44 protein-coding genes and 1 pseudogene (1 of these 45 running past the window's edge) are annotated in these 57671 nt (G+C 73.8%); 22 read left to right on the top strand and 23 right to left on the bottom strand.

All coding sequences use genetic code 11. The annotated features are described in order from the left end of the window. Positions 1–91 precede the first annotated feature (91 nt). Together AB0447_RS27220 and AB0447_RS27225 are read right to left on the bottom strand one after the other, a co-directional pair. Positions 92–505, bottom strand: coding sequence for a universal stress protein (locus AB0447_RS27220; protein ID WP_366479437.1), 414 nt, complete (start codon positions 503–505; stop codon positions 92–94). Positions 506–516: 11 nt separating this feature from the next. After that, positions 517–2037 (bottom strand): APC family permease, encoded by a 1521-nt coding sequence (locus AB0447_RS27225; RefSeq protein ID WP_366479438.1) that lies wholly within the window; start codon positions 2035–2037, stop codon positions 517–519. A 173-nt stretch (positions 2038–2210) separates the two neighbouring features. On the opposite strand from AB0447_RS27225, the gene AB0447_RS27230 reads away from it, so the two are divergent. Then, complete coding sequence (locus tag AB0447_RS27230) at positions 2211–3611, top strand: DEAD/DEAH box helicase (protein WP_366479439.1); 1401 nt, start codon at positions 2211–2213, stop codon at positions 3609–3611. 89 nt (positions 3612–3700) lie between these two features. On the opposite strand, the gene AB0447_RS27235 is transcribed toward AB0447_RS27230, so the two are convergent. Beyond that, positions 3701–4411 carry a serine hydrolase gene (locus tag AB0447_RS27235; protein WP_366479440.1) on the bottom strand — a complete coding sequence of 237 codons (711 nt, stop codon included), beginning with the start codon at positions 4409–4411 and terminating at the stop codon, positions 3701–3703. Between the two features lie 112 nt (positions 4412–4523). Beyond that, positions 4524–8084, bottom strand: coding sequence for a S8 family serine peptidase (locus AB0447_RS27240; protein WP_366479441.1), 3561 nt, complete (start codon positions 8082–8084; stop codon positions 4524–4526). 163 nt (positions 8085–8247) lie between these two features. Here AB0447_RS27240 and AB0447_RS27245 point away from each other — a divergent pair. Together AB0447_RS27245 and AB0447_RS27250 are read left to right on the top strand one after the other, a co-directional pair. Further along, positions 8248–9693 (top strand): annotated as a pseudogene (locus AB0447_RS27245) (MFS transporter); the annotation flags it as partial. Positions 9694–9741: 48 nt separating this feature from the next. Then, positions 9742–10860: an agmatine deiminase family protein gene (locus AB0447_RS27250; RefSeq protein WP_366479502.1), complete on the top strand. Its 1119-nt coding sequence runs from the start codon at positions 9742–9744 to the stop codon at positions 10858–10860. A 34-nt stretch (positions 10861–10894) separates the two neighbouring features. Here AB0447_RS27250 and AB0447_RS27255 read toward each other — a convergent pair whose 3' ends face one another. The 3 genes from AB0447_RS27255 to AB0447_RS27265 all read right to left on the bottom strand — a co-directional run bounded on the left by AB0447_RS27255 (position 10895) and on the right by AB0447_RS27265 (position 13390). Further along, positions 10895–11041, bottom strand: coding sequence for a DUF6126 family protein (locus AB0447_RS27255; protein ID WP_366479503.1), 147 nt, complete (start codon positions 11039–11041; stop codon positions 10895–10897). Between the two features lie 13 nt (positions 11042–11054). Then, positions 11055–11726, bottom strand: a complete 672-nt coding sequence (locus tag AB0447_RS27260) for an XRE family transcriptional regulator (RefSeq protein WP_366479442.1) — start codon at positions 11724–11726, stop codon at positions 11055–11057. Positions 11727–11803: 77 nt separating this feature from the next. Beyond that, on the bottom strand, positions 11804–13390 hold the full coding sequence (locus AB0447_RS27265) for an ATP-dependent DNA ligase (RefSeq protein ID WP_366479444.1): 1587 nt from the start codon (positions 13388–13390) through the stop codon (positions 11804–11806). Positions 13391–13683: 293 nt separating this feature from the next. Between AB0447_RS27265 and AB0447_RS27270 the strand changes: the two genes are divergently transcribed. Together AB0447_RS27270 and AB0447_RS27275 are read left to right on the top strand one after the other, a co-directional pair. Then, complete coding sequence (locus tag AB0447_RS27270; protein ID WP_366479445.1) at positions 13684–16419, top strand: alpha/beta fold hydrolase; 2736 nt, start codon at positions 13684–13686, stop codon at positions 16417–16419. 80 nt (positions 16420–16499) lie between these two features. After that, positions 16500–17345 (top strand): ABC transporter permease, encoded by an 846-nt coding sequence (locus tag AB0447_RS27275; protein WP_366479504.1) that lies wholly within the window; start codon positions 16500–16502, stop codon positions 17343–17345. Positions 17346–17596: 251 nt separating this feature from the next. On the opposite strand, the gene AB0447_RS27280 is transcribed toward AB0447_RS27275, so the two are convergent. The 3 genes from AB0447_RS27280 to AB0447_RS27290 all read right to left on the bottom strand — a co-directional run bounded on the left by AB0447_RS27280 (position 17597) and on the right by AB0447_RS27290 (position 21539). Then, the gene (locus AB0447_RS27280) at positions 17597–18586 is read right to left on the bottom strand and encodes a D-2-hydroxyacid dehydrogenase family protein (protein WP_366479446.1); all 990 of its coding nucleotides are present in this window, start codon (positions 18584–18586) and stop codon (positions 17597–17599) included. Next, entirely contained in the window at positions 18583–19548 is a 966-nt protein-coding gene (locus tag AB0447_RS27285; RefSeq protein WP_366479447.1) for an aldo/keto reductase, read from the bottom strand. Before AB0447_RS27285 ends, AB0447_RS27280 begins: the two co-directional genes overlap by 4 nt. Before the next feature lie 185 nt (positions 19549–19733). After that, a complete protein-coding gene (locus AB0447_RS27290) occupies positions 19734–21539 on the bottom strand; it encodes a beta-galactosidase family protein (RefSeq protein ID WP_366479448.1) in 1806 nt (601 codons plus the stop codon). A 186-nt stretch (positions 21540–21725) separates the two neighbouring features. Between AB0447_RS27290 and AB0447_RS27295 the strand changes: the two genes are divergently transcribed. From AB0447_RS27295 to AB0447_RS27315, 5 genes are all read left to right on the top strand, one after another. Then, positions 21726–22922 (top strand): substrate-binding domain-containing protein, encoded by a 1197-nt coding sequence (locus AB0447_RS27295; protein ID WP_366479449.1) that lies wholly within the window; start codon positions 21726–21728, stop codon positions 22920–22922. 160 nt (positions 22923–23082) lie between these two features. Further along, positions 23083–24408: a sugar ABC transporter substrate-binding protein gene (locus AB0447_RS27300; RefSeq protein ID WP_366479450.1), complete on the top strand. Its 1326-nt coding sequence runs from the start codon at positions 23083–23085 to the stop codon at positions 24406–24408. Between the two features lie 236 nt (positions 24409–24644). Beyond that, positions 24645–25493 (top strand): sugar ABC transporter permease, encoded by an 849-nt coding sequence (locus AB0447_RS27305; protein WP_366479452.1) that lies wholly within the window; start codon positions 24645–24647, stop codon positions 25491–25493. Further along, a complete protein-coding gene (locus AB0447_RS27310) occupies positions 25490–26341 on the top strand; it encodes a carbohydrate ABC transporter permease (RefSeq protein WP_366479453.1) in 852 nt (283 codons plus the stop codon). The genes AB0447_RS27305 and AB0447_RS27310 overlap by 4 nt, the downstream gene beginning before the upstream one ends. Next, on the top strand, positions 26338–27363 hold the full coding sequence (locus AB0447_RS27315) for a hydroxyacid dehydrogenase (protein ID WP_366479454.1): 1026 nt from the start codon (positions 26338–26340) through the stop codon (positions 27361–27363). The genes AB0447_RS27310 and AB0447_RS27315 overlap by 4 nt, the downstream gene beginning before the upstream one ends. A 65-nt stretch (positions 27364–27428) precedes the next feature. Here AB0447_RS27315 and AB0447_RS27320 read toward each other — a convergent pair whose 3' ends face one another. Beyond that, entirely contained in the window at positions 27429–28226 is a 798-nt protein-coding gene (locus AB0447_RS27320; protein WP_366479455.1) for a sugar phosphate isomerase/epimerase family protein, read from the bottom strand. Next, a complete protein-coding gene (locus AB0447_RS27325) occupies positions 28223–29296 on the bottom strand; it encodes a LacI family DNA-binding transcriptional regulator (protein WP_366479456.1) in 1074 nt (357 codons plus the stop codon). The genes AB0447_RS27320 and AB0447_RS27325 overlap by 4 nt, the downstream gene beginning before the upstream one ends. Positions 29297–29486: 190 nt before the next feature. Here AB0447_RS27325 and AB0447_RS27330 point away from each other — a divergent pair, with 190 nt between their 5' ends. The 4 genes from AB0447_RS27330 to AB0447_RS27345 are packed head-to-tail and all read left to right on the top strand — an operon-like array spanning position 29487 to position 35100. Then, positions 29487–30638: a Gfo/Idh/MocA family oxidoreductase gene (locus tag AB0447_RS27330; RefSeq protein WP_366479457.1), complete on the top strand. Its 1152-nt coding sequence runs from the start codon at positions 29487–29489 to the stop codon at positions 30636–30638. After that, positions 30635–31792: a dihydrodipicolinate synthase family protein gene (locus tag AB0447_RS27335; RefSeq protein ID WP_366479458.1), complete on the top strand. Its 1158-nt coding sequence runs from the start codon at positions 30635–30637 to the stop codon at positions 31790–31792. The genes AB0447_RS27330 and AB0447_RS27335 overlap by 4 nt, the downstream gene beginning before the upstream one ends. Continuing rightward, positions 31789–32622 carry a sugar phosphate isomerase/epimerase family protein gene (locus tag AB0447_RS27340; protein WP_366479459.1) on the top strand — a complete coding sequence of 278 codons (834 nt, stop codon included), beginning with the start codon at positions 31789–31791 and terminating at the stop codon, positions 32620–32622. Before AB0447_RS27335 ends, AB0447_RS27340 begins: the two co-directional genes overlap by 4 nt. Positions 32623–32676: 54 nt before the next feature. Continuing rightward, positions 32677–35100: a polysaccharide lyase 8 family protein gene (locus AB0447_RS27345; protein WP_366479460.1), complete on the top strand. Its 2424-nt coding sequence runs from the start codon at positions 32677–32679 to the stop codon at positions 35098–35100. A gap of 9 nt (positions 35101–35109) precedes the next feature. On the opposite strand, the gene AB0447_RS27350 is transcribed toward AB0447_RS27345, so the two are convergent. Further along, positions 35110–35865, bottom strand: a complete 756-nt coding sequence (locus AB0447_RS27350) for an MBL fold metallo-hydrolase (protein WP_366479461.1) — start codon at positions 35863–35865, stop codon at positions 35110–35112. Between the two features lie 82 nt (positions 35866–35947). Next, positions 35948–36679, bottom strand: coding sequence for an ankyrin repeat domain-containing protein (locus AB0447_RS27355; protein ID WP_366479462.1), 732 nt, complete (start codon positions 36677–36679; stop codon positions 35948–35950). Positions 36680–36797: 118 nt separating this feature from the next. On the opposite strand from AB0447_RS27355, the gene AB0447_RS27360 reads away from it, so the two are divergent. Next, positions 36798–38138 (top strand): glycoside hydrolase family 18 protein, encoded by a 1341-nt coding sequence (locus tag AB0447_RS27360; protein ID WP_366479463.1) that lies wholly within the window; start codon positions 36798–36800, stop codon positions 38136–38138. A 145-nt stretch (positions 38139–38283) separates the two neighbouring features. Then, positions 38284–39477 (top strand): serpin family protein, encoded by a 1194-nt coding sequence (locus AB0447_RS27365; RefSeq protein ID WP_366479464.1) that lies wholly within the window; start codon positions 38284–38286, stop codon positions 39475–39477. On the opposite strand, the gene AB0447_RS27370 is transcribed toward AB0447_RS27365, so the two are convergent. Together AB0447_RS27370 and AB0447_RS27375 are read right to left on the bottom strand one after the other, a co-directional pair. Then, a complete protein-coding gene (locus tag AB0447_RS27370) occupies positions 39471–40526 on the bottom strand; it encodes a PfkB family carbohydrate kinase (RefSeq protein ID WP_366479465.1) in 1056 nt (351 codons plus the stop codon). The genes AB0447_RS27365 and AB0447_RS27370 overlap by 7 nt on opposite strands. Further along, positions 40523–41200, bottom strand: coding sequence for a bifunctional 4-hydroxy-2-oxoglutarate aldolase/2-dehydro-3-deoxy-phosphogluconate aldolase (locus AB0447_RS27375; protein WP_366479467.1), 678 nt, complete (start codon positions 41198–41200; stop codon positions 40523–40525). Before AB0447_RS27375 ends, AB0447_RS27370 begins: the two co-directional genes overlap by 4 nt. Before the next feature lie 200 nt (positions 41201–41400). Here AB0447_RS27375 and AB0447_RS27380 point away from each other — a divergent pair, with 200 nt between their 5' ends. Further along, positions 41401–43218 (top strand): sigma-70 family RNA polymerase sigma factor, encoded by a 1818-nt coding sequence (locus AB0447_RS27380; protein ID WP_366479469.1) that lies wholly within the window; start codon positions 41401–41403, stop codon positions 43216–43218. Positions 43219–43332: 114 nt separating this feature from the next. Next, positions 43333–45822 carry a Helicase associated domain protein gene (locus tag AB0447_RS27385; RefSeq protein ID WP_366479471.1) on the top strand — a complete coding sequence of 830 codons (2490 nt, stop codon included), beginning with the start codon at positions 43333–43335 and terminating at the stop codon, positions 45820–45822. On the opposite strand, the gene AB0447_RS27390 is transcribed toward AB0447_RS27385, so the two are convergent. After that, entirely contained in the window at positions 45816–47213 is a 1398-nt protein-coding gene (locus tag AB0447_RS27390) for a glutamate decarboxylase (protein WP_366479472.1), read from the bottom strand. The genes AB0447_RS27385 and AB0447_RS27390 overlap by 7 nt on opposite strands. A 247-nt stretch (positions 47214–47460) precedes the next feature. On the opposite strand from AB0447_RS27390, the gene AB0447_RS27395 reads away from it, so the two are divergent. Both AB0447_RS27395 and AB0447_RS27400 read left to right on the top strand, forming a co-directional pair. Further along, entirely contained in the window at positions 47461–47910 is a 450-nt protein-coding gene (locus tag AB0447_RS27395; RefSeq protein WP_366479473.1) for a tyrosinase family oxidase copper chaperone, read from the top strand. Further along, positions 47907–48752 carry a tyrosinase family protein gene (locus tag AB0447_RS27400; RefSeq protein WP_366479474.1) on the top strand — a complete coding sequence of 282 codons (846 nt, stop codon included), beginning with the start codon at positions 47907–47909 and terminating at the stop codon, positions 48750–48752. The genes AB0447_RS27395 and AB0447_RS27400 overlap by 4 nt, the downstream gene beginning before the upstream one ends. Here the strand turns inward: AB0447_RS27400 and AB0447_RS27405 are convergent. Next, positions 48710–49417, bottom strand: coding sequence for a response regulator (locus AB0447_RS27405; protein WP_366479475.1), 708 nt, complete (start codon positions 49415–49417; stop codon positions 48710–48712). The two genes, AB0447_RS27400 and AB0447_RS27405, sit on opposite strands and share 43 nt — an antisense overlap. Continuing rightward, a complete protein-coding gene (locus AB0447_RS27410) occupies positions 49414–51072 on the bottom strand; it encodes a sensor histidine kinase (protein WP_366479476.1) in 1659 nt (552 codons plus the stop codon). The genes AB0447_RS27405 and AB0447_RS27410 overlap by 4 nt, the downstream gene beginning before the upstream one ends. Before the next feature lie 68 nt (positions 51073–51140). Between AB0447_RS27410 and AB0447_RS27415 the strand changes: the two genes are divergently transcribed. Continuing rightward, entirely contained in the window at positions 51141–52535 is a 1395-nt protein-coding gene (locus tag AB0447_RS27415; protein WP_366479477.1) for a cation:dicarboxylase symporter family transporter, read from the top strand. Positions 52536–52912: 377 nt separating this feature from the next. Further along, positions 52913–54706 carry a S8 family serine peptidase gene (locus AB0447_RS27420; protein ID WP_366479478.1) on the top strand — a complete coding sequence of 598 codons (1794 nt, stop codon included), beginning with the start codon at positions 52913–52915 and terminating at the stop codon, positions 54704–54706. A 135-nt stretch (positions 54707–54841) separates the two neighbouring features. Here the strand turns inward: AB0447_RS27420 and AB0447_RS27425 are convergent, their stop codons facing one another. The 4 genes from AB0447_RS27425 to AB0447_RS27440 all read right to left on the bottom strand — a co-directional run. Further along, entirely contained in the window at positions 54842–55546 is a 705-nt protein-coding gene (locus AB0447_RS27425; RefSeq protein ID WP_366479479.1) for a (2Fe-2S)-binding protein, read from the bottom strand. Between the two features lie 53 nt (positions 55547–55599). Continuing rightward, the gene (locus AB0447_RS27430) at positions 55600–56004 is read right to left on the bottom strand and encodes a VOC family protein (RefSeq protein WP_366479480.1); all 405 of its coding nucleotides are present in this window, start codon (positions 56002–56004) and stop codon (positions 55600–55602) included. A gap of 28 nt (positions 56005–56032) precedes the next feature. Next, the gene (locus tag AB0447_RS27435; RefSeq protein ID WP_366479481.1) at positions 56033–57271 is read right to left on the bottom strand and encodes an MFS transporter; all 1239 of its coding nucleotides are present in this window, start codon (positions 57269–57271) and stop codon (positions 56033–56035) included. A gap of 87 nt (positions 57272–57358) precedes the next feature. After that, a protein-coding gene (locus AB0447_RS27440) for an alpha/beta fold hydrolase (protein WP_366479482.1) crosses the window boundary here: on the bottom strand, positions 57359–57671 show its end. 488 nt of this gene lie beyond the right edge of the window; 313 of the gene's 801 nt are visible here — the last part of the coding sequence; the start codon falls outside the window, past its right edge — the gene reads right to left on this strand; it ends in the stop codon at positions 57359–57361.

Consider the following 57671-nt stretch of genomic DNA (forward strand, 5'->3'; position numbering starts at 1 on the left):
CCGGCCCCGACACGCAGCAAGCTCCCCAGCCCTCATACAAGTAGCGAACTACCGAACACCGACCGTGACAAGACCAGCTAACAAAGCACTACTAGTCGGTCGGGACGCAGAGGACCGGGAGGTGGGACAGGTGCAGGAGTTTGTGGGGGGTGGAGCCGAGGAGGGCGCCGCGGATCGGGCTGTCGCCCCAGCTGCCCACCACGATGACCCGCCCGCCGTGCCGTTCGGCCGCCGCCAGCAGGGCCTGCGCCGGCTTCTCGTCCATGATCTCCACCGCCGAGGGGACGCCGGCCTCGTCCGCCGCCTCGACCGCGTGGGCGAGGGCGCTGCGGCCGGCCTGGCGGATCGCCTCCTGGTGGGAGCGGTACTCCTCGCCCGTGACGCCGGGCGCCGCGGCCCCGTAGACCAGGACCAGGGGTTCGCCGAAGGCGGCCGCGACCTCGATGGCGACCCGCAGGGCCCGTTCCGCGCCGGGCGATTCGTCGTAGCCGAGGACCACGGACATGACGGGTCTCCTCACTCCTCGCGCGAGCGGCCGTGGCGCCCGGGGCGGCTGTGGACCAGGGCCGGGTCGGCGACGCTCCGGCGTTCCTGCCAGAAGACGCCGGACCGCAGGCGCCAGAAGAGCATCACGAGGACGCCGGTCAGTGCGATGCCGATGCCGATGACCAGCGGCGGGCCCAGGCCGAACCAGGAGACCCCGCTGTACGAGTTCGCCGGGTCGGACATGTCCGTGATGGACTCCACCAGCAGCCAGGCCAGCAGGCCCGCCCCGACGAGCGGCCCCACTCCGATGAACAGGAAGTTGTGCAGGCTCTCGGTGAGGTGCCGGCGGTAGTAGATCGCGCAGGCCAGGCCGGTGAGCGCGTAGTAGAAGGCGATCAGCAGGGACAGTGCGGTCAGCGAGTCGAACAGCGCGTTCTCGCTGATCCGGTTGACGATCAGGTACCAGGCGATGGCGATGCCGGCCACCCACCAGGTGCTGACGTCGGGGGTGCGGAACCTGGGGTGGATGTGCGCCAGGGGGTGCGGCAGGGCCTTGCGGCGGGCCATGGACAGGGCCGTCCGGGAGGCGGGGATGATCGTGGTCTGGGTGGAGGCGAGCGCGGAGGTGCAGACGGACAGCAGCACCACCCAGTCCCAGCGGCCCATCACCTCGTGCGCAAGCAGCGCGAAGACCGCCTCCTCCTCACCGGCGTTCTCGGTGAGGAAGGCGGTGCCCGCGTAGCCGACCACCGCGATGCCCACGGACAGGTAGGTGACGAGCAGGATGACCGTGGACCAGATGCCGGCCCGGCCGGGGGCGCTGGCGGAGTCCTTGACCTCCTCGGTGAGGTTCACCGCGGACTCCCAGCCCCAGTAGATGAACACGCCGAGCAGCAGCCCGCCGGTGAGCGCGGCTCCGCCGGCGCCGAACGGGTTCAGCCAGCTCAGGGCGGGTTCGGTGGCGTCCAGGGTGCTGGTGCCGGCGTAGACGCGGTAGATGGCCACGACGGCGAACAGCAGCAGGAAGAAGACCTGGGCGAGGATCAGCACGTTCTGTACGTGCGCCGACATCTCGGTGCCGAGGACGCATACGGCGGTCATCACCAGGATGACGACGACGGTGAGGGTCTGCCGGACGGCTTCGCTGTTGGCCCAGCTGTCCAGGCCGACGGAGAGCAGGCCGAAGCGTACGGCGACGTCGGCGAGGGAGCCGATGACCAGGACGCCCGTCATGAAGATGGCCCAGCCGCCGAGCCAGCCCGCCCAGGGGCCCATGGCCCGGGTCACCCAGGAGAAGGTGGTGCCGCAGTCCTGGTCGACCTTGTTGAGGTAGTAGAAGGCGGCGGCGATCAGCAGCATCGGCACGAAGGAGGCCAGCATCACGCCCGGCGCGTAGATCCCGGCGAGGGCGACGATCGGGCCGATGGCCGCCGCGAGGGAGTATGCGGGCGAGGTGGAGTTCAACCCGATCACGAGCGCGTCGAGGAACCCGATCGCGTCGTGTTTGAGCTCGGGGGTTGCGGGCACCTGGTCCGCGACGTCTCCGGCCATACCTGCATGGTGGCCCAGCCGGGGCCGGGCCGCATGGCGGGCTCCGGCGAGTGGGGGCCGTGTGCCGAGGCCTTCGGGCGGGGGCCTTCCGGCGGGGCCGTCCGGCGGGGGTCGTCTAAAGTTGACGTCGCACGGGATCTCCTCGATGCGTCTGATGTCGGGGAAGGCATTCCGTGACCCACTCACCTCGTACGAGCCCCGGCCCGGCCGAATTCGCGCTGCCGGACACCGTGACCCCGGCGCTGCCGCCGGCCGCCTCCTTCACCGAGCTGGACCTGCCGCCGAAGCTCCAGGCGATGCTGACCGAGCTGGGAGTGCTGGAGCCGTTCCCCGTCCAGGCGGCCACCCTGCCGAACGCGATCGCGGGCCGGGACGTGCTGGCCCGGGCCCGGACCGGCTCGGGCAAGACGCTGGCCTTCGGCCTGGCGCTGCTGGTGCGTACGGCGGGCGCGGGCGGCCGGGCCGCCGCGAAGCAGCCGCTCGCGCTGGTGCTCGTACCGACCAGGGAACTCGCCCAGCAGGTCACCGAGGCGCTGACCCCGTACGCGGGGGCGCTGAAGCTGCGGATCGCGACGGCGGTCGGCGGGCTGGCGATCAACCGGCAGGCCGCGGCCCTGAAGGAGGGCGCGGAGGTGCTGGTCGCGACCCCGGGCCGGCTGAAGGACCTGGTGGAGCGGCGGGACTGCAAGCTGGACCGGGTGGGCATCACGGTGCTGGACGAGGCCGACCAGATGTGCGATCTGGGGTTCCTGCCGCAGGTCACCGAGCTCCTCGACCTGGTGCGCCCGGACGGGCAGCGGATGCTGTTCTCCGCGACCCTGGACCGCAACGTCGACCTGCTGGTACGCCGGTACCTGAACGATCCGGCCGTCCACTCGGTGGATCCGTCCGCGGGCGCGGTGACCACCATGGAGCACCACGTGCTGGAGGTGCACGGGGCGGACAAGTACGCGACGGCGACGGAGATCGCCGCCCGGGACGGCCGGGTCCTGATGTTCCTGGACACGAAGGCCGCCGTGGACCGCTTCACCCGGCACCTGAGGGACAGCGGGGTGCGGGCCGCGGCGCTGCACGGCGGGAAGTCCCAGCCGCAGCGCAGCCACACCCTCGCCCAGTTCAAGAAGGGTGAGATCACCACGCTGGTGGCGACCAACGTGGCCGCCCGGGGCATCCACATCGACGACCTGGACCTGGTCGTGAACCTGGACCCGCCGGCCGATGCCAAGGACTACCTGCACCGGGGCGGCCGCACGGCCCGGGCCGGCGAGTCGGGCAGGGTGGTCACCCTGGTGACCACGGGCCAGCGGCGGGACCTGGCCCGGCTGCTGGCCGAGGCCGGCATCCGCCCGGAGACCACCAAGGTCCGCTCGGGCGAGGCGGAGCTGACCCGGATCACCGGTGCCAAGGCGGTTCCGGCGGCGGCCCGCGGCGGCCGGGACGGCAAGGGCGCGGCGCGGCCCGAGCGCGCCTTCCGCGGCCTGGGCACGCGCCCGGCCAAGGAGACGCGCAAGGAGGCGGACGCCCGCAAGGCGGCCGAGGCCCGCCGCGCGGCCCGGGTCCGCCGGGGTTCCTGACCGAACGGAAGGCGGGCCGGGAAGCAGGCCCGGAGACCGGGCCCGGAGACCGGGCCCGGAAATCCGCCGGGCAGCCACCCAGCGGGCCCCTAGGCGGGGTCGAAGGCGAAGGCGCGGAAGGCGTCCCGGAGCCCGGTGTGCGGTGGGGCGTGCGGGGCCGGCGGGGTGAGCAGGGCCGCCCAGCGGCGGTGCCGCGGGGAGATCCACAGGGCGGTCGGCCCGGGTGTGGCGTGGTGCACCCAGATGTCCTGGCGGCGGTCGGTGCCCGGTGCGGGGCGCCACAGGAGTCCGCGGTCCGGGGCGAGCTCGCCGGTGCGGATGCGCAGGGAGTCGGCGATCCAGGCCGGGCTGAGCGGTCCGGGGACGAGGAGGTGCCGGAGGAAGGCCGCCGTGTCCTCCAGGACCGTGTGCAGGGTCGGGGCGAACGCCGTGCGGGTCATGGCGAGGGGCCGCCAGATGCGTTCGGCGGCGAGGTCGGCCAGGGGCCGGCCGGTGACCTGTTCGGCCAGGCGGGCGAGCAGCTCGTGGTCGCCGGTGCGGGTGAGGATCTGGTGGGCGGTGGAGCGGCCCAGGGTGGGTCCGTACGCGGTGAGCGGGGTGTGCAGGCGCAGGGCGCCCTCTTCGACGAGGGTGCCGAGGACGGGCCAGACGGCGAGTACGGCGGCCAGGCCGCCGGCGTCGAGAGCGGGGCCGCCGTCACCGCGGGGGCCGCGGTCGCGGATCCCGTCGCAGTCGCCGACCGCCCAGGCGGAGCCGGGCGGGACGGGGATCCGGGCGTCACTGGTCATCGCACTGGTCATCGTGTCTCCACGCTAAGCACCCGGCCCGCCCGGCCGCGGGCAGGCGGCCCCGGACGGGGCCGCCTGCCACTCGAATGCGGGCCGGGCGGAAGGTTGACGACGGGGCTCCCGATCAGGTGCGGTCGGGGCGTTCGGTGACGCGGAGGGTGTTGAGCAGCGGCTTGCCGAAGCCCGTGTGGGTGACGAAGCGGATGTTGAGCGTGCCGTCGGTGACGGTGACCGTGTAGCTGCGGTTCAGGGCCGTGTAGGTGCCGGCCTCGAGGGAGATGTCCAGGGACGGGAGCACCTGGGTGCCCTCGGCGAGGACGTCGAAGACCCGCTTGTTGGGCCGGGTGGAGGAGAGTTCGGCGAAGCCGAGTTCCACCGTGTAGGTGCCGTTGGGGACGTTGTCGAAGCGGTACTCGTACATGCCTTCGCGGGCGTTGCGGAACAGCCGCTGGTCGGCCGTGCCGGCGATGGTGCGGCCGGTGGACTTGGCGGTGGAGCTGCCCTGGTAGCCGTACGAGCCGGGGGTGTACTTGCGGTCCGGCGCCCAGGTGTCGCCGAGGGCGTCCGGGCCGGCGTAATCCGCGCCCGCGTCCAGGGCGACCTGGTAGCGCGGGACGACGACCTTGACCGGGACGGTGAGGACCGGGCTGCGGCCGCTCGCCGAGGTGATCTTCAGGCCGGTGGTGAGGACCGTGCCGGGGGCCACGCCGGTGGTGTCCACCGCGAGGGTGAGCGAGGCCTTGGCGTTGGACGGGAGGTCGCCGGAGGCCGGGGTGGCGGTCAGCCAGGCTGCGTCCTCGGTCACCTGGTAGGCCGTGCCGAGGCCCGGGTTGGTGAGGTCGAGGGTGCGGGTCCGCTTCTGGCCGGGGGTGACGACCAGTTCGACGGAGGCCGCGGAGGCGGTCACCTTGCCGGTGCGCAGGGAGCGGGTGAGGGCGGTGACGTCCGCGGCCTTGACCTCCACCGGGGCCTGCGCGGTCTCGTAGGAGGGGGCGCTGATCGTCGCGGGGAGGGTGCCGGACGGGGACTGGATCACATAGCCGCCGTCGGCCGCCGTGGTGGCGGTGACCGCGGTGTCGCCGGTGCCGACCGTGACGGTCGCGCCGGCCACGCCGCCGCCGTCGTTGGCGTCGAGGACCCTGCCGGAGACCACGCCGCTGCGGGTGGTGCGGAAGGCGATCGACAGACCGTCGGTGACGACGGGGGTGTTGAAGGAGTACTTGAAGGCGTCGGTGCCGGCCGGGTTCTCCACGCCGAGGGTGGCCGAGGAGCCGCCCTTGATGCCGGTGCCGCCGGTGCCGCGGTAGTGGTAGGAGACGGTGCCGTCCTCGCCGATCACGGCCGAGAAGGAGAACTTCTCCGCCTGCGCGGACCAGTGCGAGACCTGCCGCCATTCGACGACGTACGTGCGGTGCGGGGCGGTGCCGGTGACGGCCGTGTACACGCCCGATCCGGTGTCCGCGGCGCCGACGACCAGGTCGTCCCAGAACGGGTAGAGGGCCGCGTTGGGGGTGGCGGTACTGGGCAGGTCGCCGTTGATGTCACCGCCGTGCGCGCCGCCGAAGCTGACGGTGCCGTTGGTGCTGATCCAGGCCTGGCCGTACGTCTTGCCGTACAGCGGCAGCGGGAAGGGGAGGTCCACCCGTTCCGTGGTGTTGTCGCCGGTCAGGGCGAGCCGGCGGTCGCCTGCCTGGTACGGGCGGTCGCCCGCGGCGGCACAGGCGTAGCCGTAGCCGTCGGTGCGGTCCGGGAGGGTGACGGCGGCGGTGGTGTCGCCGGCCACGGTGACGCGGGTGCTGCCGCCGGTGAGGCACCGGGAGGGGTGGCCGGCCTGGATGTCGTACGTGCCGTGCGGGAGGGTGACCTCGAAGCGGCCCTGCTCGTCGGCGGTGGCGGTCACGGGGGTGCCGGCCACGGTGACGGCCGCGCCCGCGGCGGGGCCGGCGGACGAGGAGACGGTGCCGGTGAGCCGGCCCGAGGCGGCCTGGGCGAGGGTGAAGTCCGAGGTGGCGGTGGCGCCTTCGGTGACGGTGGCGGTCGCGGTCTCCTGGCCGTAGCCGAACTTGCCTGCGGTCAGGGCGTATTCACCCACCGACAGAGCGGCGAACTTGTAGCTGCCGTCGGCGGTGGTGGTCGTCGTACGGTCGATGGGGCCGTCGGCGGTGACCTGCGCGCCGGCCACCGGGGCGCCGCCGGAGGAGACGGTTCCGGCCAGGGCGCCGACAGCGCCGCGCGGGGCGGACCGGACGGCCGCGAGGGCGTCGAGGCGGCCCTCGCCGAAGACGTTGTTGTCGGCTGCGGTGCCGCCGCAGCTGGTGTTGTCGGTGTCCAGGGCGGTGCCGTCGAGCAGGGCTTCGGTCTGCGCGACGTCGCCCTCCAGGGCGGGCGCGGCGGACCACATCAGGGCGACCGCGGCCGCGGTGTGGGGGGAGGCCATCGAGGTGCCGGAGAAGGAGTCGTAGCCGCCGGGCACCGAGGAGCGGACGTTGACGCCGGGGGCGGCGATGTTGGGCTTGATGCCGCTCTGGGCCGCGCCGCGCGAGGAGAACGAGGCGATGGCGTTGTTGATGTCGAAGGCGCCGGAGCTGTAGGAGCTCATGTAGTCACCGGGCGAGCCGCTGGTGGCGCAGCCGGGGCCGGAGTTGCCGTTGGAGAACGCCGGGAAGATGCCGGCCGCCCGCCAGGTGTCGACGATCTCCTGGTACCAGGTGTCGCCGCCCGAACCGCCCCAGGAGTTGTTGACGATGTGCGGGGCGAGGTCGGGGCGCGGGTTCTGGCCGGCCTGGTCGGTGGGGGCGACGATCCACTGCCCGGAGGCCAGCAGGGAGGCTTCGGAGCAGGAGTTGGTCTCGCAGCCCTTGGCGGCGATCCACTTCGCGCCGGGCGCTACGCCGATCTTGTTGGCGCCGCCGTCGTCGCCGACCATCGTGCCCATGGTGTGGGTTCCGTGGTCGTTGTTGTCGCAGGGGGCGGCGCCGGCACAGATGCCGGCCGGGTCGAACCAGTTGTAGGCGTGGCTGTACGAGCCGTCGGCGGCCCGGCCGCGGTACTGGTTCGCGACGGCGGGGTGCTGGTAGTCGACGCCGCTGTCGATGTTGGCGACGACGATGCCCTCGCCGCGGACGCCGAACTCCTCCCACACCTGGGGGGCCTTGATGCGGTCGACGTTCCATTCGACGGCGTCCGCGGCCGCTTCCCGCTTGCCCTCGACGGGCTTGGGGATGCTGACCTTGTCGTCGGCGTCGATGCGGGCGACCTCGGGGCGCTGCGCGAGGGTGCCGGCGAGCTTCTCGCTGCCGACCACCCGGACCGCGTTGACGATCCAGTACGAGGTGTACTCGGCCTTGGCGCCGTCCAGGGCCTTGCGGAGTTCGGCCTGGCTGCGTTCGGCGTGGGCGGTCTTGGCCCGGTAGACGGCCTCGGCCTTCCCGGCCCGGGTGGTCTGCCGGGCGGCGGAGCCGAGGTCGGCGGCGCTGTCGAGGTAGACCCAGAAGGCCGCCTTGCCGGTTTCGTCGAGCTGGCTGCGGAGCTGGGGTTCGATCTTCCGTTCCGCGGCGGTCGCGGCGGGGTCGGGGGGCGGTGCGGCAGCCGCCGCGCCGATTCCGGCGGGGATCAGCAGGATCGCCGTGAGGGCGGCGAGTGCCGCGCGTAACGGTCCGTTCCGTTGGGTGTTGCGTGGGGCCACGTGGGTCTCCTCGTACGTCTTGTGCAGGTGATGCGGTCAGGACGTGCATGCCGCGTGAGTGACATGTGCGCGTCATCGTGAGTCATGTGCCGTCACCTGTACAAGAGGGCCTCACCGGTCGCGCCGGGTGGCCCGGGACGGCCCGGGCGGCCAGCCTGGAGGCATGGCCCCGCCAGATGTCCGGCTCGCCTCCGCCCGCGGGCGGTGGATCCTGCTGACCACCGTCCTCGGCTCGACCATGGCGATGCTCGACTCGACCGTGGTCAACGTGGCTCTCCCCCGCATCGGCCGGGACCTGGATGCGGACCTGGCGGTGCTGCAGTGGACGGTCAACGCGTACATGCTCACGCTGGCCGGGCTGATCCTGGTCGGCGGTGCGTTGGGCGACCGGTTCGGCCGGCGCCGGATCTTCGTCCTGGGGGTGGTGTGGTTCGCCGTCGGGTCTCTGCTGTGCGGGCTGGCGCCGAATGCCGCGGTGCTGGTGGCCGCCCGGGCCCTGCAGGGCGTCGGGGGCGCGCTGCTCACCCCCGGCTCGCTCGCGCTGATCCAGGGGTCGATCCATCCGGACGACCGGGGGCGGGCGGTCGGCCTGTGGTCCGGGCTGGGCGGGGTCGGCGCGGCGGTCGGGCCGTTCCTCGGCGGCTGGCTGGTGGACGGGCCGGGCTGGCGCTGGGTGTTCCTGCTGAACGTGCCGCTGGCCGCGCTGTGCGTGCCGGTCGCCTTGCGGCACATACCGGAATCGCGCGATCCGCAGGCGCACGGGCGGTTCGACGTGATCGGCGCGGTGCTGGGTGCGGCGGCTCTGGCACTGGTGACGTACGCGCTGATCGAGGCGGGGTCCGGGTCGCCCGCGGTGCCGGTGGCGGCGGTCGTGGGCGTGCTGCTGGGCGTGGCCTTCGTGCTGGTCGAGCGGCGGCGGGCGGATCCGATGGTGCCGCCCGAGATCTTCGCCTCGCGGCAGTTCACCGCCGTCAACCTGGTGACCCTGTGCGTGTACGCCGCCTTCGGCGGTTTCTTCTTCCTGTCGGTGCTGCAGCTGCAGGTGGTCGCCGGGTATTCGGCGCTGGCCGCCGGCGCCGCGCTGCTGCCGGCCACGATCCTGATGCTGCTGCTGTCGGCCCGGTCGGGTGAGCTGGGCGAGCGGATCGGGCCGCGGATCCCGCTGACCGTGGGGCCGCTGCTGTGCGCGGCCGGAATGCTGCTCATGGTGCGGGCGGGCCCGGGCGCCGGTTACCTGGCGGACGTGCTGCCCGGCATGGTGGTGCTGGGCCTGGGCATGGTGACGCTGGTGGCGCCGCTGACCTCGACGGTGCTGGCGTCGGTGGACCCCGGGCGGGCCGGGCTGGCCAGCGGGATCAACAATGCGGCCGCGCGGGCGGCCGGCCTGCTGGCGGTGGCCGCGCTCCCGCTGCTGGCCGGGATGGGGCCGGAGTCCTATCTGTCGGCGGACCTCTTCAATGCCGCGTTCCGGCGGGCCATGGTCTGGTGTGCGGGGCTGCTGGTTCTGGGGGCGGTGCTGGCCTGGGCGACCGTACGCAGGCCCGCGCCGGGGGCGGTCCACCCGCAGTGCCAGATGCAGTGCGGGGTGGCCGCACCGACGCTGGAGCCACAACAGGAGCGATTGACTGAAATTTCAGTCAGTGACAGAGTTCCGCCCATGAACCCGAGCCGCAGAACCCTGTTGCGCTCCGCCGGTGCCGGAGCCGCGGGCCTCGCCGTGGGCTCGCCGCCGCAACCGGCCCCGGCCGAGGCCGCGACCCGCACCGCACTCCGCCGGACCGTCCCCTCCGACGAGGTCCCGCACCTGCGGACCTGGATGGCCTGGCCGTCCACGCGCTCCGTCTGGGGCTCCGCCCTCGCCGGGATTCAGCAGGACATCGCCCTGATCGCCCGGACCGTCGCCCGATTCGAACCGGTGCTGGTGTGTGCCGCCGACGAGAGGGCGGCGGCCGACGCCCGGGCCCGCTGCGGCCCGGCGGTCACCGTCCTCTCCTCGATCCCGGTCGACGACCTGTGGATGCGGGACACCGGCGCGGTGTTCCGCCGCGACGGGGCCGGCGGAATCGACGCGATCGGCCTCAACTTCAACGGCTGGGGCGGCAAGCAGACCCACCGCAAGGACGCGAAGGCCGCCGCCCGGATCGCGGCCCGCGAATCCCTTCCCTTCACGGTCACCGGCTTCGTGGGCGAGGGCGGGGCGGTGGAGACCGACGGCGACGGCACGGTCATGGCGACCGAGTCCAGCCTGGTCAACCGGAACCGCAACCCCGGGATGAGCCGGGCGCAGATCGAGGCACAGGTGCTGGCCGCCTACGGCGCCGGCAAGATGATCTGGGTGCCGGGGATCAAGGGCCGGGACATCACCGACGACCACATCGACGTCACCTCCCGGTTCATCCGGCCCGGCGTGGTCATGGTCCAGGTCCCGCCGCCCGACCGCACCGACATCTGGGCCCGCGACGCCCGGGAGCAGCTGGCGATCCTGTCCGCCGCCACCGACGCCCGGGGCCGCCGGCTGACGGTCCTGCGGGTGGACGGCCCGGACACCCTGCGCTCGGACGACCCGGACTTGGTCGACTCCTACCTCAACTTCCACGTGGTCAACGGCGCGGTGATCACCGCCCAATTCGGGGACGCACCGAAGGACGCGGCGGCCCGGCAGGCACTGGCCGCGGCCTTCCCCGGCCGCGAGGTCGTACAGCTCGACGTCGACCGCCTGATGGGCGGCGGAGGAGGAATCCACTGCTCGACGATGCAGCAGCCGACGGCACGGTGACGCCATGTGTCCCGTCGGGGCTGGTGATCGGGCGTTACCGGTTCTGGCCGCCGAGCACGAACAGCAGGTAGACGAAGAACGCGAAGAGGTGGCCGACGAACAGGTAGGCGATCAGGCGGATCACCAGACCGCGCGGGAACTTCGATTCCATCTGGGACACGGTGTGCTCCTCGTTCTCGATGACGGCGGGGATGTCAGGGGTGGCTGCCACTACTGCCCCTGCTGCCGGGGCTGCCGCCGAGGCAGAGCCCGGCGAGGCTGCTCTGCAGCAGGGAGTGGACGAAGAGCAGCTCGGTGCCCCCGGCGGTGGCGGCGCCGATCCGGTGCGGGGTCATCGAGTCGAAGTGCGCGCTGTCGCCGGGCTCCAGCAGGTACTCGGTCTCCCCCAGGTGCAGCCGCAGCCGCCCGGTGAGCACGTACAGCCATTCCTCGCCGGGGTGTACGCGGACCAGCTCGCCCTGGCTGCGGCCGTAAGGGACGTGCACGCGCAGCGCCTGCATGGCCCGGCCGGAACCGCCGGCCTGCCAGTACGTCCAGCCGTCCGCCTCGCGGGCCCCCGGACCGCCGGCCCGTACGATGGGATCGGCCACGGCGGCCGTCTCACCGAGCAGCTCCGAGACCGTCGTGCCGTAGGTGCGGGCGAGCCCCAGCAGCAGTGGCAGCGAGGGCTGACGCCGGCCGGTCTCCAGCCGGGACAGGTGGGCCGGGGAAAGCCGGGCCCGGGCGGCCGCGGCCTCCAGGGTCAGCCCGGCGCGCCGGCGCAGTTCGCGCAGTTGCGGGGCGACGGCGGGCAGCTCGCCGGGGTCGACGGACGCGTCGGAGGCGTCGGGCTCGTTGCCGGAGCCGGGGGCAGGACCGGTGCTCATGCCCCGATTGAGCCAGAGAGTTGCCCCGCCGGCAATTGTTCTTGCCTCTGAGGCAAAGACGAGGGCGGGGCGCGGCTTCAGGCGTGGCCCGTCGCGAGCACCGCCTCCACCGTGTCGGCCTCGGCGGCCGCCTTGTCCGGACGGTGCCGCAGCACCCGGGCGAACCTCAGGGTGACCCCGGCCGGGTAGCGCGGAGAGCGCTGCACCCCGTCGTAGGCGATCTCCACCACCAGCTCGGGCCGGACGCGCACGGTGAATCCGTCGTCCTCGACGGCCAGCTCGCGCAGCCGCGCGGTCTGCCAGCGCAGCATCTCGTCGGTGAGCCCCTTGAAGGTCTTGCCGAGCATCACGTACGTACCGTCGGCCGCCCGGGCCCCCAGGTGCAGGTTGGACAGCAACCCGGTGCGCCGGCCGTGCCCCCATTCGGCGGCCAGCACCACCAGGTCGAGGGTGTGCACCGGTTTCACCTTGAGCCAGAGTTTGCCGCGCCGGCCCGCCGCGTACACCGACTCCAGGGACTTCACCATCACCCCCTCGTGGCCCCGGCGCAGGGTTTCGTCCCGGAACTCCTCGGCGGCCGCCCGCTGTGCCGCCGCATCCTCCGTGCCCGTCCCGCCCGTCCCGTCCGCCCCTTCTCCACCGTCCCCCGCGTCCCCGACTACGAGTCGGCGGACCAGGGCCGCCTCCGGCACCAGGCGGGCGAGGGCCGCGTAGCGTTCGCGTAGCGGCAGGTCGAGCAGCACCCGGTCCTCGGTGGCCAGCACGTCGAAGAAGAACGCCGTCACCGGCAGAACGGCCCGGGCGGCCGCGACGTCGATCCGTGACCCGACCCGGCTCGCCACCTCCTGGAAGGGCACCGGCCGGCCGTCCGCGCCGAGCGCGATCACCTCGCCGTCCAGGATGAAGCAGGTCCCCGGCAGGGACCGGGCCAGCGCCACCACCTCCGGCAGCCGGCCGGTGATCTCGTCCAGGGAGCGGGTGAACACGCGGACGGTGTCCCCGTCCCGGTGCACCTGCACCCGGATGCCGTCCAGCTTCTCCTCCACGCTGCACGGGCCGAGAGCGTCCACCGCCTCCGCGACCGAGCCGGCCGTACTCGCCAGCATCGGCTGGACCGGCTGCCCGACGCGCAGGGCGAAGGCCTCCAGCGCCCGCTCGCCCCCGGCGAGCACCGCGCCCGCCACCCGCGGCAGCGAGCCGTCGAGCATCACCGCGCGGCGCAGTGCGGCGGCCGGCACCCCGGCGGCCGCTGCCACCCCCTCCAGGGCGACGGCGTCCAGGGCGCCCTGGCGGACCTCGCCGGAGAGCAGGCTGCGCAGGAACCGCTGCTCGGGCGCGGTGGCCGCGCCGAGCAGTGCATCGACGATCCGGTGCCGTTCGGCCTGGGCGCCCGCGCCCGCCACCGCGGTGAGGGCGGTGACGGCCGCGTCCACCTGGGCGACGGTGAGCGTGGGGCGGGCGGCGGGCCCGGTGTCCCGGCTCAGGGCGCGCCAGCCGACGCCGGGGCGGCCCTGCGGGAGCCGGCCGGCCAGGTAGGCGATGACGAGGGGAGCCTCCTCGGCAGGGACTGCGGCGAACAGTTCGGCGAGGAGGGCGACCTTGCGCGACCGGGCGGAGGTGTCGGCGACCTCCCGGGACACGCGGGCGACCTCGGCCAGGAGCATGCCGTCATCGTCCCGCCGTCGGGGTCCGGGCGCAGGTCGGCGGAGATCTGACTGCGGTCGGACGGCGGTCGCACGGCAGTCGGACGGCAGTCGCACCACGGTCGGACCGCGTCGTACCGCGGCCTGACCGCGGTCCAGGCCTTCGGGCGGCCATCGGCCAGCCATCGGGCCGTAGTGCAGCCGCTCCGTACCGCAGGCGCGGTACACGGGCACCGGAGCGTAATCCTTGAGAAGGTCCTGAGTTCCGCCTCCGGTTGCTCGGGGGAGAAGGAACGTCCCTTTAGGGTTCCTGTATGAAACTCCGATTGCCCCGGCGCCGCCGGCACCGCCTGATCGCAGGCGCCGCCGCACTCGCCCTCCTCGCGGGAGCCGGCACCTGGACGGCCGCGGCGGCCTCCGGTGACGAGCCCGCCGTGCACCGCACGGACCAGGTGCTGGAGATGCCCGGCGCGGGCATCGACACCTCCTACTTCACCGGGAGCGGCTCGGGCAAGCGGCCGGCCGTGCTCCTCGGACACGGCTTCGGCGGCTCCAAGAACGATGCCCGGGCGTATGCCGAGCGGCTGGCCCGCGACGGGTACGCCGTGCTGACCTGGTCGGCGCGCGGATTCGGCCGCTCCGGCGGGAAGATCGGTCTGAACGACCCCGAGTTCGAGGTGAAGGACGTCTCCCGGCTGATCGACTGGCTGGCGAAGCGGCCCGAGGTGCGGCTGGACGCGGACGGGGACCCCCGGGTGGGTGTCGCCGGCGGCTCGTACGGCGGGGCCATCGCGCTCCTCGCGGCCGGCCACGACCGGCGGGTCGATGCCATCGCCCCCCAGATCACCTACTGGAACCTCGCGGACTCCCTGTTCCCCAACGGGGTGTTCAAGAAGCTGTGGGCCGGGGTGTTCTTCACCACCGGCGCGGCCGGCGGGCTGCCGGCGGCCGGTTCGCCCGCGGCCGCCGGCGCTGCGCCGGGCGCCGGATCCGGCCCGGCGTCCGGCTGCGGCCGGTTCCAGCCGGAGCTGTGCGCCATGTACGAACGGGTGGCGGTGGCCGGCAAGCCCGACGAGGAGGCGCGCCGGCTGCTGGAGGCCCGCAGCCCCTCGGCGGTCGGCGACCGGATCAAGGTGCCCACCCTGATCGTGCAGGGGCAGTCCGACTCGCTGTTCCCGCTGGACCAGGCCGACGCCATGGCCCGGGCCATCGCCGCGAACGGCGCGCCGGTCGCCGTCGACTGGGCGGCCGGCGGCCACGACGGCGGTGTCCGCGAGGTCGGCCGGATCGAGGACCGCGTCCACACCTGGTTCGACCGCCACCTCAAGGACGACCGGGGCGTGGACACCGGCCCCGCCTTCCAGGTCACCCGCACCGGCGGCATCGACACCACCAACGGCGACGTGCAGCTGCGCGAGGCGGCCGGCGACCGATACCCCGGGCTGACCCACACGCCCCGGGCCATCACCCTCACCGGCCGCGAACAGAGCTTCACCAACCCGCCCGGCGGGGCCCCGCCCTCCCTGTCCTCCCTGCCGGGCATCGGCGGACAGCTGGCGGCCTTCGGCACCGGCCTCTCCCTCGACTTCCCCGGCCAGTACGCCCGCTTCGACTCCGCGCCGCTGGACGGCGAACTCCGCGTCACCGGCACCCCGACCGTCAAGCTCCAGGTGAGGTCGACGGCCGCGGACGGCTCGGCGGTGCTGTTCGGCAAGGTGTACGACGTGGGCCCGGAGGGCGGGCAGCAGCTGCTGCCCAACCAGCTGGTGGCCCCGGTGCGGGTGGAGAACGCGCAGAACGGCACCGAGGTCGAGCTGCGGCTGCCGGCCATCGACCACGCGGTGGAGGCCGGGCACCGGCTGCGCCTGGTGCTCTCGGCCACCGACCTCGGCTATGCGACTCCCGCCGCCCCGGCGACCTACACGGTGGCGGTGCAGGGTCCGCTGGCCGTGCCGGTCGCGGACGGCGTACGGACCTCCGCGGCCGCGCTGCCCGGCTGGACCTGGGGTCTTCCGCTGGGCGCGGCCGCGCTGGCCGCGCTCCTGCTGACGGTCCGGCGGCGGCCGCGCCCCGGCGGGGCTCCGGCCGCGGGTCTGCGGGCCGCGCCGGACCGGGAGGCCGCACTGGCCGACGTACCGCTGGAGATCACCGGTCTGACGAAGCGGTACGCGAAGTCGAAGGACCGGTACGCGGTGCGGGACCTGTCGTTCCGGGTGGAGAAGGGCCAGGTGCTGGGTCTGCTCGGGCCGAACGGGGCCGGGAAGACCACCACCCTGCGCATGCTGATGGGGCTGATCTCGCCGGACGCCGGGGAGATCCGGGTGTTCGGGCACGCGGTGCGCGCCGGATCGCCGGTGCTGTCGCGGGTCGGCGCGTTCGTCGAGGGCGCCGGCTTCCTGCCGCACCTGTCGGGGCGGGCCAACCTGGAGCTGTACTGGCAGGCGACCGGCCGGCCGGCCGCCGACGCGCACATGGCGGAGGCGTTGGAGATCGCCGGGCTCGGCGACGCTCTGGAGCGGGCGGTCCGGACGTACTCGCAGGGCATGCGGCAGCGGCTGGCCATCGCGCAGGCCATGCTGGGGCTGCCGGATCTGCTGATCCTCGACGAGCCGACGAACGGTCTGGACCCGCCGCAGATCCGGGAGATGCGGGACGTGATGATCCGGTACGCCGCCGGCGGCCGGACGGTGATCGTCTCCAGCCATCTGCTGTCGGAGGTCGAGCAGTCCTGCACGCACCTGGTGGTCATGGACCGCGGGCAGCGGGTGGCGGCCGGCCCGGTGGCGGAGATCACCGGCGGTGGCGACACCCTGCTGGTGACCCTGGCGGAGCGGGTGGCGGACGTGGTCGTCGAGAAGGTGGCCGCGCTGGAAGGAGTGGATTCGGTGGTCAGGTCCGATGACGGGCTCGGGCTGCTGGTACGGCTGGACGGCGCGAGCGCGGGCGAGCTGATCGCCGAACTCGTCCGGCTGGAGGTGCCGGTGAGCGCGGTGGGGCCGCACCGGAGGCTGGAGGACGCGTTCCTCACCCTGATCGGAGGCGCGGCATGAGCACGGGTACGGACACGAGTACGGGCGCGGGCACGGTAGCGGGCGCGGGTGCGGACACGGATTCGGGTGGGGGCGCGGCGATGGAGACGGCTCCCGGGTACAGCCCGGGGCGGACGCTGCCGCTGCGGGTGGAGGCGCTGCGGCAGTGGCGGCGGCGCCGGACCCTGGTGATGGGCGGGGTGCTGGCCGCCCTCCCCTTCATCCTGATCATCGCGTTCGCGGTGGGCGGCGGCCCGGACGGCGGCCCCGACGGCCGGATCACCCTGATCGACACGGCCACGGCCTCGGGCGCGAACTTCGCCGCGACCAGCCTGTTCGTCTCGGCGGGCTTCCTGCTGGTGGTGCCGGTGGCGCTGTTCTGCGGGGACACGGTCGCCTCCGAGGCCGGCTGGTCCTCGCTGCGCTACCTGCTGGCCTCACCGGTGCCGCGGGCCCGGCTGCTGTGGAGCAAGCTGGTGGTGGCGCTGGGCTTCAGCCTGGCGGCGATGGTGCTGCTGCCGGTGGTGGCCCTGGCCGCGGGCACGGTCGCGTACGGCTGGGGCCCGCTGAAGCTGCCGGCCGGGGGCTCCCTGCCGGCCGGGGACACGCTGCCCCGGCTGGCGCTGGTCGTGGCGTTCATCTTCGTGTCGCAACTGGTGACGGCCGGGCTGGCGTTCTGGCTGTCGACCCGGACGGACGCGCCGCTGGGCGCGGTCGGCGGTGCGGTCGGCCTGACCATCGTCGGCAATGTGCTGGACGCGGTGACCGCGCTGGGCGACTGGCGGGAGTTCCTGCCGGCGCACTGGCAGTACGCGTGGGCGGACGCGCTGCAGCCGCACCTGGAGTGGGGCGGCATGGTGAAGGGCGCGGCGGTGTCCGTGTCGTACGCGGTGGTGCTGATCGCGCTGGCCTTCCGGGGGTTCGCGCGCAAGGACATCGTGTCGTAGGGGTGTGGCCCTGCGTGTGGCCCTGACCGGCGGCGGGCGGGGCTCGCCCGCCGCCGCCGGTCAGGGCCCGGCCGCCGGACAAGGCCTGGCGCGGGTCAGAGCCCGGCCGCCGGACAAGGCCTGGCGCGGGTCAGGGCCCGGCCGCCGGACAAGGCCTGGCGCGGGTCAGAGCCCGGCCGCCGGACAAGGCCTGGCGCGGGTCAGGGCCCGGCGCGGGTCAGGGCCCGGCGCGGGTCAGGGCCCGGCGCGGGTCAGGGGCGGCCGGGGCCCGCGGCGAGGAGGCGCGGCACCGGGGTGCCGGCCAGGAAGGACGCGATGGCTTCCACCGCCTGGCCGTAGTACGTCGCGTAGTTCGCCCGGGTGACGTACCCGAGGTGGGGGGTGGCCAGCAGCCGCGGAGCCGTGCGGACCGGGTGGTCCGCAGGGAGCGGTTCGAGGTCGAAGACGTCGAGGCCGGCGCCCGCGATGCGGCCCGCGTGGAGGGCGTCGAGCAGCGCCCGCTCGTCGACGATGGCCGAGCGCGAGGTGTTCACCAGGTACGCGGTCGGTTTCATCAGGGCGATCTCGGGTGCGCCGATCAGGCCCCGGGTGCGGTCGCCCAGGGCCAGGTGCACGGAGACGAAGTCGCTGGTGGCCAGCAATTCCTCCTTGGAGGCCGCAAGGCCCACCCCCGCCTCCGCCGCGCGCGGCTCGGTGAGGTTGCGGCTCCAGGCCGCCACCTCCATGCCGAAGGCGAGCCCGATCCGGGCGACCCGGCTGCCGATCCGGCCGAGGCCGAGCAGCCCCAGCCGGCGGCCGTGCAGGTCCGCACCGACGGTGGACTGCCAAGGGCCGCCGGCCCGCAGCGCGGTGTTCTCCTCGACCAGGCCCCGGGCCAGGCCGAGGAGCAGCGCCCAGGTCAGCTCCACCGGCGGGGTGCCGGAGCTCTCCGTACCGCAGACGGTCACCCCGTTCCGTGCCGCGGCCGTGTGGTCGATGGCCGAGTTGCGCAAGCCGGAGGCGACGATCAGGCGGAGCCGGGGCAGCCGGTCGAGCAGCGGGCCGGTGAAGGACACGCGCTCCCGGAGGGTCACCACGATGTCGAACCCGGCCAGTGCGGCGGCGAGTTCGTCCTCCGTGGCGAAGTGCTCGCGGAAGGCGGTCGTTTCGACCCGGTCCAGGACCGGCGACCAGTCGGCGGCGGTGGCCGCGACGCCCTGGAAGTCGTCCAGCAGCGCGCAGCGGAGCCGGGGAGCCGTCATACCGTGCCGGGCCCGAACCCTGCGTTCTCGGCGATCGCGTCGATTGCGGCGAGGAGTTCGGCGTCCAGGGGGCGGTCGGCGACGGCCGCGTTGGCGCGGATCTGCTCGGCCGAGGTGGCACCGGCGATCACGGAGGCGCAGCCGGGCTGTGCGGAGAGCCAGCCGATGGACAGCTCCAGGACGGTGCGGCCGTGCTTCTCGCCGAGGGCGGCGAGGCCCTCGACCACGTCCAGCTTCTGCTCGCCGAGGTAGTCGTCCTCGCCTTCCAGACGGGAGCCGGCCGGCACGGGCGCGCCGCGGCGGATCTTGCCGGTGAGCAGGCCGTTGTGGAGCGGGTAGTACGGCAGCACGCCGACGCCGTAGTGCCGGGCGGCGGGCACGAGTTCCCGCTCGGCGGAGCGCTCCAGCAGCGACCACTCGTTCTGGGCCGAGATGAACGGGGCGGCCCCGATTTCGCGGGCGACGTGGGCGGCCTCGGCGAGCTGCCAGCCGCTGAAGTTGGAGTGGCCGATGTAGCGGATCTTGCCCTCGGTGACCAGCTCGGTGAGCGCGAGCAGGGTTTCGGCGATGGGGGTGGCCGGGTCGGGGCTGTGCAGCTGGTAGAGGTCGATGTGGTCGGTGCCGAGGCGACGCAGGGACTCCTCGACGGAGCGGCGGATGTAGACCCGGCCGCCGCGCGATCCGACGGCCGGCCCGTACTCCATGTCGACGCCCGCGTACCCGAACTTGCTGGCGAGCACGACCTGGTCGCGGCGGCCCTTGAGGGCCTGGCCGAGGTGGCTCTCGGAGCCGCCGCGGCCGCCGTAGATGTCGGCGGTGTCGAGCAGGGTGACGCCGGCGTCGAGGGCCGCGTCGACGACCGAGCGGGTGGCGGCGGCGTCGAGGGTCCGGCCGAAGTTGTTGCAGCCGAGGCCGACGGCGGACACCTGCAGACCCGAATGGCCCAGGGAGACATAGCGCATGGGTACGTTCCGCTCCTCACGTGTGGATGATCCACACGCTATCCCGTGGTGGGCCGGCCGGCGGCCGGGTTTTCGAACGGGCCGGCCGGACGCCGGCGGAACCCCTCGCGGAGTAGGCGCCGGTGCCGGTGCGCGGCAGCTCCGCGGGTGATGTGACATCCGCCACGGTTCTCGGTTCCTGTCACCTACTCGAGGGTGACGACGGTCGGGCGGCCGAGGTCGGGGGTGTCGCGGACGGAGAGGACCGGACCTGGGTGCTCCAGTTCCAGCACCACGATCTCGTTGTCGCCGGGCCGCCAGAGCGGGGCGGGGGCGTAGAGGGTGCGCTGGGGGCCGCGCGCGCTGTCGTGGTGGCCGAGCAGGAAGCCGTTGAGCCAGACCAGGCCGGCGGTCCAGCCGGTGAGGTCGAGGAAGCCGTCGGCGGGCGCGGGGACGGGGAGGGTGAAGCGGTGGAAGGCCGGGCCTCCGGGGGTCGCCGGTCCTGCGGGTGCCGGAGCCGTATCGGCCCAGGCGAGGGCGGTGAGGTCGGTGAGCGGCAGCAGCCGGATCTCCCACTCGAACAGCAGCTGGTGGCCGTGGCGGACGCCGCGCCAGATGCCCTTGCGGTCGTCGAGCAGCGGTCCGTAGTTGACCCGGCCCTGCGCACGGACCAGGACGTCGAGCACGACGCCCGCCTCGCCGACCGCCAGGTCCAGGCCCTCGTCGGGTGCGTTGCGGTCGAGGACGCCGAGCGGGGCCCCGTCGGCGAAGACGTACGCCCGGTCGCCGAGGCCGTCGATCCGCAGCGGCATGGCGGGGCGCGGCCCGGTGACGGTGGTGCGGTAGTGGATCATGCCGAAGTCCTGGCCGAGCTTCTCCATCGGCTCGGGAGCGGGGCGGAGCAGCGGCCCGCCGGGGCTGAGCCCTTCGAGGCCGGCGAGCAGGCCGGCCGTACCGGCGGGGAGGGCCTGCCGGGGGGCGAGGCGGGGCCGGGGGGCCGGCAGCGGGCCGTCGGGCAGGTCGAGGTACTTGCCGATGACCTCGCGGAAGGCGTGGAACTTCGGGGTGAGTTCGCCGGCCTCGCCGATCGGGGCGTCGTAGTCGTAGCTGGTGACGGTCGGCTGGTAGCCGGGGGCGCCGGGGCGGGATCCGGTGTGGTTGGCGCCCGCCCAGAAGCCGAAGTTGGTGCCGCCGTGGGCCATGTAGAGGTTCACGGAGGCGCCGGTGGCGAGGAGTTCGTCCAGTGAGCCGGCCGCGTCCTCGACGGCGCGGACGTGGTGGTCCTCGCCCCAGTGGTCGAACCAGCCGATCCAGTACTCCATGGCGGCGAGCGGACCGGTCCGCTGGTAGCGGCGGAGGGCGTCGAGGCGTTCCAGGGGGCGGGCGCCGAAGGTGGCGGTGGCGAGCCGGCCGGGGACCGTGCCGCCCTGGAGCATGGCGTCCTCGGGGCCGTCGGCGGTGAAGAGCAGGCAGGTCACGCCGCGTTCGAGCAGCGCCCGTTCGACGTGGGTGCGGTAGCGGGCGTCATTGCCGTAGGAGCCGTACTCGTTCTCGATCTGTACGGCCACCACCGGGCCGCCGTTGTCCGCGAGCAGCGGCAGCAGTTCGGGGACGACCTGGTCGAACCAGCCGGACACCTCGGCCTCGAAGCGCGGGTCGGAGCAGCGCAGGCGCAGCCCGTCCTCGGCGAGCAGGCGGGCGGGCAGGCCGCCGAAGTCCCATTCGGCGCAGATGTAGGGGCCCGGGCGGACGATGGCGTCGAGGCCCAGGCCCTGTGCGGTGCGCAGGAACCGGCCGAGGTCGCGCCAGCCGGTGAAATCGGCCTTGCCGGGGGCGGTTTCGTGGAAGTTCCACGGGACGTACGTGTCCACGGTGTTGGCGCCCATGGCGCGCAGCCGGGCGAGGCGGTCCTCCCACAGCTCGGGGTGGACCCGGAAGTAGTGCAGGGCCCCGGAGAGGATGCGGTGGGGCCGGCCTGCGCGGCGGAATCCGTCCTGGTCGTGCGTGAGCATGCGCGGGCTCCCGTCGGATGCCGAGTGGGCTCGGCTGCTGGGGGCGGTGCCGGACGACGGCGAATATATGAACGGCCCGGCCGCACCGTCAATGACCACAATGAACAGTTGAGCAGAATCGATCAAATCGATCGTTTCGATTCACTATGATGAGCTCGCGACCGCACACCACCCGAGGGGGACGTCTTGAGACCACACGTGGACCAGCGCCAGGCACAGGTGCTCGCTCTCGTACGCGCCCGCGGAAGCGCGCGGGTCAGCGATGTCGCGGCCGAGCTCGGCGTCTCCCCCGTCACCCTGCGCCGGGACATCGAGGCGATGGCGGCCCGGGGCGAGATCCGGCGGATGCACGGGGTGATCAGCCGGGTGGAGGGGCCGGGGGCGACGCCGGGCACGGCCATCGGCGCGGCCACCGGCACGACGGGGGCGCCGGGCACGGCGCCGGGCACGGGCACGGCGCCGGTTGCAGGTGCGGGTGCGGCGGCGGTCGCGGCGGCCGGCCGGGCCGGGGCGGCGCCCGCCCGGGACGCCGAGGGGCTGGTGGTCGGCATGGTGGTTCCGACCACCGAGTACTACTACGCCGATGTGGTGCGCGGGTCCCGGGAGGCGGTCGAAGCGCGCGGCGCGCGCCTGACCGTGGGGCTGACCGGATACCTGGCGGGCGAGGACCGGACCCAGGCGGACCGGCTGCTGTCGACCGGCGCGGACGGCCTGCTGCTGACCCCGAACTGGGAGGCCGGGTCGCCGGAGCCGGGCGAGGGCGCCTGGACCGCCGAGCTGGGGGTGCCGACGGTGCTGGTGGAGCGGTGGGCGCCGCCGGGGCACCCGGCGGCCGACCTGGACCGGGTGAGCTCCGACCACGCCCACGGGGCGGCTCGCGCGGTGCGGCATCTGGCCGGGCTGGGACACCGCAGGGTCGCGCTGGCCAGCCGGCAGACGCCCACCACGGCACGGCTGCGGACCGGCTACGAGGCAGCGGTGGCCGCACTCGGGCTGGAGCCCGCTCCGCCGTGGCCGCCGACCGGCCCGGAGCCCGTGACGGCGGCCGACCGGTTCTCCCTGACCCTCGACTACCTGTGCGCGGCGGTCGCCACGGGCGGGGTGACCGCCGCGCTGATCCACAGCGACACCGACGCGATCATGCTGATCCCGCAGCTGCAGGCGCGCGGCGTCCGGGTGCCGGAGGACCTGGCCGTGGTCGCGTACGACGACGAGGTGGCGGGGCTGGCCGACGTGCCGCTGTCGGCGGTCGCCCCGGCCAAGCGGGAGGTGGGCGCCCAGGCGGCGGACCTGCTGCTGGACCGGCTCACCCGCGGCAGCGGCCGGGACCGGGCCCCGGGACGCCATCTGGAACTGCTCCCCCGGCTGACCATTCGCTCATAAGAGGAGTTCCGGGCGGATTCGGATAGGCGGGTGATCACTGGAAATGATTGTTTCGATCGATTCGCGCATTCGCTCTTGACGGTGTGCGTGTTCGACCAAAAGATGGGCGGCGTTCACCCGCGTACGCCGCCGCCCGGGCGGTCGTCCACAGGAGGCACCCATGCCGCTGTCGCGTCACTTCCGCCTGCCCCGACTCGCTCTGACCGCTTCGGCCGCCTCGCTGGCCCTGCTCGCCACCGCCTGCGGCGGCGGGCAGGACCCGGCGGATTCCGGCTCCGGCTCCGCCGGCTCGGCGGACCGGCCGGTCACCCTCACCTACTGGTCCTCGACCGCGGGAGCGCAGCAGACCGCCGACGCCTTCAACCGGACGCACAAGAACATCCAGGTGAAGTTCTCGGCGGTCCCGGGCGGGCCGGACGGCGCGGCCAAGCTCTCCAACGCCATCAAGGGCGGCAACGCGCCGGACGTGGCGACGATGGACTACTCCGCGCTCCCCGAGTTCGCCAGCAGCGGCCAGCTGGAGGATCTGAGCCCGACCTCGGGCAAGCTGGTCTCGGAGAAGTTCCCCGCAGCGGTGCAGTCGCTGGTGAACCTCGGCGGCAAGACCTGGGCCGTGCCCTTCGACGTCACTCCGCTCGAACTCTTCTACCGCAAGGACATCTTCGAGAAGCACCGGGTGGCCGTGCCGAAGACCTGGGCGGAGTACCGGCAGGCCGCGGAGAGGATCAACAAGGCCGATCCATCGGTGCGGATCACCAACTTCGGGGGCGGTGACCCCGCTCTGCTGGCCGGACTCGCCTGGCAGGCGGGAGCCAAGTGGTACGGCACCGAGGGGAACGCCTGGAAGGTCTCGATCGACGACCCGGCCTCCCGGAAGGTCGCCGAGTACTGGAACGGGCTGCTGGCCTCGGGGCTTGCCTCCAAGACCCCGCTGTGGGGCGAAGGCGAGGCGAAGGAACGTTCCACCGGCAAGGTGGCCACCGTCATCGGGGCCGCCTGGACGGCGGGCACCTTCCTCACCGCCTACCCCGACCTGAAGGGCAAGTGGGGCATCGCGCCGCTGCCCACCTGGGACGGCAAGCCCGCCACCGGCATGTACGGCGGCACCTCCTACATCGTGCCCAAGGGCAGCAGGCAGAGCCGCGCCGCGGCCGAGTTCATCGCCTGGGTGACCACCGAGCCGGAGGCGGTGAAGGCCCGGCTCAGCTCGCTGAAGGCACCGAGCAGTGCCCTGCCCGCCAACCCCGGCATGCGTGCGGCCGCCGCAAAGCTCTTCGACCCCGCGTACTTCGCCGGGCAGGACCCGTACGCCCTCGCCGACGAGGCCGCGGCCACCATCCTGCCCGGATGGACCTGGGGTCCGGCGCAGCTCCAGGTCACCGCGGCGCAGGGTGCGGCCGGGGCGGACCTGGTCAAGGCCCTGACCGAGGGCCAAGTCGCCGCCGAGAAGGCCGTCAGGGACCGCGGCCTCGGGCTGGCGGGCTGATGCAGCGCCCCGCCACACCTCCGCCGGCCCCACAGGCCCCGGCCACGGGGTCGGCCCGGGCGACAGACCGAAAGGCAGAGCGGAAGCCGGACCGGAGGGCAGGCCGGACGGACCGGAATGCGGACCGGAAAGCCGGCTGGAAAGCGGACCGGAAAGCGGACGGAAAGGCAGGTCGGCAGGCAGCCGGTGGCACCGCCGGGGGCCTGCGCCCAGGCCGCGGCGCCATCGCGCTCTTCATGGCGCCCTTCTTCCTCCTCTTCGCCCTCGTGACCATCGCCCCGGTGTGCTACGCCGCCTGGCTGAGCCTCTTCCGCGAGGAGCAGTCCGGTCTCGGTTTCGGCGGCAGCGAGCGGGTGTTCAGCGGCCTCGGCAACTACGCCGAGGCGCTGGCCGACCCCCTCTTCCTCGCGTCCTTCCGCCACATCGCCGTCTACTGCCTGCTCTACATCCCGGTCATGGTCGGCGGCGCCCTGCTGCTGGCCCTGCTGCTCGACTCCGCGCTCGCGCGGGCCAAGCGGTTCTTCCAGATCGCCTTCTACTTGCCGCACGCCGTCCCCGGCCTGATCGCGGCGGTCATCTGGCTCTACCTCTACACACCCGGCCTGAGTCCGGTGCACGAACTGCTCGGGTCGGCCGGACTCGAGTGGGACTTCTTCGGCCGCGACGAGGCCCTGTTCTCGGTGGTCAACGTCTCCGCCTGGCAGTGGACCGGATACAACATGATCATCTTCTTTGCCGGTCTCCAGGCCATCCCGCGGGAGACCCTGGAGGCGGCCACCATGGACGGGGCCGGCCCGCTGCGGACCGCGTTCCAGGTGAAGGTGCCGAGCATCCGGCCGACCGTCATCCTCACGGTCCTGTTCACCTGCGTCGGCGCCATCCAGCTCTTCGACGCCCCGGAGTTGCTGCAGTTGAGGGCCACCGAGATGGGTGAGTCCTGGTCTCCGACCATGTACATCTTCAGCGCCGCGTTCAAGGCCCACGACTACGGGCTGGCGGCGGCGAGCGCCCTGCTGCTCGCGCTGGTCGCGGGCGCGGCCTCGTACGTCGTCACCCGGCTCGGCAACCGCTGGAGGGCCTCATGATCCTCACCCCCGGCCGGCGGATGCTGTCCAGGACCGCCGTCAACGCGGCGCTGCTGCTGGTCGCCGGCTACACCCTGCTGCCCCTGGTGTGGCTGGTCCTCGCCGCCACCAAGAACCGGCGGGACCTGTTCGCCACCGACCCCTACTCCCTCGGCGAGTTCAGCCTCTTCGCCAACCTCGGCGATCTCTTCGCCTACAACGACGGGATCTTCGGACGCTGGCTGGCCAACAGCCTGTTCTACACGCTCACCGGGTCCCTCCTCTCCGCGCTGATCAGCACGGCCTGCGGATACGCTTTCCACGCCTACGCGTTCCGGCACAAGGAGTCGCTGTTCGGCGTGGTGCTGGCCGGAATCCTGGTGCCCGCGACCGTGCTCCAGCTGCCGCTCTACCTGATGGCCTCGGCGGCCGGCGCGGTCAACACCTACTGGGCGTATCTGGTTCCGGCCCTGGTGAACCCCTTCGGGGTCTATCTGGCCCGGGTGTTCGCGGAAGGGTACGTGCCGGACGAGGTGGTGGCCGCCGCCCGGGTGGACGGGGCGGGTGAGCTGCGGATCTTCACCCGCGTGTCGTTCCCCATGCTGTGGCCGGGGTTCGTGACCATCTTCCTGTTCACCTTCACCGCCATCTGGAACAACTTCTACGGCGCCCTGCTCATGCTGAACGACGAGCGGCTCTACCCGGTCAGTCTCGGCCTGTTCATGTGGAACCGGAGCGTCTACCAACAGCCGGAGCTTTACCCGCTGGTGATCGCGGGTTCGCTGGTCTCCGTGGTCCCGCTCGTGCTGGCCTTCCTGGGCCTCCAGCGGTTCTGGCGCTCGGGACTCACCGCAGGAGCCGTGAAATGACCGACCGTCACCGCCGGCCGAGGACCGTGCTCGCCATGAGCGCCGACACCCGGGCGGCCCTGCTCCCCGGTCGGGCGCTGCCAGCGCTGCTGCGGGTCGCCGATGTGGACCCGGAACTGCTGTTCACCGACTTCGCACCGGCCGATCCGGTGTTCCGGAACCGGCTGCGCGAGGCCGAGGTGCTCTTCACCGGCTGGGGCTGCCCGCCGGTGGACGCGGCCGCCCTGGAGCGGATGCCGGCCCTGCGGGCGGTGGTGCACGCGGCGGGCAGCGTCAAGAACCATGTGACCGGAGCCTGCTGGGAGCGCGGACTGCTGGTGTCCAGCGCGGCCGCCGCCAACGCGCTGCCCGTCGCCGAGTACACCCTGGCCGCGATCCTCTTCGCCAACAAGCGGGTGCTGGAGTCGGCGCACGCCTACCGGACCGCCCGCGGCCGGGTGGACCTGCTGGGCGGGTATCCGGCCGTCGGCAACTACCGGCGGACGGTCGGGCTGGTCGGGGCCTCCCGGATCGGGCGGCGGGTACTGGAGCTGCTGCACCCCTTCGACCTTCGGGTGCTCGTCCACGATCCGTACGCCGATCCGGACGAGCTGGCCGCGCTCGGCGCCGAGGCCTGCGGGCTGGAGGAACTGCTGCGCCGCAGCGACGTGCTGAGCCTGCACGCCCCGGCGCTCCCCGAGACCCGGCATCTGCTGGACGCGGCCCGGCTGGCGCTGATGCCGGACGGAGCCACGCTGATCAACACCGCGCGGGGTTCGCTGGTCGACACCGAGGCCCTGGTCCGGGAGTTGGTGCCGGGGCGGCTGCATGCCGTACTGGACCACACCGAGCCGGAGGTGCTGCCTGCCTCCTCGCCGCTGTTCGGCCTGCCGAACGTCCTGCTCACCCCGCACGTCGCTGGTTCGCTGGGCGGCGAGCTGGACCGGCTGGCGGCGACCGCGGTGGCGGAACTGGAGCGGTACGGGCAGGGGCTGGCCTTCCGGTACCCGGTGGACCCGGGGCGGCTCACCCACTCCGCCTGAACCTGCTCGGTTTGAACCTGCTCTGCTCGAACCTGCTCCGCCTGCACCTGCTCCGCCTAACGGGGCTACACGGTCGGTCCTGCCCGCCCGGCCAGTGCCGCCAGGTGTTCCCGGCCCCGGGTGAGCTGGCCGGGCAGCTCGGCGGCGTCGGGATACCAGCGCTTCTCGTACTCCCAGCAGAGCCAGCCGTCCGGCGGTACGGCGGCCACGGCCTCCGCGAGCGGCAGCACCCCGGCACCCAGCGCGAGCGGGGTCAGCTCCGTCGCCGAGGCCACGTCCTTGACCTGGACGTACCCCAGGTGCCCGGCCAGGGCCTGCCGGGAGTCCTCCGGGGACTCCCCGCCCAGCCACGGGTGGAGTACGTCCCACAGCGCGCCGGCCGCCGGATGGCCGACCCGGTCCAGCACCCGAGCGGTGGCGGCGCCGGTGCGGTGCGAGTCGTGGGTCTCCAGCAGGATCCGCACGCCGTGGCGTTCGGCGAAGGGAGCGGCGGCCGAGAGCCGCCGCACCGCGTGGGCGTCGGCCTCCCGCTCCGCGAGGTGGCCGCCGCCGGGGAAGACCCGGACGAAGGCGGCGCCGAGGTCGGCGGCGAGGACGACCAGGGAGAGCAGTTCGGCGAGGACCGGGTCGTCCTCCCCCGCCGCGGCGACCTTGGCGTAGCCCGCGACGGTGAGGATGGTGATCCCGGCCGCGGCGAAGGTCCGGACGGCCGCGGCGCGGTCGGCCGCCGGGGTGCCGGGGTGGAGCGGCTCCTCGGCGTGGGCGCGCAGTTCCACACCGTCGAATCCGTGCTCGGCGGCGAGGGAGGCGGTCTCCGCGACGGTCCGCCCCGGGATGCCGAGCGTGGAGAAGGCGTACTTCATGGTCGCTTCCTCGCGGGTGGGCGCGCGGTGGAACCGCGCACCATCAATTCGGTGGGCAGGGTGGTGATACCGCCGGGCGGGGGCTGCCTGCGGCCGGTGACCAGCTGGGCGGCGAGCACCCCGGCCGCGCGCAGCGGGACCCGGACGGTGGTGAGGGGCGGGGCGGTGTCCACGCAGAACGGCAGGTCGTCGAAGCCGGCCACGGAGACGTCCTCCGGGATGCGTATGTCCTGCTCGCGCAGGGCGGCGGCGACGCCGAGGGCGATGGTGTCGTTGGCCGCGACCACGGCGGTGAACGGCTCGGCTCGGCGGAGCAGTTCACGGGTGGCGTCGTAGCCGGCGGACCGCTCGAAGCCCGCGTGCACGGTGAGGGCGGCGCAGGCGTCCGCGAGGGCGGGGTCGTGCCGGTGCAGGGCGGCGCGGTGGCCTGCCAGCCGCGCCCGGGTGGTGCTGAGGCCGGGAGGTCCGGCGATGTAGGCGATGCGGCGGTGGCCGAGGGCGAGGAGGTGTTCGGCGAGTCGGAAGGCGCCCGCGTGGTCGTCGAACATGACGGTGGCGACGGGCAGTCCGTCCGGCACGGGCAGCGGGGGGCGGCCGCAGAGCACGACGGAGGTGCCGGCGCCGGCCAGTCGGGAGACCCGGGCGGTGAGTGCCTCGGTGTGGTCGGGTTCTTCGACGGCGCCGCCGGTGAGGACGATGCCGCCGGCCCGCTGGCCCTCCATGAGGGTGAGGTAGGCGAGTTCGGCCGCGGGGGCGCCTTCGGTGTTGCAGACCACGGCGAGGCGGCCGCCGCCGGGCCGGCCGGCCGGGCCGAGCTCGTTCTGCAGGGATCCCGCGAGGATGCCGAAGAAGCTGTCGGCCACGTCGTGGACCAGGACGCCGACCAGGTCGGAGGTGGCGGCGGCGAGCGCCCTGGCGGGCCCGTTGGCGATGTAGCCGAGCTCCTCGACGGCCCGCTCCACCCGGGTACGGGTGCCGCCCGCTACCGGGTAGCCGCCGTTGAGCACCCGGGACACGGTCGCGGGCGAGACGCCTGCGTGCGCCGCGACCTCGGCAAGAGTCACCGCCATGTTCCACCCCTCCTCGGCTTCCGCGCCATCGTCTCATTCACGTCGTCTCTCTCCATACTGCCCGATCGAGAAAGCGCTTTCTATCACCCGTTCGTGTCTTGTATCGGAGCGGTTGGCGGACCTAGCCTGGATCGCAGTGAAAGCGCTTTCTATCAAGTGTCAGCCAGTACTGCCACAGGAGGGGGCCATCGTGGAACGCAGGACGATCAGGATCGCCATGAACGGCGTGACCGGGCGGATGGGGTACCGCCAGCATCTGGTCCGGTCCGTGCTCGCGCTGCGGGAGCAGGGCGGGCTGGATCTCGGGGACGGCCGGGTGCTGTGGCCGGAGCCGGTGCTGGTGGGCCGCCGGGAGCCGGCCCTCCGCGCCCTCGCCGAACGGCACGGCCTGGAGCACGTCGGCACCGACCTGGCGGAGGTGCTCGCCGACCCCGAGGTCGAGATCTACTTCGACGCGCAGGTCACCGGAGCCCGGGAGGCCGCGGTCCGGCAGGCGCTCGCTGCCGGCAAGCACGTGTACTGCGAGAAGCCGACCGCCCTGTCCTTCGAGGCGGCGCTGGAGCTGGCCCGGCTGGCCGAGGCCGCCGGGGTCAGACACGGGGTGGTCCAGGACAAGCTGTTCCTGCCGGGCCTGCTGAAGCTGAAACGACTGGTCGACGGCGGCTTCTTCGGCCGGATCCTGTCGGTGCGCGGGGAGTTCGGCTACTGGGTGTTCGAAGGGGACTGGCAGCCGGCCCAGCGCCCGTCCTGGAACTACCGGGCCCAGGACGGCGGCGGGATCGTCGCCGACATGTTCCCGCACTGGGAGTACCTGCTGCACGAGCTGTTCGGCCCGGTCCGGTCGGTGCAGGCCGTCACCCGGACCCACATCGGCCGGCGCTGGGACGAGGAGGGCAAGCCCTACGAGGCGACCGCCGACGACGCCGCATACGCCCTGTTCGAACTGGCGGGCGGTGCCGTGGCGCAGATCAACTCCTCCTGGGCGGTGCGGGTGCACCGTGACGAGCTGGTGGAGTTCCAGGTCGACGGGACGGAGGGCTCGGCGGTCGCGGGGCTCCGCGGCTGCCGGATCCAGCACCGGGCGGGTACGCCCAAACCGGTGTGGAATCCGGACCTCGAGCAGGCGGAGGCGTTCCGGTCCCAGTGGCAGGAGGTCCCGGACAACACGGAGTGGGAGAACGGCTTCAAGACCCAGTGGGAGCTGTTCCTGCGGCATGTGGTGCTGGGCGATCCGTGGCGGTGGGATCTGCTGGCCGGGGCGCGCGGGGTGCAACTGGCCGGGCTGGGGCTGCGTTCCGCGGCGGAGGGCCGCCGGCTGGCGGTCCCGGAGGTGGTCCTGTGAGCATCCGGCTCCCGGGGGCCGACGGCGGGTACCGGGTGCACCGGCCCGGCACCGAGCCGTTGCCCCCGCTGAACTGCCCGCCGGCCCGCAGCCGCCGGTTCCATGCGGCCGCCCATGTGGTCGCCGACCCCCTGTCCGCCGCGGCGGAGGCCGGGCCCGCCGTGGACTGGGAGGCCACGCTCGCGTTCCGCCACCGGCTGTGGGCGCAGGGTCTGGGTGTGGCCGAGGCGATGGACACCGCGCAGCGCGGGATGGGCCTGGACTGGCCGGCCGCGGCGGAGCTGATCCGGCGTTCGGCGGCCGAGGCCGCGGCGGTGGGCGGCCGCATCCTGTGCGGTGTGGGCACGGACCAGCTCCCGCCCGGCGGCCCGCACTCCCTGGCGGCGATCACGGCGGCGTACGAGGAGCAGCTCGCGCATGTGGAGGACTGCGGGGCGGGGGCGGTGCTGATGGCCTCGCGGGCGCTGGCCTCGGCGGCGCGGGGCCCGGAGGACTATCTGGAGGTGTACGGCGGGCTGTTGCGGCAGTCCGCGCAGCCGGTGGTGCTGCACTGGCTGGGCCCGATGTTCGACCCGGGGCTGGCCGGCTACTGGGGCCGGGAGGATCTCGACGAGGCCGCCGAGGTCCTGCTGAAGATCATCGCCGAGTGTCCGGACAAGGTCGACGGCATCAAGGTGTCCCTGCTGGACGCCGGCCGCGAGGTGGCCCTGCGGCGGCGGCTGCCCGAGGGGGTGCGCTGCTACACGGGGGACGACTACCACTATCCGGAGCTGATCGAGGGGGACGGGGAGCTGACGGGGGACGCCCTGCTGGGGATCTTCGATCCGATCGCCCCGCTGGCCGCGCGGGCCGCGCTCGCCCTGGACCGGGGCGACCGCGTCGGCTTCCGGGGTCTGCTGGATCCGACGGTGCCCTTGTCCCGGCATCTGTTCGCTCCGCCGACGCGCTACTACAAGACGGGAGTGGTGCTGCTGGCCTGGCTGGCGGGACATCAGGCGCACTTCACCATGGTCGGCGGGTTCCAGTCGGCCCGTTCCCTCCCCCACCTGGCCACCGCGTACGAACAGGCGGATCTGCTGGGCCTGTTCCCCGACCCGCTACTGGCCGAGCACCGGATGCGGCAGCTCCTCGCGGTACACGGAGTGGGGTCGTGAGCCGGGCGCCGGAGCGGCTGAGCCTCAATCAGGAGACCGTCCGGCAGTGGTCGCTGCCCGAGCTGGTGGCCGGCTGTGCGGCGGCCGGGGTGGGGGCGGTCGGGCTGTGGCGGGACCCGGTGCGCCGGTTCGGGGTGCGGGAGACCGCCGCGCTGGTCTCCGGGGCCGGGCTGCGGGTCAGCTCGCTGTGCCGGGGCGGATTCTTCACCGCGGCGGATCCGTCGGGCCGGGCTGCCGCGCTGGCCGACAACCGGCGGGCGGTGGAGGAGGCCGCGGAACTCGGCGCCGGTGTGCTGGTGCTGGTCTCGGGCGGGCTGCCGGAGGGGGACCGGGACCTGGTGGGGGCGCGGGAGCGGATCGCGGACGTCCTGGGCGAGCTCGCGCCGTGGGCCGCCGTGCACGGGGTCCGGCTGGGCATCGAGCCGCTGCACCCGATGTTCGCCGCCGACCGGTGCGTGGTGTCCACCCTCGGCCAGGCCCTGGACATCGCCGAGCGGTTCCCCGCCGAGCAGGTGGGCGTGGTGGCCGATTCCTACCACCTGTGGTGGGACGAGCGGCTGGCCGGGGAGCTGCGCCGGGCCGGAGCCGGCGGGCGGATCGTGTCCGTCCAGGTCGCCGACTGGGTCACCCCGCTGCCGGAGGGGGTGCTGCTGGGGCGTGGCCGGCTGGGTGAGGGGTGCATCGATCTGCGGGGCTTCCGGGAGCTGGCGGATGGCGCGGGATACCGGGGGCCGGTCGAGGTGGAGATCTTCCATCCGGGGTTGTGGGCCAGGGACGGGGGTGAGGTGCTGCGGGAGGTGATCGACGGCTACCGAAAGCACGTGGCATGACGGCACGGGACTGACCGGCAGGCACGGGACTGACAGGCAGAAAGGAGAACTCCGATGGCATCAGTGTGGAGCCGGCGCGCGTTCCTCTCCGCGGCGGGCGGCGGCGCGTTCCTGCTCGGAGGGCCCACGGGGCCGGCGACCGCCGCACCGGTGGACGTCCATGACAGCATGCGCGCGACCTGGGTGGCCCTCACCCTGGGCGGGCACCATCCGGCGGACGCCGAGCCGTTCCGTTCCCGGCTGGCGGAGCTCGGCACGGTGGCGGGCGACTGGTGCGGGGCCATGGCCCCGGTGCCCGGATCGCTCTGGCCGGATCTGGACTTCGCGGATCCGGAGCCGGACCTGGACACCGAGTCGTTCGCGTACTCCGACCGCATGATGCGCAGCTACCAGCGGCTGCGGACCATGGCCGAGGCCTGGGTCCGTCCCGGGACCGGGCTGACCGGCGACGGCGGGCTGCGGGCGGCCCTGCTGACCGGGCTCGACCATCTGCACACCGAGGTCTACCACGCCGGACAGGTCCGCTTCGGCAACTGGTACTGCTGGCAGATCGGTGCCCCGCAGGCCCTGCTGGACATCTGCGCCCTGATCCGTCCCGAGCTGACGGGCACGCAGATCGGCGACTGGTGCGCGGCCGTCGACCATTTCGTGCCGGAGTCGGCCGTCGCCTCGTACGCGGGGACCAGCACCGGGGCGAACCGGGTCGATCTGTGCCGGGTGCTGGCCCTGCGCGGGGTACTCGGGCGGAACGACGCCCGGATCGCCCTGGCCCGGGACGCCCTCTCGCCGGTCTTTCCGTACGTCTCCTCCGGGGACGGGCTGTACCGGGACGGCTCGTTCATCCAGCACACGTGGGTGCCGTACACCGGAACGTACGGGTCGGTGCTGCTCGGCGGGCTGGGCATGCTGTTCGGGATGCTGAAGGGCACTCCCTGGGAGGTGCGGGATCCGGCGGCGCAGATCGTGTTCGACGCGGTCGAGGGGGCCTGGGCGCCGTTCCTGTTCAACGGGCTGATGATGGACGGGGTGTCCGGCCGGGCCGTCAGCCGGGGGCTGCAGGCCGCCGATGTGCTCCAGGTGCAGCAGGACGACCACACCCGCGGCCATGCGGTGCTCGCCGGGATCCTGCTGCTGGGCGAGGCCGCGAGCGCCGGCGAGCGGGCCCGCTGGCGCGGGCTGGTGAAGGGGTGGACGGCCCGCGACTACTACAGCCGGCCCCAGGACGACCGGACCCTGGGGGTGTCCGCGCTGGCCCAGCTGACCGCGGTGACAGCGGATCCCGCGGTGACGGCACTGCCCGAGCCGATGGGCCACCGGCTGTTCGCGGCCATGGACCGGGCCACCCATCGCAGACCCGGGTGGGCGGCCTCGCTGAGCATGGCCTCGCGGCGGATCGCCCACTACGAGACGGGCAACGGGGAGAACCTGCGCGGCTGGCACACCGGCAGCGGAATGCTGTTCTGGTGGGGCGGCTCCTACGGCAACGGCCAGTACTCGGACGCGTTCTGGCCCACCGTGGACCCGTACCGGCTGCCGGGGACCACCGTCTCCCGCACACCGCTCGCCGACGCCGCCGGCGGCCCCTGGGGAGCGTCCCGGCCGGCCGCCGACTGGGTGGGCGGCAGCAGTGACGGGGAGTTCGCCTCGGCCGGCCAGCACCTCAGGGGCCTGTCGAGCACGCTCACCGCGCGCAAGTCCTGGTTCTTCCTGGCCGACACCATCGTCTGCCTGGGCGCGGGCATCGCCTGCACGGACGGGACGAAGGTCGAATCGGTGGTCGACAACCGCAATCTGGGGGCGGCCGGCAGCCACGCGCTGACCGTCGGCGGCACGGTGCAGCCCGCCACCCTGGGATGGACGGCCTCCTTCCCCGGCCCGGGCTGGGCCCACCTGGCGGGCTTCGGCGGCTATGTCCTGTCGGGCGGCGGCGCGTTCCGGGCCCTGCGGGAGGCGCGTACCGGCAGATGGCAGGACATCAACACCGGTGGCAGTGCCACCGCCCTGACCCGCCGCTACCTCACCCTCTGGTACGACCACGGCACCGACCCGACCGCCGGCGGGTACGCCTACCAGATGCTTCCCGGGGCCACGGCGGCCCAGACCGCAGCCCGGGCCGCCGCGCCGGACTGGCTGCGGTTCCTCGCCAACTCCCCCGTCGTCCAAGCCGTCTCCGTGCCCTCCCTCGGCTTCACCGGGGCCAACTTCTGGGGCCCCGGCCGCGCCGGCCCGGTGGAGGCGGACGGCCCGTGCTCGGTGACCGTGCGGGAACGGCCGGACGGAACGGCGGCGGTCTGCATATCGGATCCGACCCGCACCCGGTCGGCACTGACGGTCACCTGGCACCGCCCGGTCACGGCAGTCCTGTCCCGCCCCGCCACCGTCGTCTCAGCCACCCCGGGCGCCGCGCTGCGGCTGGAGTTCGGGAGCCTGAATGGGGCGGCGGGGGCGAGTCAGGTGGTGACCGTACGCCTGGCCTGACGCGGGTCCCTACGCGGTGGTGAAGGTGCGGCCCGGGGTGGCGTGGGCGATCGGGCCGGGGAAGCGGGTGGCGGCCCGCGCCACCGCCTGCTCGGGGGTGAGGGTGTGCCCGACGTGGGTGACGATGAGCCGGCCGGCGCCGGCGGCTGCGGCGGTGGCGCCGGCCTGCTCGGGGGTGTGGTGGCCGTCGGGCGTGCCGTCGGCCTCGCAGAGCAGGAGGTCGCAGCCGGCCGCGAGGCCGGTGAGGGCCGGGCAGGGGGCGCAGTCGCCGGAGTAGACGAGCGAGGCACCGTCGGCCTCTGCGCGGAGGGCGAAGGCCGGCAGACCGTGTTCGACCGCCCGGCTGGTGAGGCTGAGCCGGCCGACCCGGGCGGTGTGGCCGTCGTACAGCTCGTGTACGGCGAAGGCGGACTCCACGGGGCTGCGGGTCGGGCCGTTGGTGAGGAAGGCGGCGAGCCGGTCGGCGATGCCGGGCGGGCCGAACAGCGGGATGGGGGTGGTGAGTTGGATGTCGGCGTAGCACAGCGCGTAGTAGGCGGTGAGGAGGTCGGCGCAGTGGTCGGCATGGAGGTGGGAGATCCAAATGCCGTCGAGGGCGTCGATGCGGGCGTGCCGCTGCAGGGCGGCAAGGGTGCCGGTGCCGGCGTCCACCCAGAGCCGGGTGCCGGCGTGCACGAGGAGGTAGCCGGAGCAGGGGTTGTCCGGGGCGGGGTACGGGGTGGCGCTGCCCAGCACGGTGAGGTGGAGGGGGTCGGGCCCGGCCATCGGCGGCTCCGTTCGGTCGGCGGACGGGGACCGGGCCATGAGATCACGCCCGATCCGGCTTCCTGGCGGACGTCCCCCGTAGTCAGTCGGTGGCCGCGGCCTCGGTTGTCCGGGTGGCGAGCCAGTCGACGACGTCCGTGGCGCCTTGGGCGCGGGCGATGGCGAGGGGGGTGAGTCCGTCGTGGCCGACCCGGTGCGGGTCCGCTCCGTGGTGCAGGAGGAGCCGGGCGGTCGGGAGTTGGCCGCCGTGGCAGGCGCCCCAGAAGGCGTGGGTGATGTCCTCGGAGGTCGGCGGTTCGGGGGCGGCGAGGAATGCCTCGACCCGGTCCGTCAGGCCGAGGGTGGCCGCGTCCTGGAGGTCGGCGCGGGCGCCGTGTTCCAGCAGGCGGCGGGCGGCCCGCCACTGGCCGAAGCCTCGGGCGTCGGCGAGCGGGGTGCCGCCGCCGATGACGCCGCCCGGGGCCTCGATGTCGGCGCCCGCGGCGATCAGCGCGTCGAGGGCCGGGACGTCGTCGTTGCCGGCGGCCCAGTGCAACGGGGTCTCCCGGTGCCGGCCGATGAAGCGGGCGTCCGGATCGGCCCCGGCCGCGACCAGGGTCGCGATGACGGCGGCCGTGTTCGGGCAGTGCCCGGGCCAGTCCGTGGCGATGTGCAGCAGGCTCCGCTCGCCGGCGGCCTCGCCGCACCGGACGATCCTGGTGCCGGCCAGCCCGGGGCGGTCGGCCAGGAGTCCGGCGAGGGCCGGGAGGTCGCCTTGCCGGATGGCCGCGGTGACGGCGACGGCGAGCGGGTCGGCCGAGTCGAGAGGGTCCATGGCCGCCAGTATGGCGCGCCACCCCCTCTTGACCGCTCTGGTCCAGACCAATAGTTTCCGGCATGCACGACGCACGACGCACGACGCATACGACCCGCATCCTCAGCAAAGGAAGCCCATGCGCCGCAGCATGCTCGGCAGGCTGGCCGTCGCCGCCTGTTCCCTCTCCCTCCTGGCCGCGTTCGCACCCGCCGCAAGCGCCGAAACCGGTACCGGCGGCGACTCCGGCGACCGCCACCACGGCCGTTCCCACAAGCGGGTCGGCTACTTCACCCAATGGGGCGTCTACGGCCGCGACTTCCAGGTCCAGGACCTCGACACCAGTGGTACCGCGGCCAAGCTCACCCACATCAACTACGCCTTCGGCAACGTGAGCGCGGACGGCAAGTGCTTCACCGGGAACGTGCCCGGCGAGGCCGACGCCTGGGCCGACTACGTCCGCCCGCTGGACGCCGCCGACTCCGTCGACGGGGTCGCCGACGACTGGGAGCAGCCGGTCGCCGGCAACTTCAACCAGCTGCGGGAACTCAAGGCCAAGCACCCGCACCTCAAGGTGCTGATCTCGCTGGGCGGATGGAGCTGGTCCACCCACTTCTCCGACGCCTCGCTCACCCCCGCCTCCCGCAAGGCGTTCGTCCAGTCCTGCATCGACCTCTATATCAAGGGGAACCTGCCGCAGGACGGCAGCCGCGGCGGCGCGGGCGCCGCGGCCGGCATCTTCGACGGCATCGACCTCGACTGGGAGTGGCCCGGCTCCGAGGGCGACAGCGACACGAAGTTCCGGCCGGAGGACAAGCGGAACTTCACCGAGCTGGTCCGCGAGTTCCGCGCCCAGCTGGACGCGTACGGGCGCACCCAGCAGCGGAAGTACGAGCTGACGGCCTTCGTGCCGACCGCCCCGGCGAAGATCGACGCGGGCTTCGAGGTCCGCAGGATCATGCGGGACCTCGACTTCGTCACCCTGCAGGGGTACGACTTCCACGTGTCGGGCGAGCGGACCACCGCCCAGCAATCCGCGCTGTACGCGCGCGGCGACTTCAGCGTGGACGGCACCGTGGACGCCTGGCTGCGGCGCGGCGCACCCGCGCACAAGCTGGTGATGGGCATGCCGTTCTACGGGCAGGGCTGGACCGGCGTGAGCGGCGGCGGGGACGGCATGGGGCAGCCCGCGACGGGCCCGGCCCCGGCGACCTGGTCGGCCGGGTACGAGGACTACAAGGCGCTGAAGAAGCTGGCGGACAGCGGCGCGTACCAGGTGTTCCGGGACCGGCGCGGCGGGCACGCCTGGCTGTTCGACGGCAACACGCTCTGGACGTACGACGATCCGCAGGTGCTGCGCACGAAGACCGCGTACATCCGTGAACACGGCCTGGGCGGGGCCATGTTCTGGTCGCTCGACGCGGACACGGCGGACGGCGAGCTGATGACGGCGGTCGACCGGGGCCTGCGCGGCCGCTGACCGGGCGGCAACCCCGGACCGGCACCCGGCACCCCGGACCGGCAACCCGGCATCCCGGACCGGCAACCCGGGCCCCAGACCGGCGCCGCCGGGCCGCGGAAGACACTCCGGCCCGTCGGCGCCCCCCTCCACGTACCCTCCCGGCATGAGGAATTCCACGGTACGGGCGGTGAACCGGCTCACCGCCCGCTGGGCGGACGCGGCGGCCGGCGGCAACACGGGTACGGCCGGCACGGTCCTGACGGCGGCCGGGGTCTGGCCGCTGCTGGCCCTGCTGGCGGACGGCGCGGCCGGCCCCGCCCGGTCCGAACTGACGGAGGCGCTGGGCATACCCGCCGAGGAAGCCGCCGCCGCGGCCCGGGAATTCCTGGGCGCGCTGGCGGCCGTACCGGGGCTGGAGTCGGCGACCGGCCTGTGGGCGCGCTCGGACCTGCCGCTGGAGGAGCGCTGGACGGCGGGCCTCCCCGAGGGGACCCGCGGCCTGTTCACCGGCGATGCGGACACCGACCGCGCAAGCCTCGACGGCTGGGCGGCGGAGCGGACGGGCGGGCTGATCGACCGCATGCCGGTGGTGTTGGACGAGGACACCCTGCTGGTGCTCGCCTCGGCACTGGCCCTGCGGCTGAAGTGGGCCGAGCCGTTCCGGGAGTTCCGCAGGACCACGTCCCAAGGCCCTTGGGCGGGGCGCCGGCTGCGCGGCCTGACCCTCTCCACGCGCCAGGTCGACCGGGTACGCGTGGTGTCCGGGCCGGGCGGTCCGGTCACCGTGCTCGACGTACCCGGCACCGCCGGGGTGGACGTCCAGCTCCTCCTCGGCGAGCCGGCCGCCCGTCCCGGTGAGGTGGTCGGCGCAGGCATCGCCGCCGCCTCCGGACCCGTACCCTGCACGACCGGCGGTGCCCTCCCCGAGGGGCCGGCCGGGCCCGGCCTGACCGTCCGCATCGTGGAGTCCCTCACTCCGGAGCCGCTGCTCGGCATCGCGACGGTCGCGTTCTCCCTCCGCTCGGAACACGACCTCCTCGACCATGCCCCGCTGTTCGGTCTGATGACCGCCACGGACACGGCCGACGGGCACTTCCCGGGGATCAGTGCGAAGGCCCTTGCGGTCGGGTCGGCCCGCCAGTCCGCGCTGGCCCGGTTCCACGCGGCCGGTTTCGAGGCGGCCGCCGTCACGGCCGTCGCCCAGCAGCCCGGTGCCGGCCGGCGGCCGGCCCCGAGCCACCGGGCCCGGCGGATCGCGTTCTCCGTCGACCGCCCCTTCGGCTTCCTCGCCGTCCACCGCACCTCGAAGCTCGTCCTGGCGGCCGGCTGGGTCACCGATCCGCTCCCCTGTCAGTAGGGCGAGGAGGAAGAGGAAGAAGAGGAAGAAGAGGAGTGAGCGGCAGCGAGGGCTGCCGTGGCGGTGAAGGAGGGCACGTGTCCGGTGCCGCCGCGGCCCGACACCGAAAGGGAGGCGGCCGCCAGGCCGTGGCGGACGGCGTCGGCGAGGGTGTCGCCGAGCGCCAGCCGGGCGGTGGTGGTGCCGGTGAAGCAGTCCCCGGCTCCGGTGGCGTCGACCGGGTGCGGGTTGACCGGTACGGGCAGGTGGGCGGAGCCGGTGCCGTCGTGCAGGAGCAGCCGGTCGGGGCCGGCGGTGACCGCGACCGTACGGGCCCCCAGTTCGCGGCAGCGGGCAGCGGCCGTGGCCGGGTCGTCGGTCCCGACCAGGGCGAGGGCATCGGCCGGACAGGAAATCTTGAGCAGCCCGGTCCACGGGGTGAGGCGGGCGAGGAGTTCGCGGGCCTCGGCCCTGCCGGTGAGCCGGGAGCGGAAGTTGGGGTCGTACGAAAGGTGCCCGCCGGCGCGGTGCACGGCTTCGGCGGCGGCCAGCACGGCCTCGCGGCTGCTCGCTGAGAGGGCGCCGGTGATCCCGCTGGTGATCAGGGCGGGAGTGCCGGTGAGCAGGTCGCGCCAGGAGTCGATGTGGGTGACGGAGAGGGTGGAGCCGGCGCTGCCGGTGCGCCAGTAGACGAACTCGCGGTCGCCCTCGGTGTCTGCGGAGAGCAGGTAGGCGCCGTTGGGGCGGGGTGCGCGGCGTACGTGGGTGACGTCGATGCCGAGTACGGCCGCCCGGCGCAGCAGCGGGACGGTCAGTTCGTCCTCGCCGACGACGGCCAGCAGGGCGGTGCGGGCTCCGGCCGCCGCGGCGGCCGCCGCGGCGTTGAGTGCGTCGCCGGAGTAGGAGATCCGGGCGGCGGTGCCGTCGGCGGCCTCGCGGAGGGCGCTGTCGGTGTGGATCTCAACCAGGACCTCGCCGAGGACGAGGACGTCGTACCCGGAACAGGAACCGGCATCGCCACCGCCACCGCCGGCAGGCGCGGGGACGGGCGCCGGGGCGGGGGCGGTCACCGGGAGTCCGCCTGTTCGCAGTCCGCGTCGCACGGCACCGCGAGGTCGGCGAATACGGCGGCCAGTGCGGCGGGGTCGGCCGGCAGGCCGCTGCCGATGCCGACCGCGGCGGCGCCCGCGTCGAGCCAGTCGCGGACCTCGGCGAGCCGGATCCCGCCGGTCGGGATGATCAGCGCATCCGGCAGGACCGCGGCCAGCGAGCGGATGAACTGCGGGCCGCCCACGTGTGCCGGAAAGACCTTGGCGGAGCCGCCGGCCCGCACGGCCGAGGCGATCTCGCCGGGGGTGAAGCCGCCCTCGATGAAGACCGCCTCGCGGCGCCGGGCGACCGCGCGGACCTCGGGCGCCGGGTAGGGGGAGATGAGGAATCCGGCTCCGGCGTCCAGCGCGGCTTCGGCCTGGGCGGCGGTGGTGACGGTGCCGACGCCGATGAGGGCGGGGCGGCCGTGGGCATCGGCGAGCGGGGCGGTGCGGGCGACTGCCCCCGCCCAGCCGGGTGTGGAGGTGGTCAGCTCCACGGCCCGGCAGCCGGAGGCGAGCAGGCCGGCGGTCTGCCGGACGGCCAGGTCCGCGTCGGTGCTGCGCAGGACGGGCAGCAGCCGCTGGGCGGCGATCACCGCGAACGGATGCGGATCGCGGTGCGGATCACGGGACGAGGACGACGACGAGGACACGGACAAGGACCCTCCCCTGGTGCTTCCTTGGCGTTCGTCGTGCCATGGACCGCGCATTGGTACGGACCTTACCCCTGCCACGCTGTGCCCACCCCACCCCCTTTTCAATCCGATCATCTGATAACTGTTATCTGCGCTCCACACGACGGTCTCCCAGGCATTGGGCATCATCGACCGGCGGCACGGACAGGGATCTTCACATGAGTTCACACCACGACACGGCAGCACTCGCGGCGCTCGTCACGGCCGCCCGCGAGGGCGACCCGCGGGCCCAGGACGACCTGGTCAGCAGCCATCTCCCGCTCGTCTACAACATCGTCGGGCGGGCGCTGGGCGGTTCCTACGACGTCGACGACGTCGTCCAGGACACCATGCTGCGGGCGCTGGACGGGCTCGGCGGGCTGCGCGCCCCGGAGAGCTTCCGGTCCTGGCTGGTGGCCATCGCCATGAACCGGGTACGGGCGCACTGGCAGGACCGGCAGACCGGCCCGGCCGGTCTGGAGGCGGCCGAGGAACTCGCCGACCCGGGCGCCGACTTCGTCGACCTCACCGTGGCCCGGCTTCAGCTGGCCGGGCAGCGGCAGGAGACCGCCCGGGCGACCCGCTGGCTGGAGCCGGACGACCGCGGGCTGCTGTCGCTGTGGTGGCTGGAGTGCGCCGGTGAGCTGACCCGGGCCGAGGTGGCGGCGGCGCTGGAGCTGACGCCGCAGCACACGGCCGTCCGGGTGCAGCGGATGAAGGCGCAGCTGGAGGCGGCCCGGGTGGTCGTGCGGGCGCTCGACGCGGTCCCGCCGTGCGAGGCCCTGCGGCCCGTGCTGGCGGGCTGGGACGGGCGGCCCTCGGCGCTGTGGCGCAAGCGGATAGCTCGGCACGCCCGCGACTGCGTGCGCTGCGCGGGCCTGTGGAACGGCCTGGTGCCGGCGGAGGGCCTGTTGGCGGGCCTGGCGCTGGTGCCGGTGTCGCTGGCCCTGATGTCGGGCGTACGGTCGGCCGTCACCGGGTTCGCGCCGGCCGGCGCCGTGGCCGCCCCGGACGCGGCCGGGTACGCCGCCCCCGACCCGGCCGGGTACGCCGGCCCGGACACGGTCGCGTACGCCGCCCCGGACACGGCCGCGTACACCGGCCCGGATGCCCCCGGGTACACCGGTGCCGACGCGGCCGGGCACGCCGCGGCGGGCAGCCCGGCCGGCGGCCTCGGTCCGGGCGAGCCGCGGCGCCACCGCGCCGGCGACGGCCGGGACGGCGCCCGCGGTGCCGCCCGGAAGCGGCGGCAGAACCGGCGCCGCGCCGTGGGTGCGGCGGTGGTCGCGGTGTGTGTGGCCGGCGGCGGCATGTGGTACCTGGGCACCGGCTCCGGGGAGGGCGAGGCCGAGGCCGCGCCGCGGACCCCCGCCTCCCCGCTGGCCGCGCTGTCCGCACCCGAGGCATCCGCCGCGACGGGCTCGCCGTCCGCCTCCGCCTCCACCTCCCCCTCGGCTTCCGCATCGCCCTCCCCCTCGGCCGGCGCCTCCACCTCGGCACCCTCCCCCAGTGCGAGCGCGTCCAAGAGCTCCGCCCCGTCGAAGGCCCCCAACAAGAGCTCCGCCGCGCCCAGCACGCGCGCCTCCACACCACGCCCCGCGAGCCCCGCCCCGCAGGGCGCGGCGGCACAGGTCGTGGCGCTGGTCAACAAGGAGCGGGCGGCGGCCGGCTGCGGCCCGCTCAAGGAGGACGCCCAGCTGCGGGCCGCCGCCCAGGGCCACTCCGAGGACATGGCCGAGCGGGACTTCTTCTCCCACACCAACCCCGACGGCGCGGACCCGGGCAAGCGCACCACCGCGGCCGGCTACCGCTGGTCCACGTACGGCGAGAACATCGCCCGGGGCCAGCAGACCCCGGAGCAGGTGATGGACTCCTGGATGAACAGCTCCGGTCACCGGGCCAACATCCTCAACTGCTCCTTCAAGGACATCGGCGTGGGCATCCACAAGGGCTCCGGCGGTCCCTGGTGGACCCAGAACTTCGGCGCCCGGATGTAGCGGATGCCGTCCGGCGGCCGCCCGCCGCGGCGTCTGCGCCCTTTTGCTTCGTTCTCGGTGCAGGATGGAGACAGGAGCCGAATGGGCTGATCACCGTGGGCGGGAGCGGGACACATGGCGAGGAAGCAGCTCCGGCCGCATCAGCGGGAGGCCGTCGACGCGGTGCTCCGGGCGCTGGCCCTGCCGGCCGGCGGACCGGTGCCGGAGGGCGGACTGCGGACGCAGGTGATCATGGCCACCGGGTCCGGCAAGTCCCTCGTCGCCGTGCGCTCGGCCGAGGAACTGCGGGCCGGCCGGGTGCTGGTGCTCGTCCCCTCGCTCGATCTGCTGGTGCAGACCGGTGCGGCCTGGCGGGAGGGCGGCCGGTCCGGCCGGATGGCCGGGGTGTGCTCGCTGCGCGCCGAGGACGCGGGTTTCCCCACCACCACCGATCCGGCCGAACTCGCCGCCCGGGCCGGCCGGGTGGAGCGGATCACGGTCTTCGCCACCTATGCCTCGCTCGGGCTCGGCACGCTGGAGCGGGCCCACCGGGCCGGCCTGCCGGCCTGGGACCTGGTGGTGGTGGACGAGGCGCACCGGACCTCGGGCCGGATCGGCAAACCCTGGGCGGTGGTGCACGACAACCACCGGATCCCGGCCGTCCGCCGGCTCTACATGACGGCCACGCCCCGGGTCTGGCGGGATCCCGAGGCGGGTGAGGGCGAGGAGGCGGCGGGCCCCGAAGCCGGTCGCGAAGCCGGTCCCGAAGTCCGTCCCGAAGCCGGTCCCGAAAGCAGCCGGGGCGAGCTGGTGGCCTCGATGGAGGACGATCCGGACGGGCCGTTCGGCGCCCGCTGCCACACCCTCTCCCTGAGCGAGGCCATCGACCGGGGCATCTGCGCGCCGTACCGGGTGGTGTGCGTGGACGTGACCGACCCCGGGTTCCAGGCGGCCGTGCTCCTCGGCCCGGACGGCCGTTCGGACGCGGTGCGCGGCGCCCGGCTGGCGGCCCTGCAGACGGCGCTGGTGAAGGCGGCCGCCGAGCAGGACTTCCGGCGGACCCTCGTCTTCCACCACCTGACCCGGGAGGCGGAGGCCTTCGCCGCCGGGCTGCCGGCGGTCGCGGCGAGGCTGCGCCAGTCGAGCCGGACGGTGCGGCCCGCCTACCCGCGGAGCGTCTGGGCGGACTGGCTGTGCGGGCGGCACCCGGCCGCCCACCGACGGCGGGTGCTGGACGCGTTCGCGGACCCGCGGGTGGCCGACCGGGCGTTCCTCGGCAGTGTCCGGGTGCTGGGCGAGGGCGTGGACACCCGGGAGTGCGACTCCGTGTTCTGGGCGGACATCCGCGGGTCCATGCCGGACCTGGTGCAGGCGGTGGGGCGGGCGCTGCGGATCCGGCCGGGCGAGGGCAAGGTCGCCTCGCTGGTGGTGCCGGTGCTGCTGGGGCCCGGCGAGACCCCGGAGACCATGCTGGCCTCGCGGGCGTACGGGAGTCTCGCGCGGCTGCTGGAAGCGCTGCGGGCGCACGACTCCCGGCTGGTGGAGGCCCTCGCCCAGACGCAGGCACCGAGCCGGGGGCCCGCTTCCGGCAGCGCCGGTACCGGCACCGGCCCGGGCGCGGGGTCCGGGGTCAGTGCCCAGGCGCAGAACCTGCTGATCTTTTCGGAGCCGCGCGATCCGGCGCTGCTGGCCTCGTTCATCCGGCTGCGGGTGCTGCATCCGGAGCGGGCGCACTGGCGGCGCGGGGTGCAGGCGGCCCGCATCTACCGGAGCGTGCACGGGGACCTGAAGGTGCCGTTCGGTTTCCGGGCGCCCGCGGATGCGGAGGGGTGGCCGGCCGCGCTGGCCGGGTTCCCGCTGGGCCAGTGGATCGCCGACGCCCGGCGGACGTACCGGCGGGGTGCGCTCGGTGCGGAGCGGGTGGCATCGCTGGAAGAGCTCGGGATGGTCTGGAGCCATTTCGACGTGGCGTTCGAGGAGGGGCTGGCGGCCGCCCGCGGCTGGGCGGCCGAGCACGGGCACCTGCTGCCGCCGGCGCACGCCACCTGGAACGGCGCGCCGGTCGGGATCTGGATGAAGAACAACCGGGCCGCCGCGCGCCGGGACGGCCTGCCCGCCGAGCGGCGGGAGGCCCTGGACGGGATCGACGCGTCCTGGTGCCCGTCCTGGGACATCTCCTGGCAGCGCGCCTTCCATCTGACCCGGGCTCATCTGTCGGCGGGCGGCGCCCTGCCGGCCCGCCCGGGCGAGACCGTGCTTCAGGGCGAGGACCTCGGCCTGTGGGTACGGGGGCAGCGGCTGGGCTGGGCGCGGCTGAGCTGGGCACAGCGCTGGCTGCTGGAACACGTCCTGGGCGTCACGGCGGCGGCCGAGTCGGAGCGCCCGGAGCCGCGCCGCAGCCAGGCCGAGAAGTGGGCGGCGCAGCTGGCGGCGGCCCGGCAGTTCCGGGCCCGCGAGCAGCACCTGCGGGTCCCGCGCGGCCATGTCGAGCGGGTGGGCGTGCAGGAGCTGCGGCTCGGTGCCTGGATCGCGAACCAGCGTGCCCGGGCGGCCTCGCTGCCGGCGGAGCGGGTGCGGGAGCTGGACGCGCTCGGGATGGCCTGGTCGGTGCGGCCGGATCAGTGATGGAAGCCGGGATGCCGTGTTCCGGTGTCGGCGGGGGCGCCCGGCCCGGCCGCGGTGAGGTGGTCCACGGCCCGGCGCATGTCCTCGACCAGCAGGGCGATCTGGTCGCGGGTCACCCCGTGCCGGATCAGGACGCGCTGGATGACGGTGGCGTCGCGGTCCGCGGGCAGCGGGTACGAGGGGACCTGCCAGCCGCGCATGCGCAGCCGGTCGGAGAGGTCGTACAGGGTGAATCCGGCGCCGGCCGGGTCGGTGAGGGTGTAGGAGACGGCGGGTAGGGCGTCCCGGCCGTCGTACAGCAGGGTGAAGGGGCCCAGCTCGGCGATCCGGGCGGCCAGGTACCGGGCGGTGTCGGCGCAGGCCTGCTGGACCCGGCGGTAGCCGCCGCGGCCCAGGCGGAGGAAGAGGTAGTACTGGGCGATGATCTCGCCGCCGGGCCGGGAGAAGTTGAGGGCGAAGGTGGGCATGTTGCCGCCCAGGTAGTCGACCCGGAAGACCAGCTCCTCGGGCAGCAGGTCGGCGGTCCGCCAGACGATCCAGCCGACGCCGAGCGGGGCGAGGCCGTACTTGTGGCCGGAGGTGTTGACGGAGGCGACCCGGGGGAGCCGGAAGTCCCAGACCACGTCGGGGTGGAGGAAGGGGGCGACGAATCCGCCGCTGGCCGCGTCCACGTGGACGGGAATGTCCCAGCCGTGCTCGGCCTGGATCCGGTCGAGTTCCGCCGCGATCTCGGCGACCGGCTCGTAGTCGCAGGTGAAGGTGACGCCGAGGATGGCCACCACCCCGATGGTGTTCTCGTCGACGGACGCGGCGAGCTGGTGGGGGCGCAGTCCGGTGGCGCCCGGCTCCAGCGGGACCTGGCGCAGTTCCACGTCGAAGTAGCGGGCGAACTTGTCCCAGCAGATCTGCACCGGGCCGCAGACCAGGTTGGGGCGGTCGGCGGGCTTGCCCTCGGCGCGCCGACGTGCGCGCCACCGCCATTTGAGGGCGAGGCCGCCCAGCATGGCTGCCTCGCTGGAGCCGGTGGTGGAGCAGCCGGTGGCCGAGGTGCCGGCCGGGGCGTTCCACAGGTCGGCGAGGATGTTCACGCAGCGGGCCTCGATCTCGGCGGTCTGCGGGTACTCGTCCTTGTCGATCATGTTTTTGTCGAGGCAGACGTCCATCAGGCGGCGGACCTCGTCGTCCGACCAGGTGGTGCAGAAGGTGGCGAGGTTCTGGGCCGCGTTCCCGTCGAGCAGCAGTTCGTTGCGGAGCAGCGAGTAGACGACCTCGGCGGGCGTGTGGTCCTCCGGCATCCGGTACTTCGGCAGTACCTGACCGCTCATCGGGGACGTGAAGACGTCCACGTCCGAGTCGGCGGAGCGGGGATCCTTCATCTCATGGAGTGCCATATCGGGACTATATGGGACATTTCTTTACATACGCTTCCGGTCGACTCTGCGGTGTGAGCCCGCTCATGACCACCCCGGGGATCTGCAGAATTTCCGGTCGAGTAGGCTGATACCCGAAGATCTTCCCGTCCGGGCCACTGGAGCCGGTGCGGGCGGGAGGATCGTCATTCTTGTTCTACGGGCAACTTATCGGCAGATGTCCGGATCATCGCCAACTGCCCTTCGGGCGCTGGTACTTCTTCCTGTCATGAACAGGATCACCAGACGTCGTGCCCTCGGCACCTCGGCCGCCACCCTCACGGCCCTCGGCCTGGCCACCACGGCCCACGCCGTCACCACCTCCCGTAACGCGGCCACATCCGCCCCGTCCCCCGCCCCCGCGCCCGCCGCATCCGGCAGCCCCTCCGGCGCGGTCGACGAGGTCTACCTCGGCCGCCGGATACAGATCACGCCCGCCACGACGGGCGGGCACGGCGGGCACGGCGGGCACGGAGGCCACCACGGCGGCCACCAGTCCCCCGGCGGCCCCACGGTGCGGATCGACGGGCGCGAGCTGCACGTCATGCGCAATGCCGACGGCAGCTGGATCAGCGTGGTCAACCACTACGAGACCTTCACCGACGTCCGCGGACTGGCCAGGGCCGCCGTGCGCGAGCTCCAGGGCGCCTCCCTCGTCCCGTTCGGCGGTGCGGCATGACCGTCCGCAAGAACCAGGCGACGCTGACGGCCGCCGAGAAGAAGAGCTTCACCGGCGCCCTGCTCGAGCTCAAGCGCACCGGCGTCTACGACCGCTTCGTCACCACCCACAACGGGTTCATCATGGGCGACACCGACTCGGGCGACCGGGTCGGCCACCGGTCCCCCTCCTTCCTGCCCTGGCACCGCCGCTTCCTGATCGAGTTCGAGCAGGAGCTCCAGAAGGTGGACCCCGCGGTCGCCCTGCCCTACTGGGACTGGACGGCCGACCGCACCGCCCGGTCCTCCCTGTGGGCCGCCGACTTCCTCGGCGGCACCGGCCGGGCCCGCGACGGCCAGGTCACCGACGGCCCCTTCGCCTTCGCCACGGGCGCCTGGAACGTCAACGTCCGGGTGGACGGGCGCTCCTACCTGCGGCGCGCGCTCGGCAGCGGGGTCGCCCAGCTGCCCACCAAGGCCGAGGTGGACAACGTCCTCGCCATGTCCGAGTACGACATGGCGCCCTGGAACAGCTCCTCCGGCGGCTTCCGCAACCACCTGGAGGGCTGGCGCGGGGCCAATCTGCACAACCGGGTGCACGTCTGGGTCGGCGGCCAGATGGGCACCGGGGCCTCCCCCAACGACCCGGTGTTCTGGATGCACCACGCCTACGTCGACAAGCTGTGGGCCGACTGGCAGGCCCGGCACCCGCAGTCCCCGTACCTCCCGGCGGCGGGCACCCCGAACGTGGTCGACCTGCACGACACCATGCGGCCCTGGGGCGATGTCACCCCGGCCGACATGCTGGACCACCGGAAGTACTACACCTTCGACACCGAGCCGGCCTCCGGCACCCAGCGGTAGGTCAGTTCCGGGCGGCCGACCTGGCCGTACCGGGGTGCGCGGACCGCGCGGCCGGTGTCGACCAGGTGCTCCAGGTAGCGGCGGGCGGTGATCCGCGAGATCCCCGCCGCTTCGGCCGCCCCCGCCGAAGTCAGCCCGTCCGGGGCCGTCCTCAGCAGGGCGCAGACCCGGTCCAGGGTGGGGGCGCTGAGCCCCTTCGGCAGAGCGGCCGGGCGGGGTGCGCGCAGGGCGGCCAGCGCGCGGTCCACATCGTCCTGTCCGGCCGCCTCTCCCTCGCCGGCGGCCGCGCGGAACTCGGCGTACCGGAGCAGCCGTTCCCGCAGCGTGGGGAAGGCGAACGGTTTCAGTACGTACTGCACGACGCCGAGCGAGACGCTCTCCCGGACCATGGCGAGGTCCCGGGCCGAGGTCACCGCGATCACGTCCACGGGGTGTCCGGCGGCCCGGAGACCGCGGGCGAACCGCAGGCCGTGCCCGTCGGGCAGGGTGAGGTCGAGGAGCAGCAGGTCCACCGGGGTGCGGTCCAGCACCCGGGCGGCCTCGGCCAGCGAATGCACGGCCCCGACGGCCGTGAACCCCGGGACCCGGCCGACGTACAGGGCGTGCGCGTCGGCGGCGACGGGATCGTCCTCGACGACCAGCACCCGGATGCCGTCCCCGGTCATGCGGGGCCTCCCGGGTGGGCGGTCCGGCCGGCGGAAGCGCCGGCGGTCGGACCGGCGGACGGTCCGGCCGCGGGCGCAGGTACCGGGATGCGGACCGTGAAGTGCGTGCCGCCGCCCGGGGCTTCGGCGGCCGTCACGCTGCCGCCGTGCCGGTGGGCGGCCTGGCGGACCAGGGCCAGCCCGAGGCCGCGCCCCTCCCCCTTGCCCGACCAGCCGCGCCGGAAGACGTCCTCGCCGGCGGGCAGTCCGGGGCCGTTGTCGGCCACCCGGAGCAGCAGGTCGCCGCCGTCCGGGCGGGCGGTCACGGCGATCCGCGCCCCCGGTGTCCCGGTCAGCGCGTCGACAGCGTTGTCAATGAGGTTGCCCAGTACGGTCACCAGGTCCCGGGCCGGCAGCATCCCGGACCCGCCGGTCAGCCGTCGGCTGTCGGGGGTGACCACGAGTTCCACGCCCCGCTCGTGCGCCTGCGCTGCCTTGGCCAGCAGCAGCGCCGCCAGCACCGGTTCGTCCACCGCGGCCAGCACCTGGTCGGTGAGGGCCTGGGCCAGTTCCAGTTCGGCGGTGGCGAACTCCACCGCCTCCGCGGTCCGGCCCAGTTCGACCAGGGACACGACGGTGTGCAGCCGGTTGGCCGCCTCGTGCGCCTGCGAGCGCAACGCCTGGGTGAAGCCGCGCTCGTGGTCCAGTTCGCCGGTCAGCGCCTGGAGCTCGGTGTGGTCGCGCAGGGTCACCACGGTGCCGCGGCGGCCACCGCCCGCCACCGGCGCGCTGTTGACGACCAGGACCCGGTCGGCGGTCAGGTGGACCTCGTCCACCCGGGGCCGGTCGGCGAGCAGGGCGCCGGTGAGCGGGGCCGGCAGGCCGAGGTCCGCGACGTTGAGGCCCACCACCTCGCCCCGCACGCCGAGGAGTTCCCGTCCCGCGTCGTTGACCAGGGAGATCCGGCGCTGCCCGTCGAGCATCAGCAGTCCTTCGCGGACGGCGTGCAGCGCGGCCTGGTGGTAGTCGTGCATCCGGCTGAGCTCGGCGGCGTTCATGCCGTGGGTGTGCCGGCGCAGGCGGGCGTTGATCACGTACGTGCCGGCGCCGCCGAGGGCGAGGGCGGCGGCCGCGACCCAGCCGAGCGCCGTGAGCTGCCCGCCGAGCCGGTCGCTGATCGCGCGGACCGTGATGCCGGCGCTGACCAGGCCGGTGATCCGGTCGCCGTCGCGCAGCGGGGTGACCACGCGGAGGGACGGCCCGAGGGTGCCGGTGTAGGTCTCGGTGAAGGTTTCGCCGCGCAGGGCGGGCCCGGTGTTCCCGCGGAAGCGCTCGCCGATCCGGCGGGGGTCGGGGTGGGTCCAGCGCCGCCCGTCCGGGGCCATGATCGTGACGAAGTCGACGCCCGCGTCGGCGCGGACCCGCTCGGCGTACGGCTGAAGCAGCTCCGAGGGGTCGGTGCCGTCGGCGGCGCCGCGCACGGCCTCCCGGACGGACGGGGAGTCGGCGACGGCGCGGGCCACGGCGCCGGCCTGGCGTTCGGCTGCCTCCTCGGCCTGGCGGCGTGCGGTGGCGTACGCGAAGACCGCGCAGCCGGCGACGACGACCGCGACCAGCACCACCTGCATGGCGAACAGCTGGCCGGCCAGGCTGCGCGGACGGGGGATGCGGAACATGGCGCTCAGTGTGCACCGGACCGTGAACTCAATGAACGCAAGGGTGACCGGGGTCACAGCACTGGGCCATGGTCTCCCCGAACGTATTCGCAATACCAGGAGGCAACGTGGCCGCCAGGCGGGACAGAACCCACTATCTCTACATCGCGGTGATCGCCGCGGTGGTGCTCGGCATCGTGACGGGGTTCGCCGCCCCCGGGGTGGCCGTCGAGCTGAAGCCCCTGGGTACCGGCTTCGTGAACCTGATCAAGATGATGATCTCGCCGGTGATCTTCTGCACGATCGTGCTGGGCGTCGGCTCGGTCCGCAAGGCGGCCAAGGTCGGCGCCGTGGGCGGGCTGGCGCTCGGCTACTTCATGGTCATGTCCACCGTGGCGCTGGCCATCGGCCTGCTGGTGGGCAACCTGCTGGAGCCGGGCAGCGGCCTGCACCTGACCGAGGCGGTGCGCAGCGCGGGTGAGGCGCAGGCGAAGGCGGGGGGTGCCGAGTCCACCGCGGACTTCCTGCTGGGGATCATCCCGAAGACGCTGGTGTCGGCGTTCACCGAGGGCGAGGTGCTGCAGACCCTGCTGGTGGCGCTGCTGTGCGGGTTCGCGCTGCAGGCCATGGGGGCCGCGGGCGAGCCGGTGCTGCGCGGGATCGGGCATGTACAGGCGCTGGTCTTCCGGGTGCTGGCGATGATCATGTGGGCGGCGCCGGTGGGCGCGTTCGGGGCGATCGCCGCGGTGGTGGGCGCCACCGGCATGGACGCGCTGAAGTCCCTCGCGGTGATCATGGTGGGCTTCTACGCCACCTGCCTGCTGTTCGTGTTCGTGGTGCTGGGCACCCTGCTGCGGGTGTGCACCGGGATCAACGTGCTCGCCCTGTTCCGCTACCTGGGCCGGGAGTTCCTGCTGATCCTGTCGACCTCCTCGTCGGAGTCGGCGCTGCCGCGGCTGATCGCGAAGATGGAGCACCTGGGGGTGTCCAAGCCGGTGACCGGGATCACCGTGCCGACGGGCTACTCCTTCAACCTGGACGGCACGGCGATCTATCTGACGATGGCCTCGCTGTTCATCGCGGAGGCGATGGGTGCCCCGCTGTCGCTGGGCGAGCAGATCTCGCTGCTGCTGTTCATGGTGATCGCCTCGAAGGGCGCGGCGGGGGTGACCGGCGCCGGACTGGCCACGCTGGCGGGCGGCCTGCAGTCGCACCGGCCCGAACTGGTCGACGGGGTCGGGCTGATCGTGGGCATCGACCGGTTCATGAGCGAGGCGCGGGCCCTGACGAACTTCGCGGGCAATGCGGTCGCGACGGTGCTGGTGGGCACCTGGACGAAGGAGTTCGACCGCAAGCGGGCCGCCGAAGTCCTGGCCGGACGGCTGCCGTTCGACGAGGCCACCCTGATCGACCACGGCGACGGGCCGGCTCCCTCCGTGGTCCCGGTGCAGCCCGCGGACGGCAAGGACCCGGTTCCGGCCTGACCCGGATCTCCTCCGCAGCCGGCCGGCCGACCCGAATCACGGCCGCGCGGAGGCCGGTGCGCCGCCCCCACTCCCCCACCGGGGGGCGGCGCACCCACTCGGCCGGCCGGGCAGGGCTCGCCCCCATGGTGCCCCGCCCGGCCGGCCCCGGCCGTTGCTCCCGGCCCGTCCCGGCCTCGTCCCGCCGGGGAACACCTGCCGGCCTCACGGGGCGGATCAAACGCTCAGCAACAGTCGGTTTTCGGCCATTCGGCGATGAACCGACCTGCGGCGAAAGGTACTTCCCTCACGGGGCGTCTCTCTGCCATCTTGCGTCCACCACTCGTTTCGTTCGACCCGGCCGGTACCACCCGTACCCCGGGTCCTCGGAGGACGCATTGATACCCCACATATCCAGCCGCCCCCGACGCAGCCTCGCGGCCCTCGCCGCGATCGGCGCAGCCCTGACGTTCGCGGCTCCGGCCGCGCTCGCCGACACCGCGCCCGTCTCCCCTTCCGGTGCACCCGCCGCGGCCTTCCGGGCCGCCGCACCGGCCGCCCAGAGTGCGACCTGGGCCGCCGGAACCCGCGCCTACCTGGTGATCACCTCCCCCGGTGACAGCTCGGCGGTGCGCTCGGCCGTCACCGCCAACGGCGGTACGGTCTTCGCGTACTACGACGCCATCGGCGTGGTCGTCGCCCACTCGACCTCCACCGGCTTCGCCGCCACCATGCGCGGGGTCAACGGGGTCCAGCAGGTCGGCGCCACCCGGACCTCCGATGTGCCGGCGGACGCCTACAACCCGGCGCTGCCCGCCAACCCGTCCCAGTCCGCGGCGCCTTCGACCGAGCCGGTCCGCGCCGACATGAGCCAGATCAAGGCCGACCAGGCCTGGGCCGTCACCACCGGCTCCGCCTCGGTCAAGGTCGGCATCCTGGACACCGGCGTTGACGACCAACACCAGGACATCGCGCCCAACTTCAACGCCGCCGACTCGGTCTCCTGCGCGTACGGAAAGCCGGACACCCGCGCCGGCGCCTGGCGCGACGTGGACCAGCACGGCACCCACGTGGCCGGTACGGTCGCGGCCGCCAAGAACGGCAAGGGCGCCATCGGCGTCGCGCCGGGCGTGAAGATCTCCTCGGTCCGCATCGCCGAGCCGGGCAGCACGCTGTTCTTCCCGGAGAACACCATCTGCGGGTTCATGTGGGCCGGTGACCACGGCTTCAAGGTCACCAACAACAGCTACTACACCGACCCGTGGCAGTTCAACTGCCCGAACAACCTGGACCAGGCCGCCATCCTGGAGGGCGTCGGCCGTGCCCAGAAGTACGCCGAGGGCAAGGGCTCGCTGCAGGTCGCCGCGGCCGGCAACGCCAACTACAACCTGGCCAACAAGACCACCGACACCGCGAGCCCGAACGACTCGACGCCGGTGACCCGGACCATCACCAACGACTGCCTCGACATCCCGGCCGAGCTGCCGGGCGTGGTCACGGTCGCCGCCAACGGCTCCGGCACCACCAAGGCGTCCTTCTCCAACTTCGGCCGCGACATCATCGAGGTGTCGGCGCCCGGCGAGAACGTCTACAGCACCGTCCCCGGCGGCAAGTACTCCTCGCTGAGCGGTACGTCGATGGCCTCGCCGCACGTCGCGGGCGTGGCGGCGCTCCTCGCGAGCGTCAACCCCTCGTACACCCCGGCGGACATCCGCGCGAAGCTCGCCGTCCAGGCCAATGACATCGCCTGCCCCTCCGACAGCCGCTGCACCGGCACCACCGCCAACAACAGCTTCTTCGGCGAGGGCCAGGTGGACGCGCTGAAGGCGGTCGGCTCCACTCCGCCGCCCGGCAAGTTCTTCGAGAACACCGGCGACGTCGCGATCGGCGACAACACCACGGTGGAGAGCCCGATCGCGGTGAGCGGGGTCACCGGCAACGCGCCGGCCACCCTCAAGGTGGGCGTGAACATCCAGCACACCTACATCGGTGATCTGAAGGTCGACCTGGTCGCCCCCGACGGCTCCGTCTACACCCTGCACAACCGCAGCGGCGGCAGCACCGACAACATCAACCAGACCTACACGGTCAACGCCTCCGGCGAGGTCGCCAACGGCACCTGGAAGCTCCGGGTGAACGACAACGCCAACCAGGACACGGGCAGGATCGACGCCTGGAACCTCACCTTCTGAGGTCCTCGGCCAGTCGCTTGACCCAAGGAGCTTGACCCAAAAATCCTGACCCAAAGGAGCCACCGGGGCGCAGCCGCGCCCCGGTGGCTCCGTCGTCAGCAGGGGTGTCGACCGGTGACCGGGCCCGCCGCCCGGTCAGGGCGCCGGACGACGCCGGTTGCTCCGCCTGGTCCGCAGCACGCAGTCGCCGCACAGGCCGCCGCCGGGGGCGCGGTAGTAGAGGCAGCAGCTGCGGCGGACGAAGGCCGTGCCGAGTCCTTCCTCGTGGACGAAGGTTCCGGTCCCGGCGAGCGGGCCCTGTTCCAGCAGTGCGGCGACCACGGGCGCGGCGGCCCGCTCGGCGGCGGGCATCCGGTTGGACAGCTCGCGCAGGGCGCCGACCAGTCCGGAGGCGGAGTTGCCCCGGAGGGTCTGCGGCGAGACCCCGTACCGGCGGCGGACCGCCTCCTCCAGCCGGTCCAGGTTGCCGAGGACGGTCTCGGCGAGCTCCTCGCCGGGCCGGGAACCCGGTTCGGGCAGCCAGAGTTCGACGGAGCTCCCCTCGGGCAGCCGCCACCACACCCGAGCGGGGTCGAGGTCGGGGGTCCGGCCGGTGAGTGCCACCGCGCCGAGGCCGATGGACCACATCCGGGCGGCGAGCCCGAACTGCAGCGTGGACGCGGCGACCCGCTCGTCCGCTCCGCCCATCCGCCGCCCGACCTCGGCGACGTACCCGGCCAGTCGGGGGCCGCCCTCGTACAGCTCGGCGAGCGTCCGGAAGCCGCCCCCGGCGGGTTCCGCCCCGCACCGCACGGCGAAGAACGATCCGGCCTCGGCGAGCCGGTGCAGTGTCGCTTCCATCCCAGGATGATGTCAGGCGCCGCCGGCCCGGCGACCACCGCGGCAGGAGACCGCTAGGCGGAGTCGCCGGGCTCCAGCACTTCCAGGTAGTGCGGGTTGTTCATGATGCCGAGGACGTTGCCGAAGGGGTCGGTGACCGAGGCCGTCACGAAGCCGGCGTCGCCCCACGCGGTGATCGGCTGGTACTCGGAGGCGCCCAGGTCCAGCAGCCGGCGGCGGGTGCCCTCCACATCGTCCACGTGCCAGTACGCGACCGCCCCGCCCGGGCCGCCGGCCGCCCCCGGGGGCGCGAACTTGGCGTCGACGATGCCGAGCTCGTGCTGGTAGTCGCCGATCCGGAACTCCGCGTACCCCGGCCGCTCGAAGTACGGTCCGATGCCGAGGAGTTCGGAGTACCAGCGGACCGCGGCGGCGTGGTCGGCCGCCCAGAAGTTGATCGTGGCAAGGCCTCGCAGCATGGCGGTGCTCCTCTTCTCTGGCGGGTCGTCAGGCCGACCCTACAACGGCGCCCCCGACGGCTGCGGTCCGGGCCGCGGCGGCCCACCGTGCCGCCGGGCCCATCGCGTACGAGGCCGCCACGAACACCCCGCCCAGCAGCAGCCAGCCCGGGATGCCCCAGAGCAGCAGCAGTGACGTCAGCAGCAGCGGTCCCAGGGTGCGGGCCACCGGGACGCCGGTGCCGAAGAAGCCCTGGTACTGGCCGATCCGGTCGGCCGGGGCCAGTGCGAAGCCGATCTGCCAGGACCCGGCGGACTGCCGCATCTCCCCCACCACTTGGAGGGCGGCGCCCAGCACCAGCAGCACACCGGCCGCCCACCAGGAGCCGGGCAGCGCCGACAGGGCGAACACCGCGCAGGAGGCCAGCATGACCGGACCCGAGCCGCGCACCGCCGCCCGCGCGCTGTCCAGGCCGGTGACCGGGCGGGCCATCCGCACCTGGAACAGCATCACCGCGAAGGTGTTCAGCACGAACAGGGCCGACACCAGCCAGCCGGGGGCCTGTGTGCGCTCCACGATCCACAGCGGGACGGCGAGGCTGAGCAGCGGCATCCGCAGCAGCAGCACCGCGTTGAGCAGGGTGACCACCGCGTACGGCCGGTCGCGCAGCACCGCGAGCCGGGGCTCCCCGGCCGTCCGCGCCGGGGCCGGGGCGACTTCCGGCAGCCGCAGCAGCACCGCCGCGCACACCAGGAAGCTCAGCGCGTCCATCACGAACACCGCCCGGTAGGCGGCCGCGCCGTCCGCGCCGAGCGCCAGCCCGCCGATCGCCGCCCCGAGCGCCAGCCCGGCGTTGAGCATCGACTGCAGGTGGGCGAGCACCCCGGTGCGACCGGCCGGCGGCACCAGCCCGGCCAGGAGGGCCTGCCGGGCGGCCGCGAGCCCGCACTGGGCGGTCGCATAGACGCAGGCGGCCAGCAGGAACGGCCAGAACGAGCGGATCACGAGGAAGGAGGCCACGGAGGCGGCGGTGGCGAGCGCCAGCAGCGCCGAGGTGCCGCGCGGGCCCCGGCGGTCGGCGAGCGCCCCCAGCGGGACGCCCGCCACCGAGCCGACGGCCCAGGCGACGGTCAGCCCGAGGCCGATCTGCGCGGGCGAGAGCCCGACGACACGGGTGAAGTACAGGGCCGAACACACGTAGTAGGCGCCGTCACCGACGGAGTTGCTCAGCTGAGCGGCGGCCAGGCGGCGCGGCGCTCCGGGCGGGGGCAGGATCCGTATCGTCACCCCCTGATCCCATCAAGGCCGTGGCCCACCCGGCAGGTCCATTTCCCCGCCGGATTGCTGGGCCACTGTGGTCGGGCGGCCAGACGGTCAGACGGTCGGGAGGAACTCCAGCAGCGCCCGGTTGAAGGCCTCCGGCTGCTCCACGCCCGGCAGGTGGCCTGCGTTCTCGATCACCGCCAGCCGCGCATCGGGGATCAGCTCGTACAGCCGCTCGGCCTCCGCCACGGGGGTGTACTCGTCGTCCGCGCCGACCAGGACCAGGCAGGGCACCTCGCAGGCGGCGAGCGCCGGCCGGTAGTCGGGACGCTCGGCGCGGCCGCGCAGCGCGGCGGCCGCGCCCTGCGGATCGGTGCCGCGCATCATGTCGTCCACGTGGGCCGCGGCCGCCGGCATTCCGGTG

Origin of the sequence: Streptomyces sp. NPDC051211 (assembly GCF_040689505.1) — a bacterium.
GTDB lineage: Bacteria > Actinomycetota > Actinomycetes > Streptomycetales > Streptomycetaceae > Streptomyces.

Excerpts from the sequence above, each read along its gene's own strand:
- AB0447_RS27320 (WP_366479455.1), bottom strand. The coding sequence starts at position 28,226 with ATGAAGTACGCCTTCTCCACGCTCGGCATCCCGGGGCGGACCGTCGCG.
- AB0447_RS27280 (WP_366479446.1), bottom strand. The coding sequence starts at position 18,586 with ATGACGGCTCCCCGGCTCCGCTGCGCGCTGCTGGACGACTTCCAGGGC.
- AB0447_RS27260 (WP_366479442.1), bottom strand. The coding sequence starts at position 11,726 with ATGAGCACCGGTCCTGCCCCCGGCTCCGGCAACGAGCCCGACGCCTCC.
- AB0447_RS27315 (WP_366479454.1), top strand. The coding sequence starts at position 26,338 with ATGACCGACCGTCACCGCCGGCCGAGGACCGTGCTCGCCATGAGCGCC.
- AB0447_RS27345 (WP_366479460.1), top strand. The coding sequence starts at position 32,677 with ATGGCATCAGTGTGGAGCCGGCGCGCGTTCCTCTCCGCGGCGGGCGGC.
- AB0447_RS27350 (WP_366479461.1), bottom strand. The coding sequence starts at position 35,865 with ATGGCCGGGCCCGACCCCCTCCACCTCACCGTGCTGGGCAGCGCCACC.
- AB0447_RS27355 (WP_366479462.1), bottom strand. The coding sequence starts at position 36,679 with ATGGACCCTCTCGACTCGGCCGACCCGCTCGCCGTCGCCGTCACCGCG.
- AB0447_RS27285 (WP_366479447.1), bottom strand. The coding sequence starts at position 19,548 with ATGCGCTATGTCTCCCTGGGCCATTCGGGTCTGCAGGTGTCCGCCGTC.
- AB0447_RS27270 (WP_366479445.1), top strand. The coding sequence starts at position 13,684 with ATGAAACTCCGATTGCCCCGGCGCCGCCGGCACCGCCTGATCGCAGGC.
- AB0447_RS27400 (WP_366479474.1), top strand. The coding sequence starts at position 47,907 with ATGACCGTCCGCAAGAACCAGGCGACGCTGACGGCCGCCGAGAAGAAG.
- AB0447_RS27235 (WP_366479440.1), bottom strand. The coding sequence starts at position 4,411 with ATGACCAGTGCGATGACCAGTGACGCCCGGATCCCCGTCCCGCCCGGC.
- AB0447_RS27265 (WP_366479444.1), bottom strand. The coding sequence starts at position 13,390 with ATGCTCCTGGCCGAGGTCGCCCGCGTGTCCCGGGAGGTCGCCGACACC.
- AB0447_RS27385 (WP_366479471.1), top strand. The coding sequence starts at position 43,333 with ATGGCGAGGAAGCAGCTCCGGCCGCATCAGCGGGAGGCCGTCGACGCG.
- AB0447_RS27405 (WP_366479475.1), bottom strand. The coding sequence starts at position 49,417 with ATGACCGGGGACGGCATCCGGGTGCTGGTCGTCGAGGACGATCCCGTC.
- AB0447_RS27395 (WP_366479473.1), top strand. The coding sequence starts at position 47,461 with ATGAACAGGATCACCAGACGTCGTGCCCTCGGCACCTCGGCCGCCACC.
- AB0447_RS27425 (WP_366479479.1), bottom strand. The coding sequence starts at position 55,546 with ATGGAAGCGACACTGCACCGGCTCGCCGAGGCCGGATCGTTCTTCGCC.
- AB0447_RS27250 (WP_366479502.1), top strand. The coding sequence starts at position 9,742 with ATGAACCCGAGCCGCAGAACCCTGTTGCGCTCCGCCGGTGCCGGAGCC.
- AB0447_RS27415 (WP_366479477.1), top strand. The coding sequence starts at position 51,141 with ATGGTCTCCCCGAACGTATTCGCAATACCAGGAGGCAACGTGGCCGCC.
- AB0447_RS27360 (WP_366479463.1), top strand. The coding sequence starts at position 36,798 with ATGCGCCGCAGCATGCTCGGCAGGCTGGCCGTCGCCGCCTGTTCCCTC.
- AB0447_RS27310 (WP_366479453.1), top strand. The coding sequence starts at position 25,490 with ATGATCCTCACCCCCGGCCGGCGGATGCTGTCCAGGACCGCCGTCAAC.
- AB0447_RS27325 (WP_366479456.1), bottom strand. The coding sequence starts at position 29,296 with ATGGCGGTGACTCTTGCCGAGGTCGCGGCGCACGCAGGCGTCTCGCCC.
- AB0447_RS27305 (WP_366479452.1), top strand. The coding sequence starts at position 24,645 with ATGGCGCCCTTCTTCCTCCTCTTCGCCCTCGTGACCATCGCCCCGGTG.
- AB0447_RS27275 (WP_366479504.1), top strand. The coding sequence starts at position 16,500 with ATGGAGACGGCTCCCGGGTACAGCCCGGGGCGGACGCTGCCGCTGCGG.
- AB0447_RS27220 (WP_366479437.1), bottom strand. The coding sequence starts at position 505 with ATGTCCGTGGTCCTCGGCTACGACGAATCGCCCGGCGCGGAACGGGCC.
- AB0447_RS27430 (WP_366479480.1), bottom strand. The coding sequence starts at position 56,004 with ATGCTGCGAGGCCTTGCCACGATCAACTTCTGGGCGGCCGACCACGCC.
- AB0447_RS27380 (WP_366479469.1), top strand. The coding sequence starts at position 41,401 with ATGAGTTCACACCACGACACGGCAGCACTCGCGGCGCTCGTCACGGCC.
- AB0447_RS27410 (WP_366479476.1), bottom strand. The coding sequence starts at position 51,072 with ATGTTCCGCATCCCCCGTCCGCGCAGCCTGGCCGGCCAGCTGTTCGCC.
- AB0447_RS27390 (WP_366479472.1), bottom strand. The coding sequence starts at position 47,213 with ATGGCACTCCATGAGATGAAGGATCCCCGCTCCGCCGACTCGGACGTG.
- AB0447_RS27300 (WP_366479450.1), top strand. The coding sequence starts at position 23,083 with ATGCCGCTGTCGCGTCACTTCCGCCTGCCCCGACTCGCTCTGACCGCT.
- AB0447_RS27225 (WP_366479438.1), bottom strand. The coding sequence starts at position 2,037 with ATGGCCGGAGACGTCGCGGACCAGGTGCCCGCAACCCCCGAGCTCAAA.
- AB0447_RS27365 (WP_366479464.1), top strand. The coding sequence starts at position 38,284 with ATGAGGAATTCCACGGTACGGGCGGTGAACCGGCTCACCGCCCGCTGG.
- AB0447_RS27290 (WP_366479448.1), bottom strand. The coding sequence starts at position 21,539 with ATGCTCACGCACGACCAGGACGGATTCCGCCGCGCAGGCCGGCCCCAC.